Genomic DNA, 55,422 nt, shown 5'->3' on the forward strand with positions numbered 1-55,422 from the left:
CCCGCGGAGCGGGTACCACATCGCTGCGCGATGTGCAAGCGAACTGCCCGGCTGCGCCGGGCAGTTGCGGTCGCTGCGCTCCCGCTGGCCCTCGCGATGCGAGGGCGGATCCCTACGCTGCGCTTCGGGATCCGGTGGGGCCGGCCGCTGCGCGCCCGGCTGGCCGCGCATCGCGCGGCCGTAACTGGCCGAGTGTCAGCTATGACTAGTGGAGCCTCCAGTAAGGGAGTTGGGGAGTGCTTCGCACTCCCGGGCGGGTCCGCTGCGCTCCCCCGCCTGACGGTCCCTCCGGCTGCGCCTCCAGAACCGTTGAGGCCCGCTGACGCGGACCGGGCTGGCTACAAGGGGGTGGGGGTCGCTCGTTCGGGTGGGTTCCAACGGTACATGCTGCATCAGATTGATGCAGCATGTACCGTTGGCGAAAACACGAGACACCCCCCAACCATCCTGATGGGGCGCGGCTTTTGATGCGAGGTCAGCGCCATAATTCGGTTCCCCCAACTCACGCGAGGAATGAGAATTGCGCATGCCGCAGTTACTGGAATTCTTAGGTGACCTCGAGGTGGCTCGACCACTCCTCGATGGTGCAGTCACTGACATCGAGGGCTCCTTGCTGTGCCGAGATGGGCCAGTCGGCGGTGAAGGAGAAGGTACCGGTAACTGCGGATTCTCCTTGACGGTCTTGAATGCCGTCTCCATTCAGGGTGTCCTGGACCAGTGGAGCCATGAGGTAGGCATCGAATATTCCCTGAAACGTGAACTCCAGGACAGGTTCGTAGCGGTGGTAGTCGATCGTCTCGATGGTCACCTGGAGGTGGAGTATCTCGGCCGGGCCCGCGTTGGTACGCGACGGTTCAGTGATGCTCTCAAAATCGTGATGTGCCTGGTTCTGAAGGAGTTCGACCAGGTCGTGCACGCGGGGCTGCAGCAGGTCTGTCATCTGGCAGCCGCATACGTCCCGGAGGATTGACATGGCAGTTCGCCCCCGGGTGCGCAGGGACAGACCGACGTCTGGGATGAACACGTCGTGGAAATCATCCGGGTACAGGTCATCCATGATGACCTCATGGTAAGTAATGTAATCCGCTTTGCCCTCGTCTAGCAGTGCGAGCTTCTGCAGAATCGCCGGAGCGTGGGTCTCGAATGCTTCCCGTGCTTTTGTCTGCGTCAGATCTGCCACGATGGAGCGGAGCAAGTGATAGGAGAGGCGCGTACCCGAACCGAATTTCTTGCATGCGGCGATCACGTCCGGACGCAGCTTTGCAGCCTTGCTGAGCGTCACGAGCATGGCGCCCGCGCCTTCGAATGTCTGGTTGCTCTTGTCCCGGTTGCACTTGGAACAGATGGGAGCGAGGTTCTCGGGACCGTGAAGGTCGAAGCTGGAAGTCAGGCTGTACTGCTTCTTGGACTCTTTGAGTTCTGCGGCAGTGGAACTCTGGGGGATGAGGTGATCGATCTGGGTGTCGGTGAAATCCTTCGGTCGGCCACACATGTAGCAGCGGTACTGCCACTGCTTGAGCAAAATCAATTTCAGAATGGAGTTGTCGCCACCGCTGCGGTAACGCACGTCTTCACCCGTCATGGAGCCTCCCGGCATGATCGCCCCGCTACGGAGGCACCTGCCCTAAAGACTGATTCAGCCCCGTTCGCGGTTCCGCGTCCCGCCGCCGCTCAGGCTGTTTGAGCAGTGGCGCTGCCGAAGACCTGATCGAAGGGGGTGGGTCCGATCAGTAGGGATGAGGTGGTAGGCGCCGCTGTGGTGGCGGAGTGCATGTTGGGCGTAGTGGAGGGCCTCGGCTGGGGTGAGGTGGTCAAACAGGGCGTCACCCGCTCAGAGGGTGCGGAGAAAATGCCGGTGATGAGTGCATCATGCAGCGGCTGCCGCTGCTTGCTTGCGACGAAGCCGTGCTCGTCATGGCGGCTCTCGACGCCGCCGCCGAGAGACACGCTCAGGGCGGGGCATCCGCTATACCGTCCGCACCCTGACCAGCCGCCTCGCCCGAGCCCTTGCGGTCAGTGCCGGGATCCGAAGGGCGCCCGCAGGAATCCGATACCTGGAATGGGAGCTATCCGCCGCCCGGGGCGACCGCGATGCGGGCCTGCCAGCGTTGCGGGGGGGCCTTATGGGTGGTCAGCTCGCCGCGCGCAGTGGCAGCCGACGGCCGAAGACGGTGTCGAAGGGATGCGCCTGGCGGGTGCTGACCAGGCGGTAGGCGCCGTCGTGGCGGCGCTCGGCGTGACCGGTGTAGTGGAGGACCTCGACCGGGGTCAGGACGCGCAGGTCCCCGAACACGTAGTACAGCGGGGTCGGCCGGTTGGCGGCGATGAACTGCAGGCCGGCGTGGACAGCTTCGTCGGCGACGGCGTACCGGCCGGAGGAACTGCTGGGCATGCAGTCCTTCGCGTCGATGGTGACGACCTCGCCGGCGCGGGCGGCGATCAGGTCCGGAAACCAGCGCAGCGCCGAGGTGGTGCAGGCCAGGGCCTGTTGGATCGCGGGCGGGTAGGTGCCCTGCCCGCAGCGTTCGACCGTCCACCCCTGCGCCGTGAGCGCTGATGCGACGCGCTGCTCGTGTGCGTCCCCGACCGCCTTGCGCTCCTGCCACCGCGTCCCCACGACGTCCCCTCCCACATCTTCACTCCTGAGTGGTACGAGCGTTCTCCTCTTCGTACTACGTGCTCACCGTTATGATGCCCTTCATGGCGGCATACGCAGACCCACGTTTTCGTCCCACGCTCTGGCCGGGGACGCCGGTTCCCCTGCCGGAGATGACACCCATGCACGGGGTCCGGGCCGAGGATGACTGGATCGTGTGGACTGTCCAGGACCTCGACCGGGCCGTCGAAAGGACGTCGTTGCCGGACGACTTCTACTTGCGCGAGCTGATGGAGGTGGATCCGGCAGATTTGGCCACCGTGGCCGGTTGGATGAGCAAGTACGGGCACCTGGGCGGCAGCATCGAGGCCGGCAGCTGGGACTACGACGAACACAACCGTTTGCAGGAACTCCAGGAGCGTGAACATCCCCGCTATGGCCCCTGGTCCCTGCACGGCGAGCTCGTGCGCCTCCACATCAGCGAGGCCCAGGCCGCCATCGCCACATGGCTGGCATGCCGGCGCCCCGGCGGCCTGGACGAACTCGTCGAAACGGAAGTCACCGAACAGCACCTGGCCGACATCGCAGCCGAGAACGACCACGACGATAGCGGCTACCCCACAACCCTAGAAGAGCTCCGCTCCGCCACCCTCGGCCTGCGGCTGGCCCTGCTCCGGTCGGCCCTGCGCTACAACCTCGCCACCTTCAGCGTCGGCCTGGGCAGCCTCACCGACCGCCAGCCCTCCATCCTCTCCGCCGCCTTCCTCCAGCTGTACAACCACCTCGCCGAGGACGCCACCATCCGCACCTGCGCGAACGAGACCTGCGGGCGGGACTTCGTCCGCCAGCGCGGCCGCGCCGCGTACGGCCAGAACCGCACCAGCGGCATCAAGTACTGCACCCGCGAATGCGCCCGGGCCCAAGCCCAGCGCGAGCACCGGCGCCGCAAGGCCGCCACAGTCCGCCCGGCAACCACTCCCACGCAAGCCTCACCGGCCCCGCACGCAGAGGAGCGGCTCGGATGATCCACCTCCGCGAGCACCAGGTCACCGCAGTCGCCGCGATCCGCGCCTGGGCCGGCCACCCCGAGCGCACCCCCGTTTCCCCCCGGGGCGCCCGCGGCACCCTAGTCTCGGCGACCGGGTCGGGCAAGACCATCACAGCCGCCTGGGCAGCGCGCGACTGCTTCCCCGACAGCCGGATCCTCGTCACGGTCCCGACCCTGGACCTGCTGGTGCAGACGGCCCAGGCGTGGCGTCTGGTGGGTCATCAGGCGCCGATGGTCGCGGTGTGTTCGCTGGAGAACGACCCGGTGTTGAAGGAGCTGGGCGTGCGGACTACTGCCAACCCGATCCAGCTCGCGCTTTGGGCCGGGTACGGGCCTGTGGTCGTGTTCGCCACGTACGCCTCCCTCGTGGATCGCGAGGACATCGACGCTCCCGAGGGCCAGCGGAAGGTTCGCGGGCCGCTGGAGGCCGCTCTGGCGGGCGGGGAGCGGCTGTACGGGCAGGTCATGGCGGGCTTCGACCTCGCCATCGTGGACGAGGCCCACTCCACCGCCGGTGATCTTGGTCGGCCGTGGGCGGCGATCCACGACAACCAGCGGATCCCGGCGGACTTCCGGCTCTACCTGACCGCGACCCCGCGCATCCTGGCGGCGCCCCAGCCGCGAAGGGGCGCGGACGGCCAGGAGACGGAGATCGCAACCATGGCCGACGACCCCAACGGCACCTACGGCGCGTGGATCGCCGAGCTCGGGCTGTCGGAGGCGATCGAGCGGGAGATCCTCGCCGGGTTCGAGATCGACGTCCTGGAGATCCGCGACCCATCGCCGGTCCTCGGGGAGACGGACGAGGCCCGGCGGGGCCGACGTCTGGCCCTGCTGCAGACCGCGCTCCTGGAGCACGCCGCCGCGTACAACCTGCGCACGGTCATGACCTTCCACCAGAAGGTCGAGGAGGCCGCCGCGTTCGCGCAGAAGCTGCCCGAGACCGCGGCCGAGCTCTACATGAACGACGCCTCGGACGAGGACCTGGCGAAGGCTGAGGAACTGCCCGCATCGTCGATCGACGCGGATTTCTACGAACTCGAGGTCGGCCGCCACGTACCCCCGGACCGGGTGTGGTCGGCGTGGCTGTGCGGCGACCACCTCGTCACCGAGCGGCGCGAGGTGCTGCGGCAGTTCGCGAACGGCATCGACGCGAGCAACCGGCGCGTACATCGGGCGTTCCTCGCCTCGGTGCGGGTGCTCGGGGAGGGCGTGGACATCACCGGCGAACGGGGCGTGGAGGCGATCTGCTTCGCCGACACCCGCGGCTCCCAGGTGGAGATCGTGCAGAACATCGGCCGCGCGCTCCGCCTCAACAAGGACGGCAGCACCAAGGTGGCCAGGATCATCGTGCCGGTCTTCCTCCAGCCCGGCGAGGACCCGACCGACATGGTCGCCAGCGCCTCGTATGCCGGGCTGGTCGCTGTCCTCCAAGGCCTGCGCTCTCACGATGAACGACTCGTCGAGCAGCTCGCCTCCCGCACGCTCACCAGCGGGAAGCGCAAGGTCCACGTCCGGCGTGACGAGGACGGGCAGATCGTCGGGGTTGGCGGCGAGGGTGACGGTGAGGACCAGGAGGACGACACGCAGGCCGCTGCCGAAGCGGCGCTGCTGCACTTCTCCAGCCCGCGCGACGCCGCGACCATCGCCGCGTTCCTGCGCACCAGGGTCTACCGGCCGGAGTCCCTGGTGTGGCTGGAGGGCTACCAAGCCCTGCTGCGCTGGCGGAAGGAAAACGAGATCGCCGGCCTCTACGCCGTGCCCTACGACGTCGAGGTGGAAGTGGGGGTCACGAAGGATTTTCCGCTGGGGCGCTGGGTCCACCAGCAGAGGAAGGCGCTGCGGGCAGGTGAACTGGAGGAGCGGCGCAAGACCCTGCTGGATGCGCCGGAGGCCGGGATGGTGTGGGAGCCGGGCGAGGAGGCGTGGGAGAACAAGCTCGCCGCGCTCCGGTCCTACCGGCGGGCCACGGGGCACCTCGCTCCGAGGCAGGACGCGGTGTGGGGCGAGGGCGAGGCGATGGTGCCCATCGGGCAGCACATGGCCAACCTGCGCCGGAAGGGCGGCCTGGGCAAGGACCCGGAGCGGGCGGCACAGCGCGCGAAGCAGCTGGCCGCCATCGACCCGGACTGGAACTGCCCCTGGCCGCTGGACTGGCAGCGCCACTACCGCGTGCTCGCCGACCTGGTCGACGCCGACGGCGCCCTGCCCTACATCGCGCCGGGCGTCGTCTTCGACGGCGACGACGTGGGCAAGTGGCGGTGGCGGCAACAGGAACCGGGCACCTGGGCCCAGCTCCTCCCCGAGCAGCAGGAACGGCTGACCGCGCTGGGCATCAAGGCCCCTGCACCCCCGCCTCCGGCCCCGGCGGCGCCCCGTGCGACGAAGGGCCCGAGCAAGGCACAGCAGGCGTTCCAGCGGGGCCTGGCGGCCCTCGCACAGTGGGTGGAGAGGGAAGGCGCGGACCGACCGGTACCGCGCGGCCACAGTGAACAGATCGCGGTCGACGGCGAGGCGGAGCCGGTGGCCGTGAAACTGGGCGTATGGAATTCGAACATCCGCGCAAGGTGGGACAAGCTCACCTCCGAACAGCAGGCCGCCCTCGCCGCCCTGGGCGTGCCCTGGGCAAGGGCAGCGGTGCCGGCCCCGTTCGGCCCGGCACCGGTGGACGACAGTCCCGTCCAGCCAGCGCCGTCGGAAGCACAGGCGCAGGAGGACCACGACCAGGACGCCACCGTGACGGAGGAAGAGCGCCAGGCGGCGCGGAGCACGGCGCGGATGCAGCGCATGAACGAGCTGATGCGCAACCACACCAAGGCCGAACTGCTACGCATGGCCTACGCAGGCGGCCTGGTGCCGTACAACAACCCTGAGAAGTGGCGTAAGGACGAAATCGCCTCCGCCGTCGTCGACACCGAGTTCCGCACCGCCAACCAGCCCGCCGCAGTCACCGCACGTCCCGTCCCCGCGCAGCCACTGCCGCAGCAGAACCACCATGACGAGTGCGACAAGTCGCTGTACGACGGCGGCACCTGCACCTGCGACCTCATCGAGCAGTACGGACCATCCTCCGAACGGGACGACTACTGAGACAACCCCCTGACCGCTCCCCGCACCGCCGGACCCCAGGCCTTTCGAGGCTTGGGGTCTCATGCTGTTAGTCGAAGGTGACTACCGCAGTGAATGCTGGTAGTGCTGGAGCCGGTCGATCAGGATCTCCCCTCGAGGTCGACACTCTCGGGAATGTGGTTCTCGACCGCACGCTGCAGATCGTCCTCGGTGAGGTCGTCGGGGTGTCGTCCCAGGGCGGCAGTGAGTCGTGCGGGCAGGGCCATCGGAAGTCCAGTGTGTTCACCACATGCTGCTGGCGATCGCCAGCCAGATCACGCTAAACGGGATCGCTGGGCCGCCACCACGCATTTCCGGTGACTCCGTAATGCGCCGCGCATGGAGCGTCGGGCGCATTACGGTTCTCCGATGAACCAGGATGAGATCCGTGACGAGTTGGTGAGTTCTGCACAGCGATGGGCTCGGACAGCCATCGACGCCTACCTCGAAGAGCCTGCGGACCAGGACTTCGCTGTCCATCACATGGCTGTGGCTGTCGAGCACCTGGCCAAGGCATGTCTGGCATCCGTCGCTCTCACGTTGCTGGCTACCCCAAAGCCTTCGGTACAGGATCTGCTGGTGCTGGGCGGCCAGGAAGACAAGGTGGAGACAGGGCGCGCCGGGCTCAGGACCGTCGGTGGTGCGGAGGCCGTGACGAGACTCGCGCAAGTGGGGAAGGGGGAGGTGCCCGGGCAACTCGCGGCGTTGAGGCATGCTCGCAACGGCATCACGCACATGGGGTGGGGGCGGCCGTCTGACGAGTGCAGGGGCCTGCTGGCAGCTGGTGTGGCGTACATCGATTCCCTGCTGCCCAATCTGGCGAAGGAGCCGCATTGGTTCTGGGAGAACCATTACGACGTGTGCAAGGGCCTCGTGGAGAAGACGACGGACGAACTGAAGTTGCGCTACGCGGCGAAGATCCGGCGGGCGAAGGCGACCTTCGCGAAGAAGACAGAGCGTCTGTCCGACAGCGAGAAGACGGCCGTGGTCGCCAGTCTGTCGGCAGCGCCTCTGCCCAGCCGATGGCTTCTGCACATCCCCGCGCAGTGTCCGGCATGCGAAAGTCCTGCCTTCGTCAGCGGGCGGGACAAGAGCGGCGACTACGGAGACATCTGGTTCTTCCCTCGTTACTTCGGGTGTCGGGTCTGCGAGCTCACGCTGACCGGACCGGAACTAGACCTCGCGGACATGAGAGCCCAATCACTGCGCGCAGAAGAAGAGGTGGATGAGGACTGGGAACCCGACTTCGACTTCATGTGACGCCGACGCCGGTGACCTGGCGCGCTTTGAGGGCTACTGCCGGAGTCCCTCGTTCTCTGCGACCATGTGCCCATGGTCGGCAGCAGTGATCGTGCAACGCTTCGCGCCCTGCTAGACACCGCCGTCGCGCCTCTCAGCAACCTGACGCACACCGTGCTGAGCCAGGCCTTCGAGCGATTGAGCATGCCGGCGATTCCCCAGAACGCCGGCAGCAAGTCGGCCCGGGTCGAACAGAGCCTCCAGCAGGTACCCGACACGGAACTGCCAGGACTGGCCCAACGCGTCCTACAGCAGCAGGACTTCCCCTTCCCTGTCCGCCCGCCGCTCCGTCATCAGCTCGAAGACCTGCTGTGGGAAGAGGGCGCACCACCCGGCATCCCCAAGAAGGCCCGCCGTGAACTGGCGCGCGCCCTGTATCTCCCGGATCTCACCCAGCACCATGACCGCTTCCTGCATCTGCTCGATCGCCTCTGGGTGATCGAGGGACCGGACCTTTCCTTCGACGAGTTCAGCGCGCTGCTGCTGAACGGGACGCGGCCGGTGACGCTGAAGGATCGCATCAAGAAGCACGTCTTCAGCAACCCGGAGGATTGGTCGGCCGAGCAGCTTTTCGACAGCCTCGGTGCGTTCGAAGCAGGGGACGCCAGGTTCGCCCGCTTCCTGGAAGGCCTGGTCTCGGCGGACGTTCTCCTGGACGAGCACTTGCAGGAGAAGACAGCCAGCACGATCAACGATCACCTCCGCGCCCATGGGATCGAGTTGCGGCAAACCGGCAGCGATGGCGGCTATCCGCTGTTCACTCTGGTGTCGACACGGCTGCACAGCAACCGAAAGCCGAAGAACATCATTTTCGCTTCCCTGGGTAAACCGGACATTCGTTTCCGATCCTCGGTGGACAACGACATCGAGATCGTCGGCGGGCGACCGGGTGCCACCCTTGTCTATGACCGGGAGATCCCTGTCGAGGGTCTACGTTGGCGTGACCTGCACAGCTGGTGGCAGGACACCCACGGGTTCAACAGCGAGAGCGACGCCGGTGAAGATCTCTACCAGCGGCTCCTCAGGAGCCTGCCGCGCAACTCACCTGGTCAGAGGAACCTTTTCACGGCCTACCGCACGGCTCACCCGTTCTGCGCGGATGACCTTGCTCTCCTGCCCGAGGTATGGCTGCACTGGGATCCCAAGACCGTTAAGGAACGCGGCCCCGAAGCGTTGCTGCGTTCCCGCATGGACTTCCTTCTGCTGCTGCCCTTCGGACAGCGTGTCGTCCTGGAGGTCGACGGAGTGCAGCACTACACGCGCGACAACGGCCATACTCCCGACACCGCCAAATACGCGGACATGGTCGCTGCCGACCGGGATCTCAAGCTCAGGGGGTACGAGGTCTTCCGCTTCGGCCACGACGAACTGAAACGGCCCGAGGACGCCAAGAACCTTCTCCTCCAGTTCATCCCGGCCATGTTCAGCCGCTTCAAAGCCAGACCCTGAAGCCACGGTAGAGAAGCGGCCCTCAACAGCTCCTGCGGCACCCCGGCTGCTATCGGCCGCGTGGGGCAGCTGCCCGGCACTCCACTAGGACGATGCCGGCGCTCCCAGGCGCGCGATGGGCTTAGCGCCAGTTTTCGTTCCGATGTTCCAAGCGCCGCCAATTGCATCTGATGCGAACTCGCGATGGTATGCGCATCGTCGCCGTCCAGGGCATCAATCATCCGGCCTGGGCAGGGGAATTGGGCTACTGCGCTGGTGCTCACGATAGCGGCTGGCAGCGCGTGGATAGCTGACCGGGCGTCCGCGATCCGCCAGCACGTCCTGGAGATGTCCGCCCCCGTCGTCGCTGACGCCCTCGGCTACCACCAGTTCACCACCGCCAAACTGGCCGCCCAAACCGGAGGAACCTGGAGCCGATACGCCGCTGGAGACCACCTGCGGACACCATCCGGCTGGACACCACAGAGAACTGACGACAGTTGAACAAGCAAGCTCACCCGTATCAGCTCCCGATCATGTCCCGATCCGGACACTCCACCGGGTGCGGCCGCCGCTGCTGCTACGGTCCGGCGCCATGAACACTGACGACTGGACGGCGTTCGGTGCCATTGTTGCCGCAGTCGGGGTGGTGGTCTCCGCGGTCATGGCGTACTGGACGACCCGCAAAGCGGCGGCGGCCGCCGCGGACTCGGCTGACACCGCGCGAGAGGTGGCGCAGATCGAACGCGACCGCTGGCACCGCGAGCTGACTCCTGAGCTGACCTTCAGCCTGATCCGCGTGGGATCCAACCGCCTGAGGCTCACCACCACACTCGCCGGCCCCGTCGGCCTGGATCACCTCGACACGATCACCCTCACGGTGCGCGACGAGGCCGGACGGGATCACTCAGCCAGACCGCATTACGACGAAGCTATGCGTACGGAGCTGCCGTCGGTGATCTGGGGGCCCGCCCGATTCAGCCCTGGGGTCGACGGGGTTGCCGCGCCCGGCCGCCAGAGCATTATCCGGAGCCTGGAGCGCGGCAACTTCGTGCACCGGCAGATGGATAACTCCGAGCCGCCGAGCTGGTTCCAAGACCCGGGAGACTGGGTGGACGGGTACTGGGAGGCGAAACTGCGCCTGCACGCGGTCTGCGAAGTGGAGGGGCACAGACCCTGGATCGTCGTTGCCGAGGTCGCGAACCCGGGGGTGGAGTACATCTCCGACGGTTCAGACGAGATGGAAATTCCGGAGCAGCACCGCTGAATCACGGCTGCCCGAGGTCGAGGCCCAAGCGGCCCCGGCGGCGCCGGAGGACCCCGGCGGCAGGTCCTCGCCGAGCGCCGCTGAACGCCACCGGCCCCGGACCAGCACAAGCAGCTCACCCGGAGTCGATACGCCGCTGGAGATCACACACGGTCTCCAGTGGGCTGGGCTCCTCGGGGAACTGGCGACACTTGAATACGCGAGCTCACCAGTATCAACCCCTCTACCTGCTGGCCCGGGACGTCGTCCAGGACGCGCTGCGGCTGCTGCGCCCAGGCGGCCCTTGAACGCCCCTACCGCCGTGTCAGACCCGGCCGAGACGATGGGCGGACGACGCCAGGGGGGAGCGCTGTGAGTTTCACTGCCGTACACGCGGAGCAGGGCCGTTTGGACGCCTCCCTGCCGGATCTCGGCTGCGGCTGGGACTGGAGTGCGATCCACCGGGTTCGGCCGCCGGCCCCCCTGGCGTGCCGGGAGTGCGGCCACGGGATGCACGCCAAGGTGTCGCCCTTGGGCCTGCGGTTCTTCGCCCATGCGCCTGGGGCTCCGACGTGCACCCTGGCGGAGGAGTCCATGGCCCACCACCTGCTCAAGCTGGAGCTTGCTCAGGCGGCTCGCGCGGCCGGATGGATGGCCGAGCTGGAGGTGAGCGGGCCGGACGGTCGTTGGCGGGCGGACGTCCTCGCCTCCACGGCCAAGAGTCGGCGTGTCGCCCTGGAGGCGCAGTTGGCGAGCATCACCACTGCCGAGATTCGTGCCCGTACGCAGCGGATGGAGGCTGACGGCGTACGGGCCTACTGGTTCAGTGACCGCAGCCGGATTCCCTGGCTGGGCGCCGTTCCCTCAGTGCGGCTGTCCCGTCAGGGCGAGGACCTGGTCGCCGTCGAGCCCATTGCCCGGTTCACCGGCGCCTACTGGGACCCCGAGCCGTCCATACCGCTCTCCGAGTTCGTGGGCAGGGTCCTCACCTCGCGGTTCGTCTCGCACGCTCCACGCACGCCGCAGCGTCACGTGGCCCGGCCCGTGACGCGGCTGTGGGCCCATCCAAAGTGCGTACTGGCGGAGGCCAAGAAGCTGGGAGACGAGGAAAAGCAGCAGCGCGCGGCACAGGAGGAGCAGGAACGTGCCGAGCGGCGGGGGTACGCCCGGCAGGAGGCCGCGCTCGCCGAACGTACGGCGCGCTCCGACCCGGACCGGGCGGCCCTGGCCCGGCACTCCGCCCGGCTGCCCGGGATCGAGCGAGCCATCGCCCAGGCCGCCGACATGTTCCTCACCCGCGTGACTGTCGGCTGGAGTGTGGGAGACAGCCGGTACTCCAGCGGCGTCCCGCTCGTCAACGACCACGGGACCCTGCTGGCCGTCTTCGACCCGCTCCCGCTGTCCGGCCCCTGTCCCGACTTCCTCCTGGACGTCGAGCTGCCGATGCTCTTCCCCACGGAGGAACGACGCGAGCGCTTCGAGGAGCACCGAGCCACTGGTGAGCGATTGCGCCGGTTGCGCCAGCAGGCCATAGCCGCGGCGCTCGCCGACGACGAGTAGTCGCCGCGCCCCTGTCCTCACCAGCCTGAGTCCCCATAAGGCGTGGCTCTACCTTGCACCGTGGGTCAGAGATAGGAGACCGGAGCCAGGTCGCGCGGCCCAGGCGCGCCCCTCACGGCGAGTGCGTCCCTGGAGACCAGGTCAGGGCAGCAAACCGCCCGCATTCCTGCCTGCGGAAAAGCGGGCGGAAATGCGGGCGGTGTACGTGGTCACCAGGGCGGGTTGGCGCGGTAGTCCGGTTCGGAGTGAGGGTGGGCCAGCTCGTTGTAACAGGGAAGGCAGACAGGCAGTCAGCACGCGACCGGCGAGCGGGCCACCCAGGAGTCGGACGATCACAGCGGTACCTCCATCCGGCGGGATCCTCCCACCTCACCCCTTGGTGGGGCTCGGAACCAGAAGGACAGCATCGAGGCACCAGCGACTTCCGTCCCGGCTCCGCCGCCGGGCTGGCGGCTGCGAGGCGCGGCGGCCCCGGCCGACGCGCAACCGACTGAGCGCGCCCCGATCCCCGGCCGCGGCCGCGCCGCCCATCCCGCCCGTCCCTCGTGCCGCTGCAGCGGCGGGGCCAAGAGCAAGCCACGTGCTCCTTCCTGGCCGACAGAGACGACCGGTCACGCGGCCCGGACGGCTCCGTAGACGCGGGCCAGCTGACGTAGCTCGGAGCGCGCCGCCGGTACCGAAGGGACAGTCCCCCAGTAGGGGTGCCACCACAGCCGTGCAGACAGGAGCAGCAGGCGGCGGCGCAGAGCGGTGGTGTCGCGGGGGCGGGGTGCGGCGAGCGCTTGGTAGGTGGCGTTCCAGTCGACTTGCGTTTGCACCAGGTCGTCGGGGAAGTCGGTCACGTCCATACCGGTATTAGATCGCTTGTTCGAATTCGGTGTCACTTCGGACACGCCTCACCCGGCTCCGTGGCCGGGTCGCGCCCGGCGCGGTCAGCCTCGTGGTCGGGCCCGTGGTCACCCCCACCACGGTGGTCTGGCCCGGTCTGGAGCGGCACCCAGGCGGGTGATTTTCCTTCGCGTAGGCGGGCGCGGCTTTAGCTGCATGGGCCCAACCGGCGAGCGGGCGAACGTGACGTCGTTCGTCGTCCGTCGTTTCATCGGCCGGAAGCTGCTCACCGAGCTGAGCGCGAACCCCGACGGCTCGCTGCTCCACCCCGGCCAGGTTGCGGAGGTCTGCCGGCGCGAGGACCTGGCGGAGCTGGTCGCCGCCGACACCCCGCTCGGACCGGAGCAGGCAGCCGAGCGGCTGGGGGTCCGCAGGGCCGACTTCGACTGGATGCTGCGCCTGAAGTGGATCAGGCCTGCCGAATCGATCGAGGTGCGCTTCGGCACCTCCCGGGCCGGGGCCGTCGATGTCGCGCTCTACACCACGGCGTCCGTCGACGCGCTCGCCGCGCGGACCGACATCGACTGGGAGCAGCTGCGCTCAGTCGGGAAAGGCCGGCGCTCCCCGCTCGCGGCGCTGGCCAAGCAGGCCGCCTTGGCGTGATGTAGGGGTCCGGGGCGGGTGGAGTGGCTGGAAGCTCTGCCCGCCCCCGGACCGGCGCTGACACACTCGGGCCTTGTATCGGTCAACGACGTATGACGGAGGATGAGTTGAGCCAGCAGCAGGAGCAGCCCTGGCAGCCGGGCCCGAACGATCTGCCCTTCACCACCCACCTGCTCAACCCGCACGGTGACCGGCACCTGGGCTTCAACGAGGACGAAGGCCGGTACTACCGGCTGTGGCAGCACAAGGCTCCCGAGCGGCTCCACACCGGTGAGGCCATCTTCCTGCGTCCCAGCGACATCAACCAGATCATCAGCTACGCCATGATCTGGGTCCGCAACCACCCGGAGGATCCCCGCGGCTACGAACTCATCGACGAAATCGCCGCCGGTGCGAAGGCGATCGTCATGCACTTCGCGCAGGCCGCGCAGGCACCCGTGCAGCGCTAGGCCGGCTCCCCGCCTGCCGCGTCCCAGCCGTTCAGGAAGTCGGCCAGGGCGCGGCGTTGCTGTTCCTCACGGACAAGCTGTTCGGCGAGGACGTCGCGGTCGACGTACGGGTCGACGGCGGCGAGGACCAGGCGCTGGAGTTCGTCGGGTTCGAGGGCTTCGACCTCCCACTGCACGGGGCGGTCGATGTCGAAGCCGTAGCGGCTGGCGAAGGCCGGCCATCGAGGGTCGTCCCGCTTCCCCGCAGTCGCGGGCAGGGCGTATGCGCGGACCTGGTCGCGGGTGAGCAGCACCCGGGTGACCTGGCTCCAGCAGCCGGTGCGCTCCACCCAGTCCCGCTCGACATCTTCACCCGAGCAGTCGAAATCGCCGACGTACGCAAGATGCGCTTCCCGCTGGTCAGCGGCGGTGCGCTCGCGGGCGACGTCGACATACGACTGCGAGCCGAAGCCGCGGACCACGAGGACCGGGATGCCGTACGGTGCGAGCCAGTCGGTGAGCAGCTGACGGAGGGTGTCCTTTTCCGCCGCGACGTACAAGGCGTGCTCTTCTTGGCCCTCGGTGCGGTCGAGGCGGAACCAGTCCGGGATCTCGCGCAGGAACGCGCCCGCGTCCGGCCAGGCCGTCGGGACGTGGACCTCCCTCAGGGTGTCGATCAGGTCGGGGAAGCGGCCCTCGCGGCGGGCCTTGGCCAGCTGCGACGACAGGCGGCGGTACATCGGCGGTGTGTGCGGCAGGACGCCCTCTGAGGCGAGCCGGTACATCACCTGCCGCAGGGTGACTTTCAGTGGGGCGTATCCCTGGACGATCTGTCTCGCCCGGTCCACCACGGTCGGCCATCGCACCCGTTCACGCGCCATGCGGTACATGTACATGTACCCCTCGCCGCTGTCCGGTGCCTGGACCTCCCCAATCCGGGTTATCCACAGGCCGGAACACGGTCGGCGGTTCCTCCGTACGCTGCTGACCCGAGTCGATCACACGGGGGTGTGCGGGATGCGGTACGGCGTGGTGGTGGAGGAGCTCGCGGTCGAGGTCATGGCGCAGCTGCCGACCGGCGAGGCCCGGCAGGAGGTGATGGCCCTCGTGGAGGTCGCGCGGATCGATCCGCGGGCCTGGCCTGACGTGCGTGATCCCGGCTCGGTGGAGGAGATCCGGGAGGCGTTCGGGCGGCGGTGCTGGGTCCAGTACATGCCGCACGCCGGAGCGGTCGAGGTCCGTGACATCGGGTGGGCGGGCTGAGCCACAGAGGCCGCCGCGAGTCGGCCCGGCGGCTAACTCGTCAGGCGAAAGGAGATGGAGCATGAGTCCCGTCCTGCGGGTCGTCACCTTCAACACGCTCTTCGGCGGACACACGGACTCCGGGTTCGGGCCGGCTGACCGGTGGGACGGGCAGATGGAGTTCCTCCGGTCGCTGCGGCCGGACGTGCTCGCCCTCCAGGAGCTCAACTTCTTCGAGCAGCTGGGCCGCAGGCGTCTGCACCGGGCGGTCACCGAGCTCGCGATGGCGCAGGGGTTCCTCGCGGAGGCCAACGTGACCACGGCCAGCCACCGCTTCCACTCCGCGATCCTGCTCAGCGACCGGGTCCGGGTCGATGCCGAGGGCGCGGACCGTACGCGCTACCACCACGTCATGGGCTGGGCGAACCTGATCGTGCCCGGCGCGCACGGACTGGTGGAGGTCCGCAACCTTCATCTCGATCCGTTCGACCCGCGCAACCGGGCGCGGGAGGTCGCCCCGCTGGAGGTCCTCGCCGCGCCCGGCCGGCTGTCGCTGGTCGTGGGCGACATCAACTCCATCGGCGTCGGCTTCCCCGAGCCGGACTGGAGTCGGCTCCAGCCGCATCTGCTCAACGGCCACCTGCGCTCGCCCGGCCAGGAGCCGGTCTCCGACCGGGATGCGGTGGAGCTCCTGGCTCGCGCCGGCTTCGTCGACGCCAGCGGCCGCTTCGGGCAGGAGGCGGTGGCGACGGCCGCGTTCGGCGACGGCGATGTGCCCCGGCGCCAGGACCTCATCCTGGCGAGCCCCGCCCTGGCTACTGCTCTGGTCTGCTACCGGGTGCACATGGAGCCCGTCGAGACCGGCCTGTCGGATCACGCCGCCGTCAGCGCGGACTTCGACCTGGGCCTGCTGGACCGAGCGGCGTGACGCCGCGACCGGTCAGGCGCTGCTGGCGCTGAGGTGGTGGTATTCGAGCCAGTACGTCGACCATCGCGCCGCCTCACGCATCAGCGTCCCGCCGGGCCACTGCTCCATCGAGGGCAGCTCGAGCCCGCCCGCGCTGTAGGCGAGCGGCGGGCGGTACTCGGTGAGCTGACGGACCAGCGCGGACAGCGGCGAGTCGTCCTCCAGGTCGTGGCCACGCCCTGTCAGAGCCTCGCGGACGGTGTCCTCGATCTGCGGCTCGCCCTCCGGGTTCGGGGTGAGCGCGGCGACGAGCTGCTCCACCGGCACCTCATCCGGCTCGCTATCGAAGTCGCCCGCATACAGCACGAGTGCGACGGTGGGCAGCGCGTGCGTGAAGGGTCCGCCGCTGTACTCCTTCGGCCATGCCGGCTCCAGCAGGGTGGCCGCCCGGCGCAGGGCACGATGCCACTTCAAGGTCATCCACTCGCCGGTCGACACCGGAAAGGCCAACCGGCCTGCCGCCCACCACAGATCCCGCGTATCCGCCATAGCGGCCAACCTATGACCCACGGTGTTCCCGTGTCTCCCCCGTGCTCCCGGCCACGGAGGCCGAAAGCACGGACGCGGCGATGCGGGAATGGCCGCTGCCCCCAGCGGCGCGGTCACTCCGGTACCTGGGCAAGCCACCGCGCGGGAGAGCTTGCCCAGGGGCACCTTCGGCTTGCCCGGAGCCGCGCAGTCCCGTCAGCGGCCGACCGGCTCGGGGTAGCGCTCATGGCGCCGGTGCGGGTCGTCCACCCCGATCTCGTACCAAGGCTCGCCGCGCTGGAGCCGGGGCAGGGTGTTCACCCACACCGCAATGGTGATGCCGCGTACGTCGGCGGCGAGCGCCTTGCGGCGGTTGTCGAGCAGGCGCTCCTCCTTTCCTGCCAGGACGACGTGCAGCCGCGGGAAGGTCTGGGAGCGGGTGTAGCGGTGGCGCTGCCAGAACGGGTACGTGCGTCCGTTGGTGCCGCGGGCTCCTTCCCAGACACGGTGTCCGGCGTAGCGCTCGTAGTCCCAGACCTCCTTGGCGAGGCGGGCCTGGGACATGGTGCCGTTGTCGAGCTCGAAGAGGCGGACCTCGCTGGTCTTGGTCGGCAGCGCGAGGACGGCGTCGGTGTTGAAGCTGAGGCCGGTCGCCTTGATGGCGTGGTTGACTTCCACCTGCCAGTCGGTCAGATACGCGCGGCCTCCGTAGGCGAGGATCGTGTCGGTCACCGCGACGCCGTGCGGACCGAACCCGGCCTTCACCGCCTTCGCGCCGGTGCCGGCCCTCGGCCGCGCGGGCAGTTCGTTGCCGTCGGCCAGAGCCTTCTGCCCTGCCGGGGTCAGGTTCCAGATCGGGTGCCGGCCCGCCTTGCCGTTCGTTTCCGCCAGTCCCAGTTCCGCCAGCTTCTTCATCGCTCTGCGCACGTACGACCGGCCGTCGGCATCCTCCGCCGTGATCACCTGAGCCATCTGCCGGACCGTGGCAATCCGCACGCACCCCAGCATCCGCAGCGCATCGGCACGCACCTTCCTGGCCGGAGTGGACTTCTTCCCCTTCGCCGACGTCTCAGGGGAAGACAGAGAGGTGTCAGCGTGCCGGTAGGCCCCCTGGCGGGCGGTGTGAGCTGCGGCAATGGGCACGACGTCGGAATCGTTCGCGGCACTGGACACGGCACTGGCTCCCGGGGCGCCCGGAGGCCGCTCAGCACCCCTTGTCCAGGTCGGGCGCGGCTCCGGTGCGGGCTGCCGGGCGCTGCTGGCGTAGGCCATGGCAAGGCTCCTCACGCATGTGGCGCGGGATGCCGGATGGAATCCCGTCGTCATCTGCTAGAGGTGTGCTGGAAGCGGACGGTGTGACATTCCGCCGGATGCCGTTACCCAGTCGTGATCGTCAGGCGGGCGCGACTGTCCGGTGACAGCAGCCCCGCCCCGGCCCGATTGTCATCGAAGTTGGACCAGTTTGATCCGGGGCGGCCGACCGCTGCTCGGGAACGAAGTAGCCCCCGGTGCGGTCACGTGATCGTGTAGGGCCTGGGGTACCCCATCTGCTCATACCGCACGGTTTCTGCGTCGAGCTGCTTCAGGGCTGTGGTGCGGCCCCGGGCTTCCAGCAGCATGACCGCGGTGCAGATCGCGATGGCGTGGATGCGGTCCAGTGGCTCCAGGCCCTCCACTGCTGCGGTGAGCCCCGTCTCCTCCGTTGCGACCCGGCGTACGGCCGTCATCATCGCCAGCTCGGTCTCCAGCGGTGCCAGGGCCGCCACCGCATCAAGCTCGCGCACCGCCATGGACGGCTCCCCCAGCTCGCCGAAGAGCCTGTCATGTTCGAGGATCAGCCAGGCCAGGACGCGCTCCAGCCGGCTGGTGTCCAACCCTGTGAGGCATGTCGCGACCTGGACACGGTCCTGGACCAGGTAGGCCCGCGTCAGGTCAGCCGCCCGCCACATCGCGTCGATCAGCCGCGGGTCGTCAGGTTCCGTCATGACTCTCCTTTTAGCGGACCTGCGGGAGCGGCGGCGAGTTTCCCGTTTGATTCGCCGATACGGGCGCCAGGGCAAAGGCGTCGGTGCCGTCCAACTCCAGATTCGTTGTCACCGGACAGCGACGCAGAGTTCGGTGACGAGCGCGAGCGAGGTCGTCACCATCGGCACCCGCCGGGCGGGTCGGACGGGGTGCGGGCACGGTGTCCTCGTGTTCTCCGGCCTGGAGCCGGGTCGGCGGTTGACCGGCCCGCACGCGGATCTGCGTACGGGCCGGACCCACCGTGAGGAAGCACCCCCTCGTCCGCGATCTGACGACCAGCGCCGGTGGGTGTCCGATTTCGCCTTGACCACTACCGTTCCGGGGGTTTGCCTGTGGCTGGCGCCACATCGCCTGGCGCCCGGGTCAGCGGGCGGGGCGGGTGTGGGACGGCGAGGCTCCGTGTCGCCAGTCCGAGGGCTTCTGGACGCGGAACGTCCCGCCGCCGGCCCACTACTGGTCAGCGTTCAGCGGCGCGGGTGCGCAGGCGGGCCATGACCCCGGTGCGTTCCTGTGCGGCCGAGCGTTCGGCTTCAAGTTCGCGGCGGGTCCGCTCGCACAGCGGGCACAGCCCGCCTGGTTCCGGCTGGTAGCCGTCGGTGTCGGTGTGGTCGGGGTCGACGTCCCTGCTGCAGGAGGGGCACGGCCAGTGGGCCGTCAGCCGCTCTTCCAGCTCGAGGCCGGTCTTCCCCCACCCCCGAGGGAGCTGGGCCTCCCGTGTGGCCCGGCGGGCATCGCTGCGGGCGAGGTACTCGGCGTGTGTGTCGGTGTTGGTCAGGGCGTCGTTGAGGGACTGCCACGTCGTGCGGCCGAAGCGCCACCACACCGGCCCGTGCGGGCCCTTGGTCCGCAGCTGGTCGAGGTGGGTGGCGATGACCGGCACCGTGCCCGCGTACTCGTACCAGCCGTCCCGCTTTTCCGCCTCATCGAGGCTCCACTGGGCAGCGGGGCATTGCCACCGGCCTCGCCAGCAGTCACGGGAGAGCTCGGCCACCTTCTTCATACGGTTGAAGCGTGCCTCGGGTCCGACGTCCTTGGTGAACACCAGCGCGAGCGGCGGGTAGCCGCCGCGCCCGGAGTCCTCCCACACTGTCGACCACAGCTCCACATCCCGGCCCTGGTGGTCCTTCACCTTCCGCTGGAAGAACCTCCGGTAGCGGTCGATCTTGGCCGCGACCTTCGCGGCCGATTCTGTGTGGTTGTCGACCTCCACGAACAGCACCGGCACCCCGTCCTCCGGCGCCTGGAGCACCGCGTCCGCGCGCAGACTCCCCTTCCCCGGAGCGGTGAACGTGCCGACCACGGGCAGCGCGACCTCTGTCTCCCAGCCCCCCAGGTGCCCCAGACCGGCCGGGCGAGGCGGAAGCTGCCGTCTTGGAGCCGGAACCGCGGCACGCCGGGTCACCGGCTGGGTCGGCAAGGGGGGCGACTGCCGGATGGCGTCGATCGTGTCGGTCACCGCCAGCGCGTGCGCGGCACCCGCCTTCGCCGCCTCCCGCGCGCTGCCACCCATCTCCTTCACCGGACGGCCCAACTCACTCGCGGCCGCGGCCAGCCCGGCGGTGGTGAGGTTCCACAACTGCCGCGTCACCGGCCGGCCACCCGCTCCCATCCGAGACGTCTTCCCCACCGTCTCCACCAGACCGGCGTGCCGGAGGTCCTTGCACGCGTTCCGGACCGTCTGCTGATCGGCCGTACCCGGCAGCACCAGCTGCCGCAGCTGCTCCGCCGTGGCGACCTTCACCACCCCCAGCGCGAGCAGCACCAGCGCCCGCACACGACCCGTCGACTTGTACGGCCACTGCCCCACACCCAAGATCCCGCTCCCTCCCTTACCGTCCGGCCCGAGCCAGGCGAGGGCCGCGGACAGCCACGCGGGGCCGCGGGGCAGCAACGCCCCCGGCCCGGCCCCGCACGACCACTCCCCCACCCCACTCCAGGTAGAAGAAGGGAGTAAGGGGCTGTCGGAGCCGCCGCCACGCCCGGAAACAGGCCCTGACCTGCGCTCTGTACCTGCGCAGTGCAGGTGATCACTGTAGGGCAGAGTGTAGGGAGAACTGTAGGGAGTGTTGTAGGGCCGGGCGAAGATGCCTGGTCTTCTGGCCTCCCAGGGAGGGGGCCCGGGCCGACGTTGCGTCACGCGTCGGCGCCAGCACGTCAGCTGGGCCGAGCCGGGCCGCCAGTGGCCAACAAGCCCCGGGCCGGAGCTCGGACGCCTGTGGTCACGTGGTCAGTCATACCCTGGGAAGCTGACCACGGCCGGCTGGCACGGGCGCCCGCTGGCCTCATCCGGAGTGGTGCGTGGGATATGAGCAACGGCGGGCAGAAGCCGCAGCCGTCGGCGTGGGCCAGGCCCCCGATGCGCACCCCGCACCGGCCGGTGCGCACCCTGGACGGCGGTGGTGCGCATTGAGTGCGCACCACCGCCGGACGATGTCCCGTGCCGCGCGCATCGCGTGCGCATCGTGGTGCACGCCACCGCATCGTGCGCCACGCCGGGCGCGCACCCCAGGCGGGCGCCTATATCACGCGCCCCCTTGTCCGCGGTCTGTTCGGCACCCGCAGCGTGATTGGTCCAGGGAGAACGCGGCGGATAGCGAGCCCCGTCAAGGGAAAACGCGACCGCTGGCCCGCACGGACAAGGGTCGGTCGGACAGGGGGTGCGCATCCGGCGCGGTGCGGTGCGCATCGGATAGGCCGTACTCGATACTCGATACGGCGCATCGCGCAGGTGCGCATCGACCGCGGCCGAAGCGTGCGCCGCATCGCCGGTGCGGTTCATCGTGGCACCAGTGCGCACCCTTCACTGCCACCCCGAGGAGTGCCGCAGCCGGGCCAGGGCCCGCGCGTCACGACGTGCGGCCGCACTGCCGATGCGGTTCTTCCTGGGGCGGGGCCGGCAGGACTGCCTGGCGAAGAAGCGGCGGCACCCGGCCGCCTGGAGCCGCTCGCGCTGCTTGCGCAGCCGCTCCTTTTTCTGCGCCTTCGTCAGCGACTTCCGGGGCCTCTTCCAGATCGGCTGCCAGACCGGCGGCCCGTACACGGCAGCGCGCTTCTGTGCGGCCTCCATGACGCGGGCGGCGGCGGCCTCGATCCGCGGGTCCTTGGGTGGTGTGGGTGTGGTCACGCGGGTGGGTGTGCTCCGGCCTGGCGCAGGCTGAGCGCCGGGCTGCTGGGTGCGGTCTGGCTGCCGGGGTGTTGCCGGGGTCGGCTGCGGCCGGGGACCGCGAGCGGCGGTGCGTTCCCGGATGCCGTCCTGGATCTTGATGGCCATGGTCTGGATGACCCGCTGGGTCTCTTCCACCGTGGCGACATCGGTGTCCAGCGCGGGGCCGGCCCTCTTGGCCGCCCGGGCGGCGCGGGCCTCGCTGCGGTCGAGCCTCGAGCGCGGCAGCGGGCCGACGGGAGCGACGGCGTGCGGCAGAGAGCGGGAGTTCAGGCGGCGGGAGCGGCGGACCGCGTGGACACGGGCGGTCAGGGCGCCGGCAGCGAGGCGGGCCCGCTCGTAGGGGGACTTGGCCCGGGCGCGGGTCAGGGGGCGCACCACGGCCTGGTCCTCGGTGTCGTGCGGGTACAGCGCGCGCAGATCGGCGGTCATCATGCGGCCGATCGGGCGGGTGTAGCCGTCGATAGCCGCCTGCACGATCTGTTCGTCGAGACCGGGCTCGTAGGGGCGGCCGCGAAGGGTGTGGGTGAGGTGGCGGCGGGCCTCAGCAAGCAGATGCCGGTGCCGGAACGCTCCCCTCATGACGTACACCACGGCGGTGATGTCCACGGCAGCCAGGGCGACGTCGATGACCGGCCGCACCCGCGCCCACACCGCGGCCGCCGCCGCCCGGGCCCGCTCGATCAGCCGGTAGACGACGCAGGCGCCGACCTTCCCGATCGCCGACGCGCGCCACCGCGCGCGCAGCTCCGACAGCGGCCTCGCCACCTTGCGCTTCGGCGGGCGCGTCTGGTCGGCGGCCTGCCGGTTCAGCGCGTAGGCGGCGCGCTCGCCCGGCGGGTGCCCCTGTGCCTCTTCGTATTCGGCGAGGAGGATGGGCAGCGCGTCCGCGATCTGCTGACGGCGGGTCGACTGCCAGCCGATGAGCCGCTGGTCGATCCCGGCGATCTCCATGACCGGGCGCTTGCCGGGCGTCACCTCGCGCGGCTCCCACGCCCATCCGAGCCGAGTGGAGACCTCCTCCATGAAGGTCAGGGTGTAGAGGGTGTCGGCCGCGACGATGTGCTCCAGTATCGAGTCCGTGGACAGGTTGCCCCACGTCCCCTTGCCGTCCGGACGCCGGGCGCGGATCGAGACGACCGCATGGTCATGAAGCAGAGGCTTTCCGGCTCTGGACTCGTAGTGCCGGAACACCGCGACGATCAGGCCGTCCTTCACCCGGGCACGGTGCTTGCCGCCGCTCCCCCAGCGGATCTCCGCGACTGACTCCTCCAGCCACGCTAGCGTCTTGTCCCGGGCGATGTCCTGGCACAGCTCCAGCACCAGGCGGGTCTCCTCATCACCCAGTGCCCATGCGATCTGCGCCGTCGACGACGCCCGGAACGTCAGGTCAATGGCCAGCCAGGGAGTCCGCTCCTTGGCCTTGTCGGTCTCCGGCGACTGGTTGTGCTCAATGGGTCTGCCCAGCACGGTCACCCGTCTGGCCTTCGCTGGATCGTCGCCCGCCTCCAGGCGCTCGCGCTCGATCCGGTCGGCGTCCGGGTGCCGGCCTTCCCCCAGCAGCAGTTCGGCCTGCCGCTCGGTCACCACGTCCCCGGCCGCGAGACCGACCGCGGCCAGGCCCCGGCCCTTCCAGACCCCGGGCGGAACACCGGCTTCGTCCTGAGCAGCGCGCAACGGCGTGCCCGCAGCGCGCTGGCCGTCGCCGACCATCACACTGCGGAAGTAGTACAGCCAGCCTCCCGGGCGGACCTTCGCCTTGCTGATCACCAGGCCATGGAACCCCGCCTTTGAGCTGCGGAAAAGCGCGATCTGCGCTGCTTCCCGCCGGATGGGAGGCCATCATCAGGTCTTTACCGCAGCGCCCGCCAGGCGGGCCGCCTCGCCAGCCCGAGACGGTAAGCATCCGGGGGTGCACTCTCCCGCGCATGAACATCACCAGGTACGGACAGTCCTGCCCTCTGTGCCGCACGCCGCTGCTTGAAGACGTGTACCAAGTCCGCTCCGCGCAGTCCGGCCTCCCTCGGCTGAGCGGGTCACCGGACGCCGCTAAACCGGCTGCCAGGCGCCCCGGCCCGACCAGTGGACGGAAGTGATGCGGGTCCTCTACGCCGACGCCTGACGACGTCGTGCGAATACTGCGCAACGGTCAGCCACTCACACCCCACACACCTCAAAAACCGCCAGTGGCGTCAACCACCGCCCATCGACGTACCAATCAATCCCCCGGCCACCGGCCAAAGACGCTCCAGCCAGCACCACGTCACCGACTCCCTTCACCCCAAGCAAGACACCCAAAGCCCCCGGCGCCGCCGGGGGCTTCGTGCTTCCCGGAGGAGATCGCCGTGCCCACGTACGAGGCCCTGCCCCGCTTCACCACTGACTTCCACCAGCTCTCACTCGAACAGCGTCACCGCTTCCAGCAGGTCGTCGCCCAAGCCTTCGTTCCCGACCTCCGCACCGGGTGTTTCCGGGCCGGGCTGCGCATCCAGCGCGTCCAGAGCGCGCCCGGCATCTGGGAGCTCACCTGGGCAGGGGATGGGCGGGCCACCTGGCAGTACGGACCGGAGATAGTCCGAGGCGCGCGGCACATCATCTGGCGCCGGATCGGCACCCACGCCATCCTTGCCGGACCCTGACTGGGCCCGCGGGCGCCGGTATATGGGGGGGAGGACAGCGCGGCGACGCACGGCGGCGCAAAGGCCAGCAGGAAGCGGCCCGCCCCGTGGCTGAGGAGCCCCAGCCGGGTGGGTACCGCATCTGCGTACCCACCCGGCCACTGCTGTTCATGTGTTCTGTCTGGCTATGCGAAGTGCTCCTCGAGTTCGGCGGCGAGTGCGGGATCGGGCCGGGGCACGTGGCCGTAGTCCTCATCGGTGGATGCGGCGAGTCGGCACACGGCGTCAGCGAGCTTCGCGTGGTCCAGGGCCCAACTGGACATGTCCGCGGGGGCAGCGGCCGCCGCGGCCGAGGCGGGCGGTCGAGGGGTGGGCGACAGAGGGGTGGGGGGCCCGATCGCGATGGCGGAGGAAAGGTCGTCGCCGACGGGATGATGGAGCAGAAATGCCTGGCAGTACCAGAACTGCGCCATGTCGTCCTCGCTGTACTGCGCGTGGTGCAGGTAGAGGCAGTAGGCCGCGGTGGCGACACCAGCGCCGGCGGCGAACTGCCACCAGAACTGCGCGCCCTCGAGACGGTCGGACAGGTACAGCAGGCAGGCGAAAGTCAGAGCCCCTGCCGGTTCGATGCGGGAGCGGTCGTCCACGAGTCGCGCCATCGCGTCCACGGTGTCCGGGTCACGCACTACCTCAGAGGAGAGCCTGTCCAGTTCAGCTGCGGCCTGCCGGTAGACCGGCAGGCCATAGTTCTGGGGCCTGGCACGGGAGCCGGACTCGGCTTTCACCATGCGTGCGCAGTGGTCCATCTTGTCGGTGGCCCGGCTGACCGCCAATCGGGCGATGCGCTTCAGCGATGCCTCGCAGTCGAAGTCCCTGAATGCGTCGGACAGGACTTCCGCCATCGGCAGTGTCGCGTCGATGTAGGCGAGTTCGTCCCTTCTGCCGGTCATACGATCTCCTCCTCTTCCAAGCTGTTCCCGCGGATGCCCAGGTCTTTGGCCAGCTGTCGGCGCGCCGCGTGGATGTGCGAGCGCACGGTGCCGTTGGAGACGCCCATCATCTCCGCGACCTTGTCCAGGTCGTAGCCCAGTACGAAGCGGAAGAGGATGACGTCCATCTGACGCTCGGGAAGACGGGCTATCGCCGCGTACAGACCCAAGGACGACTCCAGCACCTCCAGCTGCCGGCGGGCGGCAGCACGCACCCGGGCGAAGGTGGCAGTCTGCACGAACGCGCTGTCCCGCCCGGTGGCCACCTGCCGGGAGGTAATCGCGGAACGGAGCACCGAGTGCGCGTAGCGCTGGACGCTGGGCGCAGTCAGCACGTCCGTCCAGGACTGGAGCAGCTCGGCGAAGGCTGCCTCCACCGTCTCGATCGCGACCGCGGAGTCGCCGAGGTGCAGCAGGGTGTAGCGCAGGTAGGGACGGTGGTACTGCTGGTAGAACGCCTGAAAATCGAGAGGCGGCTCGTCCGGTGCGTTGCTGGGCATCTACTCCCCCACCGCCCACCGTGCACTGGCGATCGCGAGTGCCGTTGACACGTGGGCGCCGAGCACGACGCGGTACATGGCCCGGGCCTCCGCTATGGCCCCCGTCGACGCTCCCCCAGCGAGTCCGAAATTCACCAAAGCTCCCTTCACTCAAGCCACTGTCGACCCCGCCTCGCGCGAGCCGAACACCTTATGTGATCAGGCCATCACATAGCGGCCCCGTTCGTTCAGCGGCCAAACCACCTATCTCGATAAATAGGCGCACTCGCACTGCCCGCGCGCCCCCTGCCCCTCACGAACTTCTGCAGCGTCCCGTGTCAGAGGGGTCAGTGTGGGCCAGGTGGCCCGACCGGTGCGGTATACGCCCGGCTCATGGCTTGGAAAGCACGCACGCTGCCCACGACGGCGGAGAGCATGGCGACGAGCCGCTATGGCTGGACGAGTCCCTTACTCACCGCGCTGAGGACGCCGACAACAACCCGAGGTGTACGGGATCAACTGGCGGGCCAGCGCCGAAAGGGCTGCCGCGAAGAAGACGAACGCGAGCGGGAAGGAGACAGCCACCAAGAGACCCCCTCGGAAGAGGTCAGCGTCGTAGCGGGCCGGGAGGGGCGGAGAGCACTGCCGATCCCGATTGGCCCACAGGTGCGTACGGTCGCTGGAATCTACGCTGAGCAACCATCACAGCTGCTGGCCCTGGCACACATCGTCAATAACGGTGCACGGATGCACAAGGACTTCTCAGCATCCCCCCGGCACTCTGATGGCGATGCCCATTCGCTCGAAGTCCGGCTGATCAGGCAAGTACACGTCGGGCCGGGTCCGCTCGGCCAAAGATCAAAAAAATGGGGAGGAACAGAATGAATCACCGCCTCGCAACTGGCTTGACTGCTACCGCAATGCTCGGCTCCGCTTTCGCTGCGGTCCCCGCTGCAGCAAGCACACCGGCTTCGGCCCAAGCGGCTGCGTGCACATCATGGTTCGATGAGAAAGGCCCCGGAGGCGCGGAGCGCTTCCACGTCAACTGCGAGGGCACCGGTCTGTATGTGCGGACAACAGCCCTGTGCGAAGACGGCAGCACAAACCAGAGCGCCTGGAAATACCAGTACGCCAAGTCCGAGTGTCCCTACGCTGTGAAGGTCTCGGGCGCGTGGTACCAGACATGCGACATCCTCCACGGTCAAGCGTGCCCCACGCTGGCGCAGAAAGAGTCGTCTTCCTCAAGAACAGCCGCAGCGAGACCTTGAGCAGAATGGCCAGGGTCGGCCGGTAAGGCGCGAGGCGCGGTCCTCACCGACGCTCCCCTCACGGGAAGCGGTCCGCCCGATTCCCAGAGGAAGAGACGGGTGGTGCGCACCGAGTCAAAACGGTGCGCACCACGGCGTACCAGAGCGCACGATCCCGTCGTGACCTACATGCCTGTACTCGATACGAAGTTGAACGTGTGGACCTTGGCCGCTGTGCTCACCGCGCTCTACACATTGGCCGGGATCCTGAAGGGCTGGTGGCGCGCTTCACTGGGCAAGCGCCGCACCATCATCAAGGGCTATCGGCGCCTGGCCCCATTCGTGCGTCACGAATACGTCAAAGCCCTCTTCGGCGAGCCTGCCTGGGCGCACAAGCAGACCGCCGGGATGCACGACGTTGACGAACAACAGCGCCCGGTCCAAAAGCACATTGAGCTGACAGTCCGTACTACGACTTCTCGAGCTCCGTTCCCCAGCGCGCATCCATCTCTCGGTGCGCTGGGGTGCAGCAGTCTCGACGGCGCGGTCTGTGCTTCCCCGCCGCTGGCGACAGGGAAGCGCTGGGTGAGCTCAGAGGGTCTGTGATGCTGCGTCGCTCGGCGTTGCCCGCCTCATCTGGCCCGGAGTGCGGTCTCTACGCGAGTCTGGACCCCTGCCGCGATCGCCTGGTACTCAGGGGCTGCTGTCTCCGCCCTCAGCTCGGGGTAGTTGCATGTGGAGAACCGCACTTCGATCAGCCCGGTGCGTGCCTGGTCATCCAGCCGGACCCAGTTCTCCATTGTGTGTGGCGGGTAGATCCGGTCCAGGTGACGGGCGATGGCCACTGGGAGGCCGAACTCGGTGTCGGTCAGTGCGTCGATCAGGTCCTGCTTGCGGTAGCGGACGCCGCTTCGGTGGCAGAGGTCCAGACACCAGCGCACTGGGCTCAGTCCTTCGTAGCCCCGCGCTGGAAGTGGCGTGCCCACTCGCCCGTGTTCCAGCGCTGTTCGTAGAGCGCCTCTTCGTCGGACCATTCGGCGGGCCCCTTCCACAGGGGGCGCCAGGCGTTGTCGGCGAGTGTGTCCAGACAGGCTGCCTCCGCCCTCTTCCACGCGGGGCCAGAAAGGCCTGTGATCCAGGCTGAGGTTTGTCTGCCGCACTGGTGCACCTCGATGCCCTTCTGCGTCCGATGCCGGATCCGGACGGCTGGGATGCCTTGGACGTCGCCGTCCGGCTCGGACGCCGGGAGGATCCTGTTCAGGATCTCTTCAGCCCGCTTTTCGCTCTCCACTTCCAGCGTGATGCTGTCGGTGCCGGGGCTTACTCGGCGGATACCGAAGGGGTACTGGGTGAAGCGGTGGGAGCGGAGCAGTGTGTAGAAGAGCTCTGCCTCGAAGTTGCGCTGGTCGGCGAGGGCGGCCGGGATGGGTGGTTCGTCGGGCTTCAGCTGCGAGCGGGCCTGGTCGTAGGTCTCGCCCGTGTAGAGGCGGCGGCGGTCGGCAAGTCGGCTGACGCGGTCACGGCGCATCGGGTGGTCCTGTTCCCCGTACCGTTCGGCCCGCCGGTACGGCAATCGAGCCGTTCCCGAATGAGTGCTGCGCGTGAGGGGTGTGGTGTGAAGCTGTGCTCCTTCGCTCCCCCTTGCTGGGTGCTCAATGGGCCGAAGCGCCCGGGGAACGCTGCCCGACCACGGCCGTTGACGGGCAGCGTACGGTGCCCGTCTCCTCCGAGCGTCTGATTCACCTGATCGCGGGCGTGGCTGTCCTTCTCCAGGTTGTCGCCGGACCGTGCAGGGCCGGCGAGATCGCTTCCGTGTCGACGTTCGCCTGCGACACGATCGCGAGCTATGGACCTTCAAGGAATCGGCGCCCTGGCGGCTGCTGCGGTCGCGGCACTCGGTATACCGGCCGCTGTCCTGGTAGGGAGATGGCAGCTTCGCGCAGCTTTACGGGGTGCGGAGGTCGCGAGTCAGGCAGGACTCGCGCAGGCCGAGGCAACTTACAGAGCCGCGCTCGACCAAGCCGCCGCGCAGAACAGCGCCGATGACGACCAGTGGCGCCGCGGTATCCGACGCGATGCCTGGTCGGCCTTCCTGCTCTCCGTCGAGGACGTCGTGAAGTCGTCTGAGGCCGCCTTCAGCGGGGCCGATGTCGACCTCGACCCCGGCCTCCGAAGTGTGCAGACAGCTTTCGTCGTCCTTGAGCTTGAAGGACCAGCTCCGATCGTGGCTGCAGCTGAACGGCTCGTGCAGCGATGCAATGACCTCTGCGAACTCTGCGACGACGACCGCCCCGCGCACGCGCGTGGCAAGAGCTGTCGGCCGCCGTCGAACGTGAACGTGCCCATTCCGCGGATGGTGACGCGGGCCAAGCCCAGCGGGCCTGGTCCGCGCTGGAGCGCCTGACGCTTCTGGCGAATCATGTCCGGTCCGCCTCAGGGGAACCTCTACTCCTGGCCGGATCTACCGATGACGGCACTCTTCACCTGGCGTACCAAGAGCTTGAGGCTGCTGACTCCGCAGTCGTCGCCGCGCTCGCCGAATGCGCTCTCCCGACCAGCCAGGTTCAGCTACTCCTCCGGGACGCGAGTCATGACGGCCGACATGAACTGGCCAGCGAAGCGGGAGACATCCTGCGGTTTTTGCGGCAGGAGCGTGAAGTCTTCCTCCAAGCCGCCCGCCTCTATCTCGACAGCCCGGTTGAGAACCCGCGCGCCGGGAGCACGGCGGAATAGTGGGCCAGCGTGCTCCGGCGCCGGGGCGGCAGGGGGTCACTAGTGCGGTGTCAGTGTCTTCGAAGACGGGGACAACACAACCGCTCACCGGCTTCGAGGCACTCCACTGAGGTCGCTTCTCCCTAGCTGTGCCAATGGTTCAAGCTTGGAGCAAGGCGACCAACTCACGACGTTCGTCGTCCGTCATGCGAGCGTGGATGAGCTTGGCGACGGCAGATACGTCATGCCATGGCACCGTCTGGACAGCATCTTGCCTCTCGTTCCGATCCGTAGAGTTCCTTCCCCGATCGGCGGGCTGCGCCGGCACGGGGGCAGACGTTGTACCAGTCGCCATCTTGGCCGACGCCTGGGTGGCCACTCCCTCCGCCTTAGCCTCTGGGATCGTCTGACCTGCGTCCTGACTTATCACGGCGTGATAATCGTCAGTCTTCTGCTTTGAGGCAGAGCCGGGGCTTGCGGCTGCTGTTGCCGCCTTCTGACTGCTTCGCTTCTGCTCCGCCCGCCGCTTGGCTTCTGCGGCTCGAGTGTCCGCCGCAGCCCGCTGTTCTTCGGGGCTGAGCTTGCCAAGGTTCCGGACGTGTTCGACTTGCCGCTCGCCGCTGACCAGTTCGGCCTGGAGGTCGGGGGAGAGCTTGAGCAGTGACAGCTTGGAGGAGATGGTCGCCTGGGAGAGGCCGAGCCGCTGCGAGGCTTTGGTCTGGCTGCCGTAGAACTTGACCAGCGACTCCAGGACGTGGGCTTGCTCGAGGTCGGTCATGTCGTCGCGATGGAAGTTGGCGACGAACGCAGCCTCGAGGAGGGCCTCATCGGTCGCCACACGGGCGTCGTCGACCATCACCTTGATGGTGTCCTTGCCTGCCCTGCGAGATCCTTCGAGGCGACGGTGGCCGTCCACGACGACGTACTTGGCGCCATCATCCAGATCGTCGGCGCGGTCGGGGCGTTCCCGCAGGTAGGCATCGATGCTCGCGACGGTGATCGCGTTGATGACGCCGAGTTCCTTGATGCTCTGCGTGATGTCCTCGAGGTCGCGCAGGTGGTCGCGGGGGTTGTCAGGATTCTGGCTGATCTGTCCGACGGGCAGCTCTGTGGGGTCGGGTACGCCTTCAGTGCGTGCTCCGGTGGCGGCACTGATCGCGGCCCTCCGAGCGCTGACAGGGCGAGCCTGACCAAAGGAGGTGCTCGCTCCGAGTTTCGAGGCTTTACTGCTCATGAGATCTCCCGTGCCAGGGCTCGCATGCCGACTGCCTGATCGCACTTGGGGGAGTAGGCGAGCAGGGGGCGCTTCACTCGTACCGCTTCTTTCTGTTCCTTGAGATCGCCGATGACGCCAACGACCCGGGGATCCCTTATGTCCATCCAGGCTTCGAGGGAAGAGGTGGCGATGTAACCGCGGCGGGCGTCGTAGTGGTTGACGACGATGCCGAGGTAGTCGACGTCCAGGTCGAGGTCGGTTCGGAGGTCTTCGATCTGGGTGGTCAGGAGGGTGTAGGCGTCGGCTGAGCTGTCTTCTGCCTGGACGACGACGAGGGCTCCGGAGGAGCCGGGAGGTTCGTTGTCGCGGCGGCGGCCGTAGTAGACGGCAGCATCCATGCTCAGGCCCAGGCTGGGCGGGCAGTCGACGATGATGACATCGAAGTCGGCTTCGATCGGTGCGAGGGCTCGTTCGAGGGCGGCTTCACGTGCCCGGACGCCGGCGAGTTTGACGTCGAGGAGAAAGGCGTCGTTGCAGCTGGGCAGGAGGTGCAACCGGTCGCCGAATTGGTCGCCCTCGATGGGGACGATCAGATCGCGGAGTTTGCCGGCAGGTTCTCCCGCCATGTGCTTGGTGAGGCTGTCGCCGTCCATGGGCAGCGGGGTGTGCCCGAGTTGCTGGGTGAGGTGGCACTGGGGGTCAAAGTCCACGAGCAGGACGCGCAGGCCGAGGCCGGGCCGGTCCTCTATGGTCAGCGGGTTGGAGTCGGTGTCGCTGGTTTCACCCGCACTCTCCTTGAGTAGCGCTGCAGCGAAGTGCTTGGAGATGCGCACCGGGTAAAGAGCGTTCGAGTCTTCGGCCATGGCCTCGCCGGTGCCTGCGGCGACGGCGGTCTTCCCGACGCCGCCTTTCTGGTTGCAGGTGATGATGCGGCGGGGAATCTCTGGTCGCTGCACGGTGGGTGCAGGCTGCTTCTGCAGCCAAAGCTGCACGGCCTGGGCGAGGGCCTGGGTGATCGAGACCTTGCGGTCGGATGCCGTGGCCTTGAAGGTTTCCCACTGGCCTGGGGGGAGCCAGGTGGAGAAGGAGTCGGCGCCGGAGGTGTCGACAGTGGGCGGGGTTGACGCGAGGTCGCACCAGTAGGCGATGCCTTGCGTGACGGCGGTCTGGATCTCGGTACCCAGTTGGGCTGCACGGACTTTGAGGTCCTGGCGGAGCCACCCGGGGAGTTTTGAGACGACCTTCTCGCGGTCGCCGGCGGAAGCGGGAGAAGCCATGCCTGACACCTTACTAACGAGCGTGATCAAATCAAGCACAGACACGTTACCTAGGTAGCAACGGGCTCTGAGGTATCACGCCGTGATAATCACGCCTTCGGTACGAGGTATCGGTGCAAGCGCCTTCCGATTATCACGCCGTGATAATCGATGCCGAGAGGCCGGACGCGTTCATGCAGACGGCTTGAGCCCGTCCAGGGAGCCTCGCCGAACGTGCCCCGCACCATCTCTCAGTGGCCGTAGGGCGGCTCGAAACAGCCGGTCTCCATGAATGGCCCGTTGGTCTTGACCTCGTAATTGATCTTCTGGGTGAACGCTGTGACGCAGGCGTCGTCATGAACGCGAAGGCCGATCAAGGCGCCTTCGGGAGTGACGTTGTGGTCGACCTCGTAGCGCGGATCGGTGAGTGTCCCGCCGAGGTGCTCTCCCTTCGGCCCGGTCCGCTCCCCTTCGTACTACAGCTCAAGTAGCGCCGCACGCACGCTCTTGGGATCCCACTTCTTCTGCCCCCACAGCCGCTTGAGCACGGGCTCGATGCGGTCGGCTTCCCTTTGCGCGTCCTTGGCACTGACGGGGGACATCTCACTGGAGCGGCGGTAGGCATTGTTGTCGCCGTGGTGCGGGGCACCGTCGACGATCCCGGGCTCTACATACGGAGAGGAGCCAGGGGAACTGGGGCTGGAACTCCGGGACGTCGTCGAGGAGCCGACTCCCACGTCCGTGCCGGGCTGCTCACCTCAGTCGGTCAGGGACATGGCAGCACCCAGGAAGAGAGCAGTTGCAGCGAAGTGTCTGCGTGCTCCCAGCATCAAGGGCAGCATGCGCATGACTCTGCCATGACGCGGACGGATGCGGGTGCTGTGAGACAGAGTGCAGCGCTGGCCAAGAAGGGCTCAGTATCACGGCGTGATAGTTGGAGCACGGCGGAGTGGCGGGGGAGTGGGGGCTGAAGCCGCTCGGTTCCGGGTGGGCTGGGCTGGTTGTGGCTGCTTGGAGGGCCGCCAGGGACCTCGATCTGCACCCAGGCCCTGTGCGGTGCCGCATCGGATGTGGTCTTCCCTCTTTCAAATCCGCGCCCTCGGTACGGTGAGCCCCATGACCGACGGCATAACGCGGATGGCGGAAGCGTGGGCTCGCGTCGAGGCGTGGCTGTGTGAGTATGCTCCGGCCTCGGCCGCCCTGCTGCGGTCTCCCGCTGGCGAGGAGGAGATTGCTGCTCTGGAGGAGGAGATTGGGCTGCGCCTGCCGCCCGTGCTGCGCGCCTGGTACCGGCTCCACGACGGTGCGATCGGTTCCTGGCCCCAGGACAGCATTGAAGAGTGGGCGGTAGCCGGCTGGCTCCCGATGCACCGGACGTGGCTAAGGCTTGAGGAGGTCAAGCGTCTGTACCTGACCCAGGTCCAGGATTGGGAGCGCGAGCCCGGTCTGATCCCGATTGCCTGCAACCCCGGCGACGGCTGGTACGGCCTGTATCTCGACGCCCGTGAAGGCGAGCCCACTTATGGGAACCTCGGCACCTGGGCGGTCGATCAGGAGAGCGAGCCCCTGCCAGGCGGCACCGACGGCTGGCCGCTTGCGGACTGGCTGGAGGCCACCGCCGCAGCCCTGGAGGAACGCCGCTGTCTGCGGATGCCGGATGGCACCGAGAACATCCATGAGACGCCGGTGTTGAACCGGGGCGGACTGGACTGGGTCGACGCCCGTACCGGCGTCGAGGACGGCATGCGGCGCCTTACGGACCTGTAGGCGATCACGGCGGCCGGTGCGGCGAAGGGAGGCTCTTCGCCGCACCGGCCGCTTGTGTTTCAGGGGTGCCTTACGGCTTGGGGACAGTGCATGTCACGGTCGCCTTGCTGGCGTCGCAGTGCGCGAACTCGGGGAAGGCCACCCAGTACTCGTCCTTGTCCAGGAGGTGGAACTTGCCCGGGGCGGAGAAGTTCCCGGGGAACCCGGCCATCGAACCGGAGTTGATCCAGCCCGACATCGTGGAGCGGCCGCAAACCTCCTTCCAGGCCGGTGCGGCGGTGCGGATGTCGTCGTACAGGTGCCATTCCCCCTGGGTGGCGCGGGTGGCGGCGCACCAGGCGTACAGGTTGACGACGATGAGCAGGGCGCCACAGCCCCATTTCCTGGCGTAGCTGATGCAGAGTCGGCTGGTGTGGTCGTCGCTTGTCCCGTCTGCGGTGCTGGGGTTGAGCAGGACGAATACCGCGGTGGGCCACCGCTCAGCCACTGCCGGACGAGCAGGTAACGGTACTGGCCGCAGTCAGAGAAGACAGCGGCGCGACGTATGTCGGAGCCCGCGGTGAGTTTGATGGGTGCCATGGTTTCCCGTTTCGTGCAGTAAGTGTCACGGACTTGTCGTGGCTTGCGCCGCTTGACGGAGGATCGATGTCGCGGGCCGCGCAGCGGCGCAGCAGCCCGTTCGGGTATTCCGTCGGAATACTGCGGTTGGTTCACCGCCGTGTGGGAGGGATGAGACGGAGCGCTGGTTGATCATGTGGGAACGCCGAGCAGCACGCTGCCCGAGGCGCCCAGGTACTCGGTCATCCGTCGACGAGTTCAGCCGCGGCCTCATACGCAAGCCGGGCATCGAGGGTCGAGGCCGCGGGGCGCGCGTTCGTCCGTTCGATCTTCCTGAGTGCTCGGACTGCGGCTTCAACGTAGGTCTGTAGGCTGACGATCTGGGTTGGTGTGCGGCAGTCTCGGAGGACCATGGCGATCTCGTCGAGCCAGTCAGAGACGTCCCCGCCGTCGTCCAGGCCTGTTCGGTGCTCGATCAGCCGCTGCGCAACCGGAGCGAGCAGCCCGTGCCGGCGCGCAGCCTCTTGCTCAGCACGACGTTCCTCGGCTGCCCGGAGACTCGCGCGCCTTTCGGCGTCGAGCACTGCCTCTGGTGTGCGACGCACCGGGCTGTCGCTGCCGTGTGAGCCCTCGGTCAGCACCGCGGCTCGGAGCCGGGTCGCCTTGTTGTATGCCGCGCTAGCGGTCTTCACGGCGAGCGCCGACACAAGGCCGGTCCATTCGACGTTCGCTTCCCTGGCGTCCTCGACTGCCTTCGATTGATGGATGTCCGCCTGCTCGCGGAGGTACTCCCACAACTTCACGCGCGCGACAGCTGCCTCGCGTCGCGCGCCCTCGTGTTTCAAGGCGCCAGCGTGGGCTTCGAGATGGAGGAGGGCCTGGTACAGCTCCTCGTCTGCCGGCATCCGGTCCACCGCTTCGTCCTCGGCGTCCTCATGCAGCTGGCGCAGTTGTCCGACTAGAGCAGCGGCGTCAAGGTTGCCGATCCGAACGCGCGGCTTGACCAGTGGTTTCGTCGCCGGGACTGACGGTCGGGAGGTTCGTCCTGCCATGCTCCGAGTCTGCCCGCCGAAAGCGATTCACAGAATGTGAATCAGAGAATGTCGTTCGTTCCGACTCGACTCGCCACGACGTTACGGTGTCGGCACCTGCACGGGGCCGGTCACTTGCGGGTCCTCTCGGGGGTTGTCCAGTTCCAGGAGCACGGTTGCGTGGCAGTGGTCGGGCTCACCGTCGCCAGGCAGTGGGCAGGTGCAGGCCAGGTCACGGACTTCGAGACATCCGAGGTCGGCGTGGACGCAGCGGCGGCGAGGGCGGCGTGTTCCACGATGAGCTCACGAACGGGTTCCTGTCTGTGGTGTCAGCAGTCGGGAGAGTCAGGCCTGGAAGGGAGCTGGCGCCTTTGTGCGCTCTGGGCGGGTGTGGAGTGTGGCGGGGCCCAGGCGGCGAGCCGAGTTACGAGGGCCGGGTTGGCGGTGGCGATCTGGTCGAGCAGTGGCCGCTTGGGGGTCCACAGGCCCTGCATCCCGCGGGCCTTGACCGGGTGGAGGCGCTGAACGTTGGTGAGCTCCCAGTGGAAGCAGCCTGGCTCCGACCAGGGGGTGCAGTCGCCGTCGTCGGGGTGGATGCCAGTGAGGTCGGCGATCGCGATGACGAATCCCTTCACCGGCTGGTAGTCGTCAGGCAGCGCGGCCCGTACGGCGGGCAGCGCGAGCGCCATCTGGTCGACGGTGAGGTCGCCGTGGATGAGCAGGGTTCCGCGCCAGGTCCTGGTCCATACGCGGTTCTCGATGCGTTTGGCGAGGCCGTCCTGGAGGGCGATCAGGTCCGACCAGGGCGGCTGGATGGTCAGCGCGCGGATCGCGGTGGGCTCAGGGTCCTCGGGGGCGGCATGGTGGCGGGAGCTGATGCCCTGCTGCAACAGCTCAAGGTTGAGGCGCTGCTGCTCAGGCGTGGGTGGCGCCGTCCGTGGCCGCTGGGGTGCGGTGAAGAGTGCGCCGGTGGGCTCGGCTTCGTGACGAGCCCGGGCGTACAGGGCCGCGTCGTATGCGGCGGCGAGAGTGGCGGTCACCGTGTCTCCTGCTCCGGCTTGAGGGCGGGAGTGCGGCCGACGGTGATCAGCAGCGCCTGGAGGGCGGCGTGGGGGTGGCTGTATTCCTGGGTGGCGGGCAGCCCGCAGGAGAAGCAGTCGGCTTCCGCACCGGTCCAGCAGGTGGAGCAGCGCGAGCACAGGAGGCTGGGGCCGCAGTGGGGCAGGGGGCGGGGGCGGTTGAGGCCGATGGCGCACATCGCGGCGGCTGCGGCCTGGCGGGCTGTGCGGGTGGGGGAGTGGGGCGTGGTGCGCTTGGACGGCATGATGTGGGTGCTCCTCTCGCCTGCGGGCGGGATGGGTGTGGCCCGGGGGCGGCCGGCTGGTTTCTCAGGCCGTAGGCGGCCGTCCCGGGGCGGATTCAGGTGGGATGGTCTTGGCACCGAAGTGCGGGTGAAGGCCAGGGATGTCGTCTTGGCCGGGGCCCACGCTGGCGGCATCTTTGCTCACGTAGCTGTGGCGTGAACCGGCCTCATCGGCCAGGTGGAGAATCTCCAGCCGCGGATCGGAGTGCCTCGCTGGCGCCTGTGCATAGCTGTATGGGCGAGCTCAGAAGGGCGGCTCGGTGCTGGTGTGGGTGGGGTCGGCGTAGCTGCCGGCGCGGATCCGCAAGCGGTAGTCGCAGTCGACCGGGGCGCCGGGCGGGGTGTGGAGTTCGTCCAGCAGGACGATCAGGTGGTCCTCGTCCGCCAGTTCCACGGTGAGGTAGGTGCCGCAGGAGCAGGGGGCAATGAGGGTGAGGATGTGGGCCAGGTCGCCGTCCTCGCCCATGCTCTCCTCGCGGCGGGTGTAGTGGAGCCACCAGCCGCGCTGCCCGTCGGCGGAGCCGAGGTAGGTGACCGCAGAGGCCATCAGCCGCATGTCCGGGGAGGGCGGGTGCCCGGTCCAGGACATGGACTGCACGACGGTGTCGAGGGTGTCGGGGAAGGAGCCGGTGAGCACGGCGTTGGCGGTCAGCACAGCCTGAAAGGCGGCCTCCTCACCTCGCTCCCGCTCCCGCTGGGCCAGGTCAAAGGCCTTTACCCGCTGGTGCAGGGCGGCGATCGGCTCCAGGCCGGTGTCATCGACGTGGTGCGGGCGGTCGTCCTGGTCCCGGCGGGCGGAGGCGAGCTGTACAACGGTCATGAGGCGTGGTCCTCCTCTCGTGGGTGGGGGTGGGTCTGTCCGGTCCTCCGCACCGCCCCAACCTGTGGCGATCGGGTTGGGGCGGTGCGGGCGGCCGTCAGCTCAGGAGGCGTTGTCCATGCGGAGTTCGGCGAGCGCGATGCCGTAGGTCGCGCAGGAGCCGGAGACGCTCGAACTCGACATGGTGTGCGAGTCGTGCCGCAATCATCTGTTCACGATCACCGAATTCCCGAGAAACATGCATGCGGAATGTTTCTTTCCGCCGCATCCGTCCAGGTAGTGGCAGTGCACATCCCGCCGAGGAGAAGAACGCCGCCCATGCGCACGCTCACCCGCCGTTCCACCGTGCTGCTCACCCTCCTGACCGCCGCCGTCGGCACGACCGCGCCGGTCGCCGGCGCGGAACAGGAGAAGAAGGCCCTTCCGAAGGTCGCCGTCATCGGCACGGGAGGCACCATCGCCGGTGTCAGCAAGAGCCGGGTGTCCTTCCAGGACTATGAGGCGGGCAAGCTGCCGATAGCGAAGCTCGTCGGCGACCTCAAGCCGGAGGTGGACTCCGTCGCCGACGTCACCACGGAGCAGTTCGGCAACAAGGGCTCCAGCGGCTACTCGATCGCCGACTACCGTCGGCTGACAGCCACGGTCGACGCCCAGTTGGAGAAGAACGACGCGGTCGTCGTCACCACCGGCACCGACACGATGGAGGAGTTCGCGTACTGGCTGGATCTGACGGTCCGCAGCGACAAGCCCGTGATCCTCACCGGCGCCATGCGCCCGTGGACGGTGATCGGCACGGACGCCCCCGCGAACCTCTACAACGCCATCCACCTGGCCGCCAGCCGGAAGACGACCTGCTACGGCACCGTGCTGATGCTCAACGACCAGATCCAGGCCGCCCGCGAGGTCCGTAAGACCAACGCCCTGCGGATGGACACCTTCACCAGCGGGGACAGCGGTGAGCTCGGCGTCATCGACCAGGACAACATCCGGCTGAACCGGGCCCCCGCCCGGGTCCAGAAGTGCGGGAAGAAGACCTGGAAGACGCCGTTCGACCTCGACCGGATCGCCAAGAAAGCGCTGCCGAAGATCGAGATCGCTTACAGCTACCAGGACGCGAGCGGTGACGCCGTCAAGGCGTTCGCCGACTCCGGCGCGGACGGCGTGGTCACCGCCGGAACCGGCGCGGGCGGCATCTCCCCGGCCATGTCGAAAGCGCGCGAGGACGCCGTCAAGAACGGTGTGCTGTTCGCCTCCACGACCCGCACCGGCAACGGCTCCGTCTACGACGACCACACCGACGGCGTCATCGGAGCGGAGGACCTGACCGCGCAGAAGGCCCGTCTGCTGCTCCTCCTCTCGCTCGCCGCGACGGATGACCAGAGCCAGATCCGGAAGTGGTTCGCCACCCTGGGCACCGCGCAGTTCATCACCCGGCGGTAGGGGGCAACTCGCGCAGCTGCGGGCGACGGTACCGGCGAAGGCCCGGCGGCGGAGGGAGCGCGTCCCAGCGGCGTACGGCCCAGCCGACCGACAGGGGAGGCGGCGCGGGGACGGGCACCGGACCCGAGGATGGTGTCTACCGCTCGCAATTCGTCACGTGAGGGCTCCTTTGTCTGCGGGTGATGTGACGACGGAGCGCCGTGCCCGCGGAGGAGGCGGGCACGGCGCTCGGGGTGTGCCGGTGCTGACGACGCGCGCGTTCTGCTCTGGGGTGGGCTGTTCTGCGATGTGGCGGCGTCAGTGGGGACTGCCGTTTTCGTAGGCGTCGATGAGGTCGCTGATGGCGTCCGGGTTCGGTGCCTCGCCGACCCAGGCACCGTGCTCGGTGAAGACAGGCACGGTCGTGGTGTCGGCGTCGAATACGCAGCGGTAGGGGCCGTACCGGTCGAGGACCATGCCGTGCAGGGCTCCCATCGGCGCGGCGGCCAGAACCTCCAGGGCATCGACGCTGAGATGGACGGGTGCGGCGGCGGCGTCGGGCTGGGTGAGGAATCCCGTGACGCGGGCGGGGTCGATGTCGTGCTGCGGGGTCCTGCTCATGAGGGGCCTCCAGGTGGAGGGTTCAGACGTGGTCGTCGGCGCGCTGGCGTTTGGGCTGAAGGTCGGAGGCGAACCGCCCCTGGCGTCGGGCCTCGGCGGGGTTCGCGGCGATCCAGTCCTCAGCGCACGCCTTGTGTACGGGCTCGCCGTAGTGGGAGCGCATGGGCGTGGGCTGGGTGCACAGCGCGCAGGGGCGGTCCTGCCAGCGGTCGAAGTGCTGGCTGTCGCGCCATTCGAGGAGGCCGCCGGGGGCCGGGATCAGGCCCGGTTCGAACAGCGGCTTCTTGTTCTTGCGTCGCGTGCTCACGGCCGGAAGGCGGGCAACTGCTGGAGCACCTGCGCCACCAGGTCCGGCGACGGCTTCCAGGGACCGAGCTGTCCGCCGGCAGGGACGGGCAGGGCAAGCCCCTGGACGTCAGAGAGCGTCAGGTGCCACACACCGGGCTCCGCCCACTCGGTGCAGGGCTGCTCCCCGGCGGGGTCCTAGTGGCAGTCGGTGATGCGGGCGATTCCGATCACGGCGCCGGTCGGCATCTGGCGGCCGTGAATCGTACGGGCGACCAGCGGGATGCGCAGCGCGGGCCGGTCGATCCGCTGGCCCGCGTGCAGCAGCACCCAGCCCGGCCTCCAGCCCGGCTTCCGCTGCCCGGAGCGGTTCTCGATCGTCTTGGCGCCGGTGAGGATGCAGGTGGCCCACGGCTGCTTGATGGTGATGCCGCGGATCCAGTCGCCTTCCGGCAGCACGGGCTTGGCGGCGCTCATGCGGCTCGTCCCCACAGGTGCGTGCCCGGGCGGCCCGAGCGTCGGCCGTTGACGGACGGCGCCGTCGCGTGCTTCTTGGTGGCGAGGTGCGCGCGGCCGGAGTGTTTGCCCTCGTAGAGGGCCGCGTCGGCGGTCCGCTGCAACAGGGACAGGTCGCGTGTGCCGATCGCGTCCGGGGTCGCGGCGCCGACCGAGGCGGCGACGTCGATGACCTGACCGTCCTCGAGGGTGACCGGGGTGTGCAGCATCCGCATCAGCTGCTCGAGGCGTGCGTCGCGGCGGCCGCGGGGGAGGGGCAGCACGACGGCGAACTCGTCACCGCCCAGCCTGCCGACAGACGCGCGGGGTCCGGCCCAGGCCGTGAGCCGGTCGGCGGTCGCACGTAGCACCGTGTCCCCGGCCGGGTGGCCAAGCGAGTCGTTGACGTCCTTGAAGTGGTCTTGGTCGACCAGGACCAGGCACACGTCGTCACCGTGGCGGCGCAGGACCTGCCGGGCCCGGGCGGTGTAGGCGTCGCGGCGCAGCAGCCCGGTGAGCGGGTCCTTCTTCGCGGCGGCCAGGCGCCGGTGCAGGGCGATGGCGTGGACAGTCCAGCCGGTCACCGGGATGGCGGCGGTGGTCAGTAAGAGTGCGCGCTGCCCGATTCGGGCCTGTGCACGCAGGACGGAGTTCATACTGGGGCTCTCCCTCTCGTCTCGTACGGGTTGGGATGGCCCGGGGCAGGCGAACTGGTTTGGACGCCGATGTGCGCCTGTCCCGGGGCGGATTCAAATCGGGCTGTAGGTGCCGAGCAGGCCGTGGTTCGCCCAGGGCGCGGCCTTGGCCTTTGCCAGTCGAGCTCCCAGTGGCGTCGTCGGCGACGAGCTGAGCCCAAATGGGGCAGGCGGCGAAGTGGGAGGCGTGCGCGGCAAGTCAGTGCGCCTACTGCGCCAGTTGCTACCCCTTCCGGTCCAGCGGGTTGGTGTCCGCGGCCCGAGGCACCATGCCCTGTCCATGCCGACCCGCCGCCCGCGCGGCTGAACCGGCGTCGTCGCCGATGTCCTCGGCACGAGCTGAGCACCGCCTGTCGTCGCTGACTCGCCCGATTTTGGCCCGCGCCAACTGCTGACAGGGCATCAGTTCCCCCTGTACGTCTTGTTCGACGTCCCGCTGGCGACCGTCGGGGGGCAGGGCGCGGGGGCGCCAGTGCTCGAACCTCGCCAGGTATTCGTCACGGGCACGCAGGACGTCGTGCGCGACCAGAACAGCCTCCAGATCTGGCCACCTGGTCGGCGGTGGCATCAGTCGGTGGAATTCGCGTACAACGTGGCCGGGCCCTACACGACCGCGGTCGGCGTTCTGGGGCCCGCGCGGAGACCTGAGAAGAATGGGGAGTCGAAGTTTTGCGATGCGGATCGGCTTAGTAGGTATGACCGATGTTCGCGAGCGGACACCGTCGCCCTGCGGCGATGGAACGCCGACGACGAGTGTGTGGTGACCCATCCGTGACCATGCTCTCCGACGACAAATCCCCGAACGGTGACCCGACGGATGCGGAGTTCACCAAGATCTACAACGCGCATCTCGGCATGGTGAAGGCAGTGATCTTCATCGTCGCCGACAAGGGTGCTGATGTCGACGCCATAGCTCAGGAGACCTTCATTCGCCTCCTCACCCGCCTCAACCGCGGAGAAAGGATCAACAGTCCGCAGGCCCTTCTCCGGAAGATTGCCACCGAGACGGCCATCGATCACAACCGCTCCGCCGCCGTCAAGAGGTCTTCTGCGACCGAGGTCGTCCCCGAGGGCGGCATGTGGTTCTCGGTGGCAGAGACGCTGAGCCCTGAGACGGCTCTCGAGTTCGCAGAACTGCTCGACACGATCAAGACCGTCCTCAGCCCGGAACTGCGGAACGCTCTCCTCCTCCGCGAGTACATCGGTTTCACTCCGCGCGTCACCGCCGGGATCCTCGGCATCCGATCAGCCACCGTCTCAACCAATGTACTCAGGGCCAAGCGGGCCTTGAACAGGCACTACGCCCTCGCCGCGCTCCGTCCGCACGGCATGCTGAAAGGAGAGACCGCATGAAGGCCCGACGCGCACGCCAGCGCCGCCCCCGAAACGGCCAGCCCCCCTCCTCACGGCACGCCATCGTGGAGGGGCGCCTGGCAGCCCTCCGCGGGCGAGGACGCCGTTCCGGAGCAGATGCCGCCAAGCAACTCCGCACCCTGGAAGCAGCCCTTCAGCAGCACTATGAGCCCAAAGGAGACACCACCGCGGAGATCCAGGCGATCCAAGCGGAAGTCGCGCGCCGAACAGCCAAACAGCAGGCAACCGCAAGTCAGGAACGGCCGCTGGCCGAGTCCACCAGCACTCGTCCGCTTCTCACCCGTAGGACCGCCATCCAGATCTCCACAAGCCTGATGTTCGCCCTTGCAGGGGCCCTCGCCGCTTTCATCTCCGTAGTGTCGAGCTCACTCGGGGCAGACACAGCCGTCACCATCACGCTCGTAGCAGCCACCAGCTCAGTAGCCGCTGCGGGAGCCTTCACCGCCCGTGCGGCCGCACGCACTGTCATGCAGATGCATGCCGAAGTCACTCGATTCCAAGTTGTTCGTACCGCGTTGCGGCAGTTCACCCAGTATCGCGACCGCGTCTGACCTTGAGCTCACGACTCCTGCGGGAAGGATCATGCGCCACAACCCACACAGAACATCGGCACAGCACGAGCAAGCGCTGCCGGATCCACGTACTCGTCAGGGCTGGCCACGTGCGTCCATCCCCATTCCGCCTATCCAGCCTCTTCTCCACCGGCATGGGCTGGCCGACAAGACCGGCACGCTGACAGCAAGTGGCCTCGCCGTCTACATCACGACCGGAACCGTTGAACGGCAGTCCCTCTGGGCAGTGGTCGTCATCGCGATCGTTCTGATCGCCGGTGAAACCATCCAACGATTCGCGGCCCGCCAGCAGCGCGCCTGACGCCAGGATCACCGGTACTCGGGAGTGAGGGACCACCACGCACGCCCCGGTCTCCGTCGGACGGGGGCCGGGGCGGCACGGAGCGTCCGTCAGGCGGCGGCCGGGACGGGGTTGTCGAGGTTGACGCCGCGCAGAGTGTCGAGCACGTACGCGTCGAAGCGCGCCTGGTGCTGGGCTGCGGTGGCCAGGTCAGCGGCGCGGCCGCGGGCGTAGGTGACGGCCTGCGGGCTGGCGCCGGATGCGGCGAGAACCTTGTCGACGGTGTCGCCTGCCAGGCGCTGGTTCCACCGCTGGGCGGCGGACTCGCTGCTGGTGCAGGCTGTAGACGGCCGCGGTCTGCTGTCCCAGCCGCTCGTTGACCGCTGTGGTGCTTTCGTAGGCGATACGGCGGCCGAACAGGCTCATGGCACGTTCGTACAGGCCGCGCCGGGTGATGGTGGTCATGCTCGTGCTTCTCCTTCGGGGAAGGGCGCCAGTCCGGGGTGACCGGGCGGAAACCGCCGGCCCCGCACCCCTCGCGCCAGAGCGAAGGGGTGCGGGGCCGACGGAGACCGACCGGACTATGGGGCGCGTTCTCCCTGCGGGTCGAGAGCACGGGTGGCGTAGTAGGCCCGGAGCCCGGTGTTGCCGGTGATGAGCGCGGCCGCTTCGTGCAGCGGGCACGACGCATCGCCATCGTGATCGGGCTCGAGCCGTTCGGCAGCCCGGGCAGCGGTGGTGAGCAGCTGCGCCAGGGCGCCGAAGAGGCCCTCTTGCGGGTCGGTTTCGCGGTGAAGCTCGCGCACGATCTCCGCAAGCTCCTGGGCGGTGACGTCGTCGCCGGCGAGTTCGTCCTCGATCTGCTGGAGGGCGAGCATCGCGATCCCGGCGGAGGATCGGACGCGCTCCAGCCGGGTACGGGCGGCCGGCGTCACCGGCGACTGCCCTTGCGCAGGGTGATCCAGGTGGTGACCAGGGCGGCGGCGACGCCTATCGCGCGGTGGGCCGCCTGGTCCAGCTCCATCAGCGCCGTGCCGGGGCCGGAGATGTCCTGGACGGGCTCGGGGTACTCGGTGCCCTCGCCGCCGGCCTTGCGGACGACGGTGGCGTGCTTGATGTAGCCAGTCTTGCCCGTCTTCTCCGCGAGCCAGAGCAGCGGGTCGCGGCGGTCGATGATGCCGTGGGTGATCGCGTTGATCGCGGCGCCGGTGAGGAGCGCGGCCGCCGGGACGCGGTAGCCCAGGGTGCGGGTGACGGCGAGGGTGGAAGCGAGCTGTACGGCGCTGTAGCTGGCGACGTGTCGGCTCACCGAGCGGCGGCCGTAGGCGCTGGCGGTGCAGGTGCGGCCCTCCTTGCCGTGCCGCCACGGGTTCTCCTCCACCGGGGAGCCGTCGCTCTTGTAGACAAGGTGGGAGCCGTGCATCGCCTTGGTCGACGCGTCGTGCGCCCGCTGCACGAACTGGTCCCCCAGGGGATGGACCCCGTCGAAGACGGCGGTCAGGGCGGCGACCAGGGCAAGGCCCTCGATGGCGCGGATGCGATCGGTCATGCTGGAGGTACTCCTCATCTCGGATTCGGGGTGCAGGGTGTCGGGGCGGCCGGCCTCTTGCCGATGCTGCGGGCGCCCCGTGATGACACCGTCCCCGGCCGGATTCCGGCCGGGGCGGTGGTGTTCAGAACGGCAGCTCGTCCCAGGCCGGGACGGGCAGGATTCGGAGACGCAGCTCGCGCCGGTCGGACCAGCACCCACACGTCTCCATCTCGGGGAAGGCGCCGCCGGTCCACCAGCCGCCTTCGCCGTGGCAGTGCGGGCAGTTGGGCCGGGGCCGGGCGGTGATCTCGAGGCGGTGCCGGTCGGCGTAGAGCTTGAGGTGGCTGGCCTTGAGTGCGGCGGCGGCCGTCGCTGCGGTGAGCGGGACGGTGGCGGCGAGGAGCAGTGCGATACGCACGCGGCGGGCGTTCACGTCAGCGGGGCGCGGCGTCGGCGAGGATTTCGGCGTGGTCGAACGCGAGGTGGGGGAGCGCGTCCAGGGGCCACCAGCGGGCGGCGCTGGCGTCGTCCCCTGCCCTCGGCGGGACGGGTGAGGGCAGGGTGGCCGTGTAGGCGACGGTGGCGTACCGGCCGCGGGGGTCGCGGCCAGGGGCGTCATAGGAGGCCACCTTCCGGAGTTCGGCTGTGGAGACAGCGATGCCGGTCTCCTCCTCCAGTTCACGCGCCGCGGCGGCCAGACTGGTCTCCCCGGTATCCACGTGACCGCCGGGCAGGGCCCAGCAGCCCTTATACGGGGCCCACCCCCGCTTGATCAGCAGGACCTGCCCAGCAGCAAGCAGGACGACGTCAGCGGTGCGGATCGTCTCGTCGGTGGTGTCGGTGGTCATGGGGCTGGTGTCCTCTCGGATCAGGCGGCCAGACGGTGCGTGGCCGGGGAGGTCATGTAGGTGTCGGGGCTGGGCTCGAAGCCGTGGTGGCACGGGTCGCACCAGCCCTGGGTGCGCAGCGGGAGACAGAAGTAGTAGCGGCGCTTGCACTTGGGACAGGTCTGCCTGGCGGCCATTGCGCGGTCCAGTGCCCATTCCTGAGCGAGGGTTGGGACGCGGCTGGGCTTGGCCAGGTCACGCCGCCACAGCCAGGCGCGAGTGGGATGGGTACATGACCATTCAGGCTGGAAGGCGCACGCCTTGCAGCGCAGGATCGCGACCGGGTCCTGCCCGCCGGGGCTCAGCTTCTGTTCCCGTAACTGCCGTCGCGTGAGCAGGCCCTCGGGGACAGCGCCGCGGTCGTACTCCTCGATGGTCGCGCTGCTGCGCGGTACTCGTTTCACCTCGCGGCGGCGCCCCTTCCTGGAGCGCGGCATCAGTGCCCCCAGGCGGCGGGCAACCGGGCGGGGCGCTGTGGGTAGCGGGGGCCGGGGCGAAAGGGGCGGGGCCGGCCGATCCGACGGCGTGGTCGGGGGATGAGCACGAGCGGGTTCTCCAGACGGCGGTGGGCAGCACGCACCCGTGCCCCGCCGACATCGGGTTTGTCGGCGGGGCGCGGGTGCGGATGGGCGGGCGGCGGGGGCGGCGGAAGTTGGTATCGGCGTGGCGGCCGCTCGGTGGGGTGGTTGAGCAAGCCGGCCTGTCCGGTCCTCGCCGACCCGGTGACGGGTGGGCGAGGACCAGGCAGAGCGACGGGATCAGCTGTTGAGCTGGCGGACGTTGTGCGGGGTGCCTGCGTCGGGCTGGGCGGGGACGTGGATCTGGGGCTGGACGGTGACCTGAGGGGCGCCGGTGTGGACGGAGGCGAAGACCCGTGGGCGCAGGTTGAGCCCGCGCAGGGCGAAGGCGGAGGCGATCGTCCAGGCGAGGACGGCGATGGCGGTGGCGACGGTGCGCGAGGTGCCCGGTGTGATTGTCCAGACCATTGCGATGCTCGCCGCGCCCCAGGCCGTCCAGGTCAGCCGCACGCCGTTGCTTCGGGTGATGAATCCGGTGGTCAGGGAGAACAGGCCGACGGCCTGCCACAGGGTGTAGACGGTGGAGGCGCTGATCGGCAAGCCGACGGAGTGGGCGGCGATGTAGGAGCGGACGGGGTTGTCGATCGTGGCCCACACGCCGGTTGAGGTGCTGTCGCCGACCTGGACGTTCGGCGCGGCGGTCAGCAGGCGGTGCGTGGCATCCAGCATGATCTCGACGGCGCCGTTGAAGAGCAGTACGACGAACGAGAAGACGGCGATGGCGGCGACGGCCTTGATCCAGTTAGCCATGCCGTGCCATCCGGCGTTGGGTGCGTGCCGGACGTCCTCCCACAGCTCGTGCAGGATGCCGCCCTCGCCCCACGCCTTGTTTCACCAGGCGCGGGCGGAGGCGAGGCGCGGGTACTCCTTCTTCGTGTTCGTCGTGCGGTCGTTGTCTGGGGTCGTGTTGGTGTCGTTGGGTGCCAAGGTGTGGCTGCTCCTTGTCGAGGTGGGGGTGGTGCGGGCCGGGCGGCCTGTCCCGTCCCCGGTGCCCGGGGACGGGCGGGACGGGGGCGAGGCAGGCGGCCCGGGTCATCCGTGAAACTTGTTGCGCCGGAAGACCGCCTTGCGGATGTTGACCGTGGTGCCTCCCTTGCCGCTCCGTGCGCCGCGTGCGGCGAGTGCGAGGAAGACGAGCGCGAACAGGCCCGCCAGGCTCATCACGGCCTGGCCGGTCGCGGTGAGGATGGCGGGGATCTGCGCGAGGGTGGGTGCTGCGGCGCCGACGCCGATCCCGGCGAGCGCGATGCCGCCCCCGGTGGACAACGTCAGCGCGCTGTATTTCCAGACGAAGGCCGGCACCACGCGCTGCGGCTGGGTCGGGGCGGGCAGGGGTGGGGGCGCCGACGCCGGGGTCACGATCTGCGGGTGGACCGCGACCGGGGCGAGGGCTGCCTGTATGGCCGCTTGCTGGTACTGGGCGCGGATGTGGGTGAGGGTTTCCTCCCTGCGGACCAGGTCGTAGACCCGGGCCATGTACGCCTCGTCGGTGTAGAGACCGGCGGCGGCGTGGGCGGGAGCCGCCGGGATCGGCAGGCCGGTGGTCTGCGTGCCAGGGCGGGCCTCGGGGAACAGCGCCCAGATCTCCTCCAGGCCGTCGTACGGCAGGCCGACGGTCGGCATGCCGGGCGCCGGCGGGGCGTGCTCGGTTCGCTGAACTTGTTCGGTGAGGGTGAGGTCGCGGGGTTCCACGGGTGCTCCTTGGCGGGGGAGAGGGTGGTAGGGAACGCGAAGGACCCGCCCGGCCGGGGTGGCTGGGCGGGTCCTTGGGGCCCGGGGTGGGCCGTGAGACGGGGCGGTGGTTCAGCCGAGGCTGTAGAAGGCGAGGAACGCAGCGAGGAGAACGCAGCCGAGCTTCGCCCACCACGGGCCGACCTCCCAGGCGCCCCAGAGCAGGGCGAGGGAGGCGGCGCGCAGACCCCAGCGTGCGAAGAACCCCAGCGGCTGGTGCTGCTGGAGCTCCTGGATCCGGGCGGTGCGCCGGTCCATTTCCGTCTGGAGGTGCGCGCGGGTGACGGTGTCGGACTCGGCAGTGTTCTTGAAGGTCTCGCTGTAGGAGTGTCGTTCGGCCTCCAGGCGCTCGATCTCCTCATCCGCTGTCTCGAAGGACATGGTCACTCCTTGGTGTGCGAAGCGGCGGCGGCCGCAAGGCCCATCGCGCCCAAGTCTCGGGCGGTGTAGCCGAGTTCGTCGGCCAGCCTCATCATGGTCGCCTCCAGGTCCTGCGTCGAGACCAGGATTTCGCGTGCCGTGGAGCCGTCGGACGGGCCGACGATGCCCAGCTGGTGGAGGAAGTCCATCAGCTTCTCGGTGTGGGCGAAGCCGATGCGCAGCTTGCGCTGGAGCATCGACGTGGACCCGAACTGGGTGGACACGAGCAGTTCGACGGCCTGGAGGACCAAGGTGCCGTCGATGCCTTCAGGCAGGGCCGCCGTGTCCTGTCCGGTCGGGGCGGTGCTGGGCTGCTGGGCAGCGGCTTCGCGGGCGACGTAGCGGGTGTACTGCCGCGTATCGTCCTTGATGGCCTTGCCGTCCTTGGCCCAGGTCTGCAGCCAGCCGCCGACCGTGCGCTGTGCCGGTGCGACGTCCTCGCCCAGGAGCTGCTTGAGCATCTCGTGCAGCGCCTTGGGCGAGTAGCCGTCTTCACCGGCGGCGACCAGAAGCTCCCAGCCCCTCTCGCGCGGGTCGACCGGGCGGGCTGGGCGGGGGAGCGGTGCCGCCTGCGGGGCGGAGCCCGGCGCCGGGGGCGGGTCTGCGGGGACGGCGACCGGTGCGGCGGTCGGGTCCAGGCTGGCGGTGACGGCGGCGAACAGCTCCGCCGCGCCTCCGAAGCCCTCGAAGCCCTGCGGCACCGAGACGGCCGGGGCCGCCTGGGTAGTGCCGGCCGACGCGGCGGGGGCCGGGTCGGAGGCGAGCAGAGTGGAGGCGGGAATGATCTCCCCGGCATTGTCGATGGCGTACTGCGCGGACTCGGTGAGCTTCTGGCCCTTGTAGAGGTCCGGCAGGGTGCGCGCCCACCGCTGCGGGTAGTGCGCGCCACTGTCGACGGACGCGGACAGCTCATCGAGCTTGGGCCGCCGCCCGGCGGTCGCCGCGCAGATCTTGTCCATCAGCTCGTCGACCAGGCGCCACACCTTCATCGCGGTGGGCTTCTTGGGCCCCAGCCGGGTGTGCATCGTCCAGCCGGACCCTGCGACGGGCGCGTCCTTCGGGTCGATCTTGATGTAGCCGGGGAAAAGGTAGGCCAGCTCCTCCGGGTCGCTCACGGTCATGCCGACACGCCACTTCGACATGAGCTTCATCATCGCGGTGATGGCGTCCTGCGTGGCGCGCAGGGCCGCGACCAGCGCCCGTACGCGCATCGCGCGGCCTTCCTCTTCGACCTTGTCGACCATTTCCTTGATGTCGAAGGGCAGGGAGGCGGTCTCGTCGCAGATGATGACGATGCCGGGGATCTCGTGGCTGATCGGGAGCTTGTTGTCGGTCTTCTGCTCGCGCATCAGCTGCTGGTATCCGGCCTTGCGTGCGGCGATGATCTCCCCGGCCATCTTGAGCATGAGGCGGGCTTCGTCCTCGGTGTGTGCGATCCAGTCGACGATCGGCGCGGAGGCGAGGCCCTCGGTGGCCCACGGGGTGATCCACGGGAGGGCGACGCCACCGCCGGTGATGTCGATGGCCCAGATCAGCGCGTCGGGCATCCGGGCGAGCTGGGCGGTGACCACGCGCAGCGAGTTCGTCTTGCCCGCGTCCGTCTCGCCGATCAGGATGCCGCAGTCGTTGCAGAGGCTGCCGAGGGCCGGCTCGCCGTTGCGGTGCATACCGAAGGGGAACCGCTCGGTGAGGCTGATCTCGGAGTAGTCCTCCGGGTAGGGGATGTCCTCGCTGATGACGTCCTTGAGGGTGACCTCGATCAGGATCGTGCCGCGGTTGGCGCCGGGGAAGATCTCCACACCACAGCCGTCGGCCAGGCGCAGGTCGCTGGCGAACTTCGGGCCGTAGCCGTTGAGGTCGTCAATGGTGGTCCCGCCGTCGGGCAGGTCCATCTCCACGGTGTAGCCGACCTTCCCGGGCCAGTGCTGCACGTCCTTGCCCTGGCACTTCTCGATCCGGGCGACGCGCGCCATGCGGTCTTCCCAGTCGCGCAGGATGCCGACCGACTCGCGGCGCAGCTTCAGCAACCGCTTGCGCTGGGAGCGGGTGGGCTCCGTACGGGTCGCCGACGCGTTCGCGGCGAGGCCGACGGCGGCCAGGCCCAGGCCGGTTGCCCAGCCGGTGGAGGTCAGGGGCGCGGTCGCCAGCGCCCAGGACGCCCATCCGGCGGCGGTGAGCCAGGACAGGGCGCGGGTGGTGAGGGTGCCGACGGTGGTGCCCTCGCGCAGGTCGTGGACCGTCCCGGCGGCGGCCGCGCCGGTGAGGGTGACGGCGGCGGCCTGCCAGGGCAGTCCGGTGATCGGGGCGAGCATCACCATCGAGGCGGCGGTCTCGCTGGCGTATCCGAGGAAGGTGGTGTGGCCGCTGGGCAGCGACCAGTCCCAGTGACGCATCGACATGGGGAAGAGTTCTCCATCCTGGTCAGGAAGGCGGGGGCGAGGGCAGCAAGGCGATAGGCAGCAAGAGAGCCGGTGGCCGGCCCCGGGGGTCGGGGTCCGGCCATCGGCTCCTGGTGGTGCGGGTCGTACTGGGGGGGATGTGGGTCAGCGGGGGGTGTTCCACATGGACTCGGCAGCCGGGCCCTTGCGGGGGTTGATGTTGTGGCTGATTTCCCGGCTGTGGTCCTCGAGGAACAGCTTCGCGGCCATGTCGGCGTCGTCGCCGGCCGCGCGGATCATTGACTCGAGCATGCCGAGCTCGTCGGTAACGCGGTCGTCGACCGGGTACAGGTCGCGGGTGCGCTGGTGCAGGGCGTGGATGCAGTCGGCCAGGGCAGTGATCCCGTAGGCGGTGCCCTGGAACTCGCTGCCGACCTGCATCATGTGGACCGGTTCGAAGGTGCGGTAGAGCACGGCCATCAGGACGCATCCGGACTCGATCCGGCCGGGCATGAACATCGCGCCCTCGGGGGCGTCGGCCCCGGTCGGGGTGACGTTCCACATCCACTCGTTCGTCCGCGGGGCGACGATCCGCTCGATGTCGAACGCGTGGGCGTAGCGGAAGAGGGCGACCATGTTGTCCGCGCGGGACGCGGCGTTGATCAGCCGTTGGCACGCCTCACTCAGTTTGGCGATGGCCCGCTTGCTGCACGGGTACTTCTGGTCGGAGTTGACGGCCATCTGCTGTACAGCCATCGCCGCGGCGCGGATGCCGTTGGGCAGGCCAGCGTATTCGGCGGCGACCTCCATCATGCTGCGCGGGCTATAGCCGGTGTAGGCGGAGTGCGCGGCGCGCATGGCCATGGCGAACTTGCTGTTGTTGCCGTCCAGCACCGTGGTGCCTGCGGTCAGGGAGGGTCCGGTCACGGGGTCGGTGTCCTTCCTCGGGTTGTTGACCTTGAGGGTGAGCTGGTCCGCCTGGGCTTCCTTGTCGTGGCGGGCCTTGGAGCGGCGGAAGAAGAACCGCCAGATCCGTCCGGCGATGCGGACGGGGAACGCGAACCCGCCCAGCGGGTCGCGGTGCCGGGTGAGCAGGCGCCAGGCGCCCCACAGGAGTCCGAGGGGCAGCGTGAGCAACCCTCCGAGTCCGGCGAGGAACCCGGCGCCGACGCAGCGCGCCCAGTGCCCGAGCTTGCGGGCGGCGACGCGGCGCAACCGGTAGCAGCGGCCCGCTGCCGGGCCGCTGCTACCGGAGCCGTTGGAGCTGCCGTTCTTGCCCTTCTTCGAGCGGCGCAGCCTGCCCGCCCAGCCGCGCATCTTCCGCAGCGCGCGTCCGAGACGGGTCTTTGCGGGCGTAGACGATCCGGTGCCGGTGCCCTTGCCGCCGGTGCCGGAACCGCCGGAGGAACCGGAGTTCCCGGAGCCGGAGGCCCCAGCGCCCGCGCCGCCGTTCTTGCGGCGCATCCTGTTGCCCCAGCCCTTGAGGGTCTGCCACGCCTTGCCGGAGCGGGACTGCTGGTGGGCACCAGCCTTCCCGGCCTGGTTCTTGCCGCCGCCGGTGCCCTTGGGCGTGTTGGCACCGGGGCTGTTGGCACCGCCCATACCGCCCTTGTTCTTACGGCGGCCACCTTCGCCGGGCAGGCCGCCCGGGCCGCGCCCGTTCTTCCCATTCCCGCTTCCGCGGCCGCCGGGGCCGCGGCCGGAGCCGCCGCCTGCAGCGTGGCGGCCGCCGGGTCGGCGTCCGGCACCGGTCCCGGTGGAGCCGGTGCCGTTCGTGCGGCCGCGGCCGCCGCCACCGGCAGCACCGCCGCCCCGGCCGCGACCACCGCCGCGTCCGAACAGGCCGCCCTTGCCCACGCCTCCCCCAGACCGGCCGAAGCCGCCGCCGGAGCGATTGCCGGTGGTGACCTTGCGGACGGTGGCGACCTTCGAACGCTTCTTACGGCTGGCCAGCGCGGCAGCACCGACCGCTGCTCCGGCCGCGCCAGCGGCGATGAGTCCGGGCACTCCGGCGGCGCCGTACGCGACGCCTGCTGCGATTCCGGTTGTGTTGCCGCCATGGATCAGGAGCGGCAGCGCCCGGGGGCGTCCGTGGCTGGTCTTCTTCGGCTCCGGGGCCAGGCCGGCGCCACTCGAGGGCTCGGTGTCGACGGGGTATTCGGCGGTGTCGGGGCCCTCGCTGTTGGCGCTGTCGATGGTGGTGTCGGGGGGCGCGGTCGCGGTGTCTGCCACGACGAATCTCCTCACATTGCGTAGCGGAGAGGCGAGGCGAGGCGGCGCGACGCGAGTGCGAAGCCCCCTTCACCCCCGGCTAGGGGGCTCAGCAGGGAGCTGGGAGGGGGTGTTTCCCTCGCCTCGCCTCGCTTCGCTTCGCCTCGCCGCTACTTTCCGTGAACGACAGGGGTAGGGTGCAAAAGGTGCTTTCCGGGCCGCTGGTCGGTCCGGTTCGTGCGGGATGAAGCGGGTAAGGCGGTCGGCCTGGCGGCCGCGGCCGGCCCCCGCACCCACCCTGTCCGGCGGCGCGTCGGAGGGGAGGTGCGAGGGACGACCGTGGGGGCCAGGAAAACTCTCAGATCAGATTCCGTTTTCAGGCTGCTGCCTGCTCCGGAACTTCGTTGCCGCCGCCCTTGAGGAGGTCAACAGCGCGGGTCTTGCGGTCCTGCGCAGAGCCGGTGGAGATGCCCAGTTCCTCGGCGATGACGCGGACGGTGACCGCGCTCTCCCCTCGGGCCTGGATCATCGCGACGACCCGGTGCACGTCCCAGTCGACCTGAGACATGCGGGCCATCGCAGCGGCTTCAACCGCACGGGCCTCGTGTTCAGCGGCACGCGCCCGGTGCTCAGCGGCTTCCTCGATCGCGGCCTCCTCCCGGGCCTTCGAGGTGGCGATCTCCTCTGCTGCGATCTGCTCCTGACGGGCCGCGTTCACCGTCGCGGCGCGGTGTTCAGCCTCCTTCCGCTCGTGTTCAGCAGCCTCTTCCAGGGCCCGCTTCTGTTCGGCCAGGGCCCGCGCGCGGCGCTGATCCTGCTCCGCGATGCCGGCCTGCCGGGCGGCCTCATCGCGCTGGGCGCGGGCAGCGGCATCGGCCTGGATGCGGCGCTCGTGCTCGGTGGCCTCCGTGGCCATCTGCTGCTGCTCCAGACCCCACCTGGCCTGCACTTTCTCCCGCTCAATCCGGGCGAGGGTGCGGCGCTTCTCGGTCTCGTCGGCGAGCTCCTGCGCTTCAGCTGCAGCCTGGTCCTCAGCGAGCTTGAGCGCGTGCTGACGCTTCGCCTCGCGCAGTTGAGCATCGGCTTCGACCTGTTGAATCTCCGCCTGAGCCTCGCGTTCCGCTTCGGCCTTGGCGATCTTCAACCGCCCCTCGCCCCGGATCTTGTCGACCTCCGCCTGAATGCGAGCCTCTCCGAGTTGAACATCAGTCCTCACTCGCTGAATCTCGGCCTCGGCCCGCTGAACAGCCGCCCGCGCCTTCCGCTCGATGAGCTTGGTCTCCTCCTGGAGCGGCACCTCCAGAGCGCTCTCCACATCGAAGCCGAACGGGGCGAGCTTGAACGGCAGCAGTTCGTCCGGCGTCGCCGCCTTGCGCCAGCTCTCCGGGGCGCTCTCGTACTTCTGACGCAGCCCTTCGCGGTAGATCCGCAGCTGCTGATGCTGAGCGGCAACCTCCTTATAGGAGAGGTTGTACAGCCGCATCCGGCGGGCCAGGCGGGGTGTGGACAGCGGGGCGAGGATCCATCGGGTCAGCGGGACCGACCCGAGCGGAGTGGCGCCGGCCAGCAGGTCGGCCATCCGGCCGATGTAGTGGCGGGCAGCCTCCACGGCCATGATGAACAGCACCGGGATTACGCCGTGCATGGATGCCGCGAGCGGGTCGGCCGACACCGGCCCCGTCGGGGCGGCGGCGTTGAAGGCGACCGTGGCGGCGGTCAGGCCGTGCGCGGCCCAGCGCAGCACCGGCAGCGGCATCCGTTTGCGCGTCATATAGAGGTCGAGCGCCAGGAGGACGAGGATGCCGGCGTCGATGCCGATG

At 68.9% G+C, this 55,422-nt stretch carries 52 protein-coding genes and 3 pseudogenes (1 of these 55 only partly in view); 18 read left to right on the forward strand and 37 right to left on the reverse strand.

The window, feature by feature from the left end; all coding sequences use genetic code 11:
* Positions 1-547: 547 nt before the first annotated feature.
* The gene (locus tag ACT2CW_RS46275) at positions 548-1,582 is read right to left on the reverse strand and encodes an HNH endonuclease (RefSeq protein ID WP_445520917.1); all 1,035 of its coding nucleotides are present in this window, start codon (positions 1,580-1,582) and stop codon (positions 548-550) included.
* 549 nt (positions 1,583-2,131) lie between these two features.
* Positions 2,132-2,632, reverse strand: coding sequence for a hypothetical protein (locus tag ACT2CW_RS46280; RefSeq protein ID WP_445520918.1), 501 nt, complete (start codon positions 2,630-2,632; stop codon positions 2,132-2,134).
* Between the two features lie 179 nt (positions 2,633-2,811).
* On the opposite strand from ACT2CW_RS46280, the gene ACT2CW_RS46285 reads away from it, so the two are divergent.
* The 6 genes and pseudogenes from ACT2CW_RS46285 (at position 2,812) to ACT2CW_RS46310 (ending at position 12,285) form a co-directional block, all read left to right on the forward strand.
* Positions 2,812-3,621, forward strand: coding sequence for a hypothetical protein (locus ACT2CW_RS46285; protein WP_445520919.1), 810 nt, complete (start codon positions 2,812-2,814; stop codon positions 3,619-3,621).
* Positions 3,618-6,272, forward strand: a pseudogene (locus tag ACT2CW_RS46290) (Helicase associated domain protein); the annotation flags it as partial. The gene ACT2CW_RS46285 and the pseudogene ACT2CW_RS46290, both read left to right, overlap by 4 nt.
* 849 nt (positions 6,273-7,121) lie before the next feature.
* Positions 7,122-8,012, forward strand: coding sequence for a hypothetical protein (locus ACT2CW_RS46295; RefSeq protein WP_445520920.1), 891 nt, complete (start codon positions 7,122-7,124; stop codon positions 8,010-8,012).
* A gap of 72 nt (positions 8,013-8,084) precedes the next feature.
* A complete protein-coding gene (locus ACT2CW_RS46300) occupies positions 8,085-9,500 on the forward strand; it encodes an AbiJ-related protein (protein WP_445520921.1) in 1,416 nt (471 codons plus the stop codon).
* A gap of 574 nt (positions 9,501-10,074) precedes the next feature.
* Positions 10,075-10,746, forward strand: coding sequence for a hypothetical protein (locus ACT2CW_RS46305; protein WP_445520922.1), 672 nt, complete (start codon positions 10,075-10,077; stop codon positions 10,744-10,746).
* 573 nt (positions 10,747-11,319) lie between these two features.
* A complete protein-coding gene (locus ACT2CW_RS46310) occupies positions 11,320-12,285 on the forward strand; it encodes a competence protein CoiA family protein (protein ID WP_445520923.1) in 966 nt (321 codons plus the stop codon).
* A gap of 611 nt (positions 12,286-12,896) precedes the next feature.
* On the opposite strand, the gene ACT2CW_RS46315 is transcribed toward ACT2CW_RS46310, so the two are convergent.
* Positions 12,897-13,133 (reverse strand): hypothetical protein, encoded by a 237-nt coding sequence (locus tag ACT2CW_RS46315; protein WP_445520924.1) that lies wholly within the window; start codon positions 13,131-13,133, stop codon positions 12,897-12,899.
* A gap of 196 nt (positions 13,134-13,329) precedes the next feature.
* On the opposite strand from ACT2CW_RS46315, the gene ACT2CW_RS46320 reads away from it, so the two are divergent.
* The gene (locus tag ACT2CW_RS46320; protein ID WP_445520925.1) at positions 13,330-13,776 is read left to right on the forward strand and encodes a hypothetical protein; all 447 of its coding nucleotides are present in this window, start codon (positions 13,330-13,332) and stop codon (positions 13,774-13,776) included.
* 107 nt (positions 13,777-13,883) lie between these two features.
* Positions 13,884-14,225 (forward strand): hypothetical protein, encoded by a 342-nt coding sequence (locus tag ACT2CW_RS46325; RefSeq protein ID WP_086706546.1) that lies wholly within the window; start codon positions 13,884-13,886, stop codon positions 14,223-14,225.
* On the opposite strand, the gene ACT2CW_RS46330 is transcribed toward ACT2CW_RS46325, so the two are convergent.
* Positions 14,222-15,085 carry a hypothetical protein gene (locus ACT2CW_RS46330; protein ID WP_445520926.1) on the reverse strand — a complete coding sequence of 288 codons (864 nt, stop codon included), beginning with the start codon at positions 15,083-15,085 and terminating at the stop codon, positions 14,222-14,224. The genes ACT2CW_RS46325 and ACT2CW_RS46330 overlap by 4 nt on opposite strands.
* A gap of 136 nt (positions 15,086-15,221) precedes the next feature.
* On the opposite strand from ACT2CW_RS46330, the gene ACT2CW_RS46335 reads away from it, so the two are divergent.
* Both ACT2CW_RS46335 and ACT2CW_RS46340 read left to right on the forward strand, forming a co-directional pair.
* Positions 15,222-15,467, forward strand: a complete 246-nt coding sequence (locus tag ACT2CW_RS46335; RefSeq protein ID WP_445520927.1) for a hypothetical protein — start codon at positions 15,222-15,224, stop codon at positions 15,465-15,467.
* Positions 15,468-15,528: 61 nt separating this feature from the next.
* Complete coding sequence (locus tag ACT2CW_RS46340; RefSeq protein WP_445520928.1) at positions 15,529-16,374, forward strand: endonuclease/exonuclease/phosphatase family protein; 846 nt, start codon at positions 15,529-15,531, stop codon at positions 16,372-16,374.
* Positions 16,375-16,386: 12 nt separating this feature from the next.
* On the opposite strand, the gene ACT2CW_RS46345 is transcribed toward ACT2CW_RS46340, so the two are convergent.
* From ACT2CW_RS46345 to mobF, 5 genes are all read right to left on the reverse strand, one after another.
* Complete coding sequence (locus tag ACT2CW_RS46345) at positions 16,387-16,902, reverse strand: hypothetical protein (protein WP_445520929.1); 516 nt, start codon at positions 16,900-16,902, stop codon at positions 16,387-16,389.
* 195 nt (positions 16,903-17,097) lie between these two features.
* Positions 17,098-18,207, reverse strand: a complete 1,110-nt coding sequence (locus ACT2CW_RS46350; protein WP_445520930.1) for a replication-relaxation family protein — start codon at positions 18,205-18,207, stop codon at positions 17,098-17,100.
* Positions 18,208-18,395: 188 nt separating this feature from the next.
* The gene (locus tag ACT2CW_RS46355) at positions 18,396-18,866 is read right to left on the reverse strand and encodes a hypothetical protein (protein WP_445520931.1); all 471 of its coding nucleotides are present in this window, start codon (positions 18,864-18,866) and stop codon (positions 18,396-18,398) included.
* Positions 18,867-19,363: 497 nt separating this feature from the next.
* Positions 19,364-20,713: a replication-relaxation family protein gene (locus ACT2CW_RS46360; RefSeq protein ID WP_445520998.1), complete on the reverse strand. Its 1,350-nt coding sequence runs from the start codon at positions 20,711-20,713 to the stop codon at positions 19,364-19,366.
* A gap of 993 nt (positions 20,714-21,706) precedes the next feature.
* Entirely contained in the window at positions 21,707-23,839 is a 2,133-nt protein-coding gene (gene mobF, locus ACT2CW_RS46365; RefSeq protein WP_445520932.1) for a MobF family relaxase, read from the reverse strand.
* Between the two features lie 575 nt (positions 23,840-24,414).
* Between mobF and ACT2CW_RS46370 the strand changes: the two genes are divergently transcribed.
* Positions 24,415-24,708: a hypothetical protein gene (locus tag ACT2CW_RS46370; RefSeq protein WP_445520933.1), complete on the forward strand. Its 294-nt coding sequence runs from the start codon at positions 24,415-24,417 to the stop codon at positions 24,706-24,708.
* 164 nt (positions 24,709-24,872) lie between these two features.
* On the opposite strand, the gene ACT2CW_RS46375 is transcribed toward ACT2CW_RS46370, so the two are convergent.
* Entirely contained in the window at positions 24,873-25,637 is a 765-nt protein-coding gene (locus tag ACT2CW_RS46375; protein WP_445520934.1) for a hypothetical protein, read from the reverse strand.
* Complete coding sequence (locus ACT2CW_RS46380) at positions 25,634-26,176, reverse strand: RNA polymerase sigma factor (RefSeq protein ID WP_445520935.1); 543 nt, start codon at positions 26,174-26,176, stop codon at positions 25,634-25,636. Before ACT2CW_RS46380 ends, ACT2CW_RS46375 begins: the two co-directional genes overlap by 4 nt.
* 1,406 nt (positions 26,177-27,582) lie before the next feature.
* Here ACT2CW_RS46380 and ACT2CW_RS46385 point away from each other — a divergent pair.
* Positions 27,583-28,008 (forward strand): hypothetical protein, encoded by a 426-nt coding sequence (locus ACT2CW_RS46385; RefSeq protein ID WP_445520936.1) that lies wholly within the window; start codon positions 27,583-27,585, stop codon positions 28,006-28,008.
* 26 nt (positions 28,009-28,034) lie between these two features.
* Here the strand turns inward: ACT2CW_RS46385 and ACT2CW_RS46390 are convergent, their stop codons facing one another.
* Together ACT2CW_RS46390 and ACT2CW_RS46395 are read right to left on the reverse strand one after the other, a co-directional pair.
* Entirely contained in the window at positions 28,035-28,343 is a 309-nt protein-coding gene (locus ACT2CW_RS46390; protein WP_445520937.1) for a hypothetical protein, read from the reverse strand.
* Between the two features lie 5 nt (positions 28,344-28,348).
* Positions 28,349-28,930, reverse strand: a complete 582-nt coding sequence (locus tag ACT2CW_RS46395) for a hypothetical protein (protein ID WP_445520938.1) — start codon at positions 28,928-28,930, stop codon at positions 28,349-28,351.
* 318 nt (positions 28,931-29,248) lie between these two features.
* On the opposite strand from ACT2CW_RS46395, the gene ACT2CW_RS46400 reads away from it, so the two are divergent.
* Positions 29,249-29,806: a hypothetical protein gene (locus tag ACT2CW_RS46400; RefSeq protein ID WP_445520939.1), complete on the forward strand. Its 558-nt coding sequence runs from the start codon at positions 29,249-29,251 to the stop codon at positions 29,804-29,806.
* A gap of 468 nt (positions 29,807-30,274) precedes the next feature.
* On the opposite strand, the gene ACT2CW_RS46405 is transcribed toward ACT2CW_RS46400, so the two are convergent.
* Both ACT2CW_RS46405 and ACT2CW_RS46410 read right to left on the reverse strand, forming a co-directional pair.
* Entirely contained in the window at positions 30,275-31,348 is a 1,074-nt protein-coding gene (locus tag ACT2CW_RS46405) for a ParB/RepB/Spo0J family partition protein (protein WP_445520940.1), read from the reverse strand.
* On the reverse strand, positions 31,345-32,607 hold the full coding sequence (locus ACT2CW_RS46410; protein ID WP_445520941.1) for a ParA family protein: 1,263 nt from the start codon (positions 32,605-32,607) through the stop codon (positions 31,345-31,347). Before ACT2CW_RS46410 ends, ACT2CW_RS46405 begins: the two co-directional genes overlap by 4 nt.
* A 1,095-nt stretch (positions 32,608-33,702) precedes the next feature.
* Here ACT2CW_RS46410 and ACT2CW_RS46415 point away from each other — a divergent pair.
* Positions 33,703-34,353 carry an SMI1/KNR4 family protein gene (locus ACT2CW_RS46415; RefSeq protein ID WP_445520942.1) on the forward strand — a complete coding sequence of 217 codons (651 nt, stop codon included), beginning with the start codon at positions 33,703-33,705 and terminating at the stop codon, positions 34,351-34,353.
* Positions 34,354-34,423: 70 nt separating this feature from the next.
* Here ACT2CW_RS46415 and ACT2CW_RS46420 read toward each other — a convergent pair whose 3' ends face one another.
* The 5 genes from ACT2CW_RS46420 to ACT2CW_RS46440 form a co-directional block, all read right to left on the reverse strand.
* Positions 34,424-34,840 (reverse strand): DUF1643 domain-containing protein, encoded by a 417-nt coding sequence (locus tag ACT2CW_RS46420; protein WP_445520943.1) that lies wholly within the window; start codon positions 34,838-34,840, stop codon positions 34,424-34,426.
* Between the two features lie 313 nt (positions 34,841-35,153).
* Complete coding sequence (locus tag ACT2CW_RS46425; protein ID WP_445520944.1) at positions 35,154-35,963, reverse strand: hypothetical protein; 810 nt, start codon at positions 35,961-35,963, stop codon at positions 35,154-35,156.
* 308 nt (positions 35,964-36,271) lie between these two features.
* A complete protein-coding gene (locus ACT2CW_RS46430) occupies positions 36,272-36,982 on the reverse strand; it encodes a hypothetical protein (RefSeq protein WP_445520945.1) in 711 nt (236 codons plus the stop codon).
* Complete coding sequence (locus tag ACT2CW_RS46435) at positions 36,979-37,266, reverse strand: hypothetical protein (RefSeq protein WP_445520946.1); 288 nt, start codon at positions 37,264-37,266, stop codon at positions 36,979-36,981. The genes ACT2CW_RS46430 and ACT2CW_RS46435 overlap by 4 nt, the downstream gene beginning before the upstream one ends.
* A 283-nt stretch (positions 37,267-37,549) precedes the next feature.
* Entirely contained in the window at positions 37,550-38,125 is a 576-nt protein-coding gene (locus ACT2CW_RS46440; RefSeq protein WP_445520947.1) for a hypothetical protein, read from the reverse strand.
* Positions 38,126-38,443: 318 nt separating this feature from the next.
* Here ACT2CW_RS46440 and ACT2CW_RS46445 point away from each other — a divergent pair, with 318 nt between their 5' ends.
* A complete protein-coding gene (locus tag ACT2CW_RS46445) occupies positions 38,444-39,565 on the forward strand; it encodes an asparaginase (protein WP_445520948.1) in 1,122 nt (373 codons plus the stop codon).
* 18 nt (positions 39,566-39,583) lie between these two features.
* Here ACT2CW_RS46445 and ACT2CW_RS46450 read toward each other — a convergent pair.
* The 5 genes and pseudogenes from ACT2CW_RS46450 to ACT2CW_RS46470 all read right to left on the reverse strand — a co-directional run.
* Positions 39,584-39,683 (reverse strand): annotated as a pseudogene (locus ACT2CW_RS46450) (LysR family transcriptional regulator); the annotation flags it as partial.
* A gap of 179 nt (positions 39,684-39,862) precedes the next feature.
* A complete protein-coding gene (locus tag ACT2CW_RS46455) occupies positions 39,863-40,165 on the reverse strand; it encodes a hypothetical protein (protein WP_445520949.1) in 303 nt (100 codons plus the stop codon).
* A gap of 22 nt (positions 40,166-40,187) precedes the next feature.
* Positions 40,188-40,472 (reverse strand): hypothetical protein, encoded by a 285-nt coding sequence (locus ACT2CW_RS46460; RefSeq protein WP_445520950.1) that lies wholly within the window; start codon positions 40,470-40,472, stop codon positions 40,188-40,190.
* Positions 40,469-40,927: pseudogene (locus ACT2CW_RS46465) on the reverse strand (ASCH domain-containing protein). Before ACT2CW_RS46465 ends, ACT2CW_RS46460 begins: the two are co-directional and overlap by 4 nt.
* Positions 40,924-41,601, reverse strand: coding sequence for a GGDEF domain-containing protein (locus ACT2CW_RS46470; RefSeq protein ID WP_445520951.1), 678 nt, complete (start codon positions 41,599-41,601; stop codon positions 40,924-40,926). The pseudogene ACT2CW_RS46465 and the gene ACT2CW_RS46470 overlap by 4 nt, the downstream one beginning before the upstream one ends.
* Before the next feature lie 816 nt (positions 41,602-42,417).
* Between ACT2CW_RS46470 and ACT2CW_RS46475 the strand changes: the two genes are divergently transcribed.
* The 3 genes from ACT2CW_RS46475 to ACT2CW_RS46485 are packed head-to-tail and all read left to right on the forward strand — an operon-like array spanning position 42,418 to position 43,887.
* Positions 42,418-42,993: an RNA polymerase sigma factor gene (locus tag ACT2CW_RS46475; RefSeq protein ID WP_445520999.1), complete on the forward strand. Its 576-nt coding sequence runs from the start codon at positions 42,418-42,420 to the stop codon at positions 42,991-42,993.
* A complete protein-coding gene (locus ACT2CW_RS46480) occupies positions 42,990-43,565 on the forward strand; it encodes a hypothetical protein (protein ID WP_445520952.1) in 576 nt (191 codons plus the stop codon). Before ACT2CW_RS46475 ends, ACT2CW_RS46480 begins: the two co-directional genes overlap by 4 nt.
* Before the next feature lie 31 nt (positions 43,566-43,596).
* Positions 43,597-43,887, forward strand: coding sequence for a hypothetical protein (locus ACT2CW_RS46485; RefSeq protein ID WP_445520953.1), 291 nt, complete (start codon positions 43,597-43,599; stop codon positions 43,885-43,887).
* Between the two features lie 189 nt (positions 43,888-44,076).
* Here the strand turns inward: ACT2CW_RS46485 and ACT2CW_RS46490 are convergent, their stop codons facing one another.
* The 12 genes from ACT2CW_RS46490 to ACT2CW_RS46545 all read right to left on the reverse strand — a co-directional run.
* Entirely contained in the window at positions 44,077-44,331 is a 255-nt protein-coding gene (locus ACT2CW_RS46490; RefSeq protein ID WP_445520954.1) for a hypothetical protein, read from the reverse strand.
* A gap of 116 nt (positions 44,332-44,447) precedes the next feature.
* Entirely contained in the window at positions 44,448-44,801 is a 354-nt protein-coding gene (locus ACT2CW_RS46495) for a hypothetical protein (protein WP_445520955.1), read from the reverse strand.
* Positions 44,798-45,415: a hypothetical protein gene (locus tag ACT2CW_RS46500; RefSeq protein WP_445520956.1), complete on the reverse strand. Its 618-nt coding sequence runs from the start codon at positions 45,413-45,415 to the stop codon at positions 44,798-44,800. The genes ACT2CW_RS46495 and ACT2CW_RS46500 overlap by 4 nt, the downstream gene beginning before the upstream one ends.
* Positions 45,416-45,539: 124 nt before the next feature.
* Positions 45,540-45,815, reverse strand: coding sequence for a hypothetical protein (locus ACT2CW_RS46505; protein ID WP_445520957.1), 276 nt, complete (start codon positions 45,813-45,815; stop codon positions 45,540-45,542).
* 16 nt (positions 45,816-45,831) lie between these two features.
* Positions 45,832-46,245, reverse strand: a complete 414-nt coding sequence (locus ACT2CW_RS46510) for an NUDIX domain-containing protein (protein ID WP_445520958.1) — start codon at positions 46,243-46,245, stop codon at positions 45,832-45,834.
* A 20-nt stretch (positions 46,246-46,265) separates the two neighbouring features.
* Positions 46,266-46,688, reverse strand: a complete 423-nt coding sequence (locus ACT2CW_RS46515) for an RRQRL motif-containing zinc-binding protein (RefSeq protein WP_445520959.1) — start codon at positions 46,686-46,688, stop codon at positions 46,266-46,268.
* A gap of 354 nt (positions 46,689-47,042) precedes the next feature.
* Complete coding sequence (locus ACT2CW_RS46520) at positions 47,043-47,612, reverse strand: hypothetical protein (protein ID WP_445520960.1); 570 nt, start codon at positions 47,610-47,612, stop codon at positions 47,043-47,045.
* Between the two features lie 282 nt (positions 47,613-47,894).
* Positions 47,895-48,554 (reverse strand): hypothetical protein, encoded by a 660-nt coding sequence (locus ACT2CW_RS46525; protein WP_445520961.1) that lies wholly within the window; start codon positions 48,552-48,554, stop codon positions 47,895-47,897.
* A gap of 111 nt (positions 48,555-48,665) precedes the next feature.
* Complete coding sequence (locus tag ACT2CW_RS46530; RefSeq protein WP_413804232.1) at positions 48,666-48,974, reverse strand: hypothetical protein; 309 nt, start codon at positions 48,972-48,974, stop codon at positions 48,666-48,668.
* A gap of 2 nt (positions 48,975-48,976) precedes the next feature.
* Positions 48,977-51,412, reverse strand: a complete 2,436-nt coding sequence (locus ACT2CW_RS46535; protein WP_445520962.1) for a DNA translocase FtsK — start codon at positions 51,410-51,412, stop codon at positions 48,977-48,979.
* 144 nt (positions 51,413-51,556) lie between these two features.
* On the reverse strand, positions 51,557-53,623 hold the full coding sequence (locus tag ACT2CW_RS46540; protein ID WP_445520963.1) for a hypothetical protein: 2,067 nt from the start codon (positions 53,621-53,623) through the stop codon (positions 51,557-51,559).
* 355 nt (positions 53,624-53,978) lie between these two features.
* A protein-coding gene (locus tag ACT2CW_RS46545; protein ID WP_445520964.1) for a DUF2637 domain-containing protein crosses the window boundary here: on the reverse strand, positions 53,979-55,422 show its 3' portion. The gene runs 302 nt beyond the window's last position; the window shows 1,444 of its 1,746 coding nt (coding positions 303-1,746); its start codon lies beyond the right edge, outside the window — the gene reads right to left on this strand; the stop codon is at positions 53,979-53,981.

Source organism: Streptomyces sp. NEAU-174 (assembly GCF_052665095.1).

What these genes read in the sequence shown, in the direction of transcription:
- ACT2CW_RS46275 (WP_445520917.1), bottom strand. Translation starts at nt 1,582, where the DNA reads ATGACGGGTGAAGACGTGCGTTACCGCAGCGGTGGCGACAACTCCATT.
- ACT2CW_RS46295 (WP_445520920.1), top strand. Translation starts at nt 7,122, where the DNA reads ATGAACCAGGATGAGATCCGTGACGAGTTGGTGAGTTCTGCACAGCGA.
- ACT2CW_RS46300 (WP_445520921.1), top strand. Translation starts at nt 8,085, where the DNA reads ATGGTCGGCAGCAGTGATCGTGCAACGCTTCGCGCCCTGCTAGACACC.
- ACT2CW_RS46305 (WP_445520922.1), top strand. Translation starts at nt 10,075, where the DNA reads ATGAACACTGACGACTGGACGGCGTTCGGTGCCATTGTTGCCGCAGTC.
- ACT2CW_RS46310 (WP_445520923.1), top strand. Translation starts at nt 11,320, where the DNA reads ATGGCCCACCACCTGCTCAAGCTGGAGCTTGCTCAGGCGGCTCGCGCG.
- ACT2CW_RS46315 (WP_445520924.1), bottom strand. Translation starts at nt 13,133, where the DNA reads ATGGACGTGACCGACTTCCCCGACGACCTGGTGCAAACGCAAGTCGAC.
- ACT2CW_RS46320 (WP_445520925.1), top strand. Translation starts at nt 13,330, where the DNA reads ATGGGCCCAACCGGCGAGCGGGCGAACGTGACGTCGTTCGTCGTCCGT.
- ACT2CW_RS46330 (WP_445520926.1), bottom strand. Translation starts at nt 15,085, where the DNA reads ATGGCGCGTGAACGGGTGCGATGGCCGACCGTGGTGGACCGGGCGAGA.
- ACT2CW_RS46335 (WP_445520927.1), top strand. Translation starts at nt 15,222, where the DNA reads ATGCGGTACGGCGTGGTGGTGGAGGAGCTCGCGGTCGAGGTCATGGCG.
- ACT2CW_RS46340 (WP_445520928.1), top strand. Translation starts at nt 15,529, where the DNA reads ATGAGTCCCGTCCTGCGGGTCGTCACCTTCAACACGCTCTTCGGCGGA.
- ACT2CW_RS46345 (WP_445520929.1), bottom strand. Translation starts at nt 16,902, where the DNA reads ATGGCGGATACGCGGGATCTGTGGTGGGCGGCAGGCCGGTTGGCCTTT.
- ACT2CW_RS46350 (WP_445520930.1), bottom strand. Translation starts at nt 18,207, where the DNA reads ATGACGACGGGATTCCATCCGGCATCCCGCGCCACATGCGTGAGGAGC.
- ACT2CW_RS46355 (WP_445520931.1), bottom strand. Translation starts at nt 18,866, where the DNA reads ATGACGGAACCTGACGACCCGCGGCTGATCGACGCGATGTGGCGGGCG.
- ACT2CW_RS46375 (WP_445520934.1), bottom strand. Translation starts at nt 25,637, where the DNA reads ATGACCGGCAGAAGGGACGAACTCGCCTACATCGACGCGACACTGCCG.
- ACT2CW_RS46380 (WP_445520935.1), bottom strand. Translation starts at nt 26,176, where the DNA reads ATGCCCAGCAACGCACCGGACGAGCCGCCTCTCGATTTTCAGGCGTTC.
- ACT2CW_RS46395 (WP_445520938.1), bottom strand. Translation starts at nt 28,930, where the DNA reads ATGCGCCGTGACCGCGTCAGCCGACTTGCCGACCGCCGCCGCCTCTAC.
- ACT2CW_RS46400 (WP_445520939.1), top strand. Translation starts at nt 29,249, where the DNA reads ATGGACCTTCAAGGAATCGGCGCCCTGGCGGCTGCTGCGGTCGCGGCA.
- ACT2CW_RS46405 (WP_445520940.1), bottom strand. Translation starts at nt 31,348, where the DNA reads ATGAGCAGTAAAGCCTCGAAACTCGGAGCGAGCACCTCCTTTGGTCAG.
- ACT2CW_RS46410 (WP_445520941.1), bottom strand. Translation starts at nt 32,607, where the DNA reads ATGGCTTCTCCCGCTTCCGCCGGCGACCGCGAGAAGGTCGTCTCAAAA.
- ACT2CW_RS46415 (WP_445520942.1), top strand. Translation starts at nt 33,703, where the DNA reads ATGACCGACGGCATAACGCGGATGGCGGAAGCGTGGGCTCGCGTCGAG.
- ACT2CW_RS46425 (WP_445520944.1), bottom strand. Translation starts at nt 35,963, where the DNA reads ATGGCAGGACGAACCTCCCGACCGTCAGTCCCGGCGACGAAACCACTG.
- ACT2CW_RS46435 (WP_445520946.1), bottom strand. Translation starts at nt 37,266, where the DNA reads ATGCCGTCCAAGCGCACCACGCCCCACTCCCCCACCCGCACAGCCCGC.
- ACT2CW_RS46440 (WP_445520947.1), bottom strand. Translation starts at nt 38,125, where the DNA reads ATGACCGTTGTACAGCTCGCCTCCGCCCGCCGGGACCAGGACGACCGC.
- ACT2CW_RS46445 (WP_445520948.1), top strand. Translation starts at nt 38,444, where the DNA reads ATGCGCACGCTCACCCGCCGTTCCACCGTGCTGCTCACCCTCCTGACC.
- ACT2CW_RS46455 (WP_445520949.1), bottom strand. Translation starts at nt 40,165, where the DNA reads ATGAGCAGGACCCCGCAGCACGACATCGACCCCGCCCGCGTCACGGGA.
- ACT2CW_RS46470 (WP_445520951.1), bottom strand. Translation starts at nt 41,601, where the DNA reads ATGAACTCCGTCCTGCGTGCACAGGCCCGAATCGGGCAGCGCGCACTC.
- ACT2CW_RS46475 (WP_445520999.1), top strand. Translation starts at nt 42,418, where the DNA reads ATGCTCTCCGACGACAAATCCCCGAACGGTGACCCGACGGATGCGGAG.
- ACT2CW_RS46480 (WP_445520952.1), top strand. Translation starts at nt 42,990, where the DNA reads ATGAAGGCCCGACGCGCACGCCAGCGCCGCCCCCGAAACGGCCAGCCC.
- ACT2CW_RS46485 (WP_445520953.1), top strand. Translation starts at nt 43,597, where the DNA reads ATGCGCCACAACCCACACAGAACATCGGCACAGCACGAGCAAGCGCTG.
- ACT2CW_RS46490 (WP_445520954.1), bottom strand. Translation starts at nt 44,331, where the DNA reads ATGACCACCATCACCCGGCGCGGCCTGTACGAACGTGCCATGAGCCTG.
- ACT2CW_RS46500 (WP_445520956.1), bottom strand. Translation starts at nt 45,415, where the DNA reads ATGACCGATCGCATCCGCGCCATCGAGGGCCTTGCCCTGGTCGCCGCC.
- ACT2CW_RS46510 (WP_445520958.1), bottom strand. Translation starts at nt 46,245, where the DNA reads ATGACCACCGACACCACCGACGAGACGATCCGCACCGCTGACGTCGTC.
- ACT2CW_RS46520 (WP_445520960.1), bottom strand. Translation starts at nt 47,612, where the DNA reads ATGGCTAACTGGATCAAGGCCGTCGCCGCCATCGCCGTCTTCTCGTTC.
- ACT2CW_RS46530 (WP_413804232.1), bottom strand. Translation starts at nt 48,974, where the DNA reads ATGTCCTTCGAGACAGCGGATGAGGAGATCGAGCGCCTGGAGGCCGAA.
- ACT2CW_RS46535 (WP_445520962.1), bottom strand. Translation starts at nt 51,412, where the DNA reads ATGTCGATGCGTCACTGGGACTGGTCGCTGCCCAGCGGCCACACCACC.